Source organism: Nocardia sp. CC213A, assembly GCF_030766805.1.
Classification (GTDB): Bacteria; Actinomycetota; Actinomycetes; order Mycobacteriales; family Mycobacteriaceae; genus Nocardia; species Nocardia otitidiscaviarum.
Genome location: NZ_JASFXA010000030.1, coordinates 1 through 57,671 on the forward strand (window position 1 = coordinate 1; position 57,671 = coordinate 57,671).

At 68.3% G+C, this 57,671-nt stretch carries 42 protein-coding genes and 1 pseudogene (1 of these 43 running past the window's edge); 29 read left to right on the forward strand and 14 right to left on the reverse strand.

Annotated elements, in window-relative coordinates; translation table 11 throughout:
* A partial coding sequence (locus tag QJS31_RS34915) for a hypothetical protein (RefSeq protein ID WP_306358804.1) occupies nucleotides 1–198 on the forward strand: 198 nt, incomplete at its 5' end.
* Here the strand turns inward: QJS31_RS34915 and QJS31_RS34920 are convergent.
* Complete coding sequence (locus QJS31_RS34920) at nucleotides 187–687, reverse strand: MarR family winged helix-turn-helix transcriptional regulator (protein WP_282785779.1); 501 nt, start codon at nucleotides 685–687, stop codon at nucleotides 187–189. The two genes, QJS31_RS34915 and QJS31_RS34920, sit on opposite strands and share 12 nt — an antisense overlap.
* 118 nt (nucleotides 688–805) lie before the next feature.
* Between QJS31_RS34920 and QJS31_RS34925 the strand changes: the two genes are divergently transcribed.
* Complete coding sequence (locus tag QJS31_RS34925) at nucleotides 806–1,747, forward strand: EamA family transporter (RefSeq protein ID WP_306358805.1); 942 nt, start codon at nucleotides 806–808, stop codon at nucleotides 1,745–1,747.
* Nucleotides 1,748–2,012: 265 nt separating this feature from the next.
* Nucleotides 2,013–2,651, forward strand: coding sequence for an NAD(P)-dependent oxidoreductase (locus QJS31_RS34930; RefSeq protein WP_306358806.1), 639 nt, complete (start codon nucleotides 2,013–2,015; stop codon nucleotides 2,649–2,651).
* A 159-nt stretch (nucleotides 2,652–2,810) separates the two neighbouring features.
* Here the strand turns inward: QJS31_RS34930 and QJS31_RS34935 are convergent, their stop codons facing one another.
* Complete coding sequence (locus QJS31_RS34935; RefSeq protein WP_282785782.1) at nucleotides 2,811–3,545, reverse strand: S1 family peptidase; 735 nt, start codon at nucleotides 3,543–3,545, stop codon at nucleotides 2,811–2,813.
* Nucleotides 3,546–3,689: 144 nt separating this feature from the next.
* Between QJS31_RS34935 and QJS31_RS34940 the strand changes: the two genes are divergently transcribed.
* The 21 genes and pseudogenes from QJS31_RS34940 to QJS31_RS35040 all read left to right on the forward strand — a co-directional run bounded on the left by QJS31_RS34940 (nucleotide 3,690) and on the right by QJS31_RS35040 (nucleotide 33,933).
* Nucleotides 3,690–4,451: a MerR family transcriptional regulator gene (locus tag QJS31_RS34940; protein ID WP_306358807.1), complete on the forward strand. Its 762-nt coding sequence runs from the start codon at nucleotides 3,690–3,692 to the stop codon at nucleotides 4,449–4,451.
* 78 nt (nucleotides 4,452–4,529) lie between these two features.
* Nucleotides 4,530–4,997 (forward strand): hypothetical protein, encoded by a 468-nt coding sequence (locus QJS31_RS34945; protein ID WP_306358808.1) that lies wholly within the window; start codon nucleotides 4,530–4,532, stop codon nucleotides 4,995–4,997.
* A 289-nt stretch (nucleotides 4,998–5,286) separates the two neighbouring features.
* Entirely contained in the window at nucleotides 5,287–5,493 is a 207-nt protein-coding gene (locus tag QJS31_RS34950; protein ID WP_282785785.1) for a hypothetical protein, read from the forward strand.
* Between the two features lie 162 nt (nucleotides 5,494–5,655).
* The gene (glf, locus tag QJS31_RS34955) at nucleotides 5,656–6,852 is read left to right on the forward strand and encodes a UDP-galactopyranose mutase (RefSeq protein WP_282783277.1); all 1,197 of its coding nucleotides are present in this window, start codon (nucleotides 5,656–5,658) and stop codon (nucleotides 6,850–6,852) included.
* The gene (locus QJS31_RS34960) at nucleotides 6,849–8,861 is read left to right on the forward strand and encodes a glycosyltransferase (RefSeq protein ID WP_306358809.1); all 2,013 of its coding nucleotides are present in this window, start codon (nucleotides 6,849–6,851) and stop codon (nucleotides 8,859–8,861) included. The genes glf and QJS31_RS34960 overlap by 4 nt, the downstream gene beginning before the upstream one ends.
* Nucleotides 8,862–8,938: 77 nt before the next feature.
* Nucleotides 8,939–9,493, forward strand: coding sequence for a phosphatase PAP2 family protein (locus QJS31_RS34965; RefSeq protein ID WP_063821421.1), 555 nt, complete (start codon nucleotides 8,939–8,941; stop codon nucleotides 9,491–9,493).
* A gap of 26 nt (nucleotides 9,494–9,519) precedes the next feature.
* On the forward strand, nucleotides 9,520–10,467 hold the full coding sequence (locus tag QJS31_RS34970; protein WP_282783280.1) for a decaprenyl-phosphate phosphoribosyltransferase: 948 nt from the start codon (nucleotides 9,520–9,522) through the stop codon (nucleotides 10,465–10,467).
* Nucleotide 10,468: 1 nt separating this feature from the next.
* Entirely contained in the window at nucleotides 10,469–12,469 is a 2,001-nt protein-coding gene (gene zomB, locus QJS31_RS34975; protein WP_372341727.1) for a flagellar motor control protein ZomB, read from the forward strand.
* A gap of 444 nt (nucleotides 12,470–12,913) precedes the next feature.
* Nucleotides 12,914–13,978 carry an alpha/beta hydrolase family protein gene (locus tag QJS31_RS34980; protein WP_282783282.1) on the forward strand — a complete coding sequence of 355 codons (1,065 nt, stop codon included), beginning with the start codon at nucleotides 12,914–12,916 and terminating at the stop codon, nucleotides 13,976–13,978.
* Between the two features lie 255 nt (nucleotides 13,979–14,233).
* Nucleotides 14,234–15,274 carry an alpha/beta hydrolase family protein gene (locus QJS31_RS34985; RefSeq protein ID WP_282783283.1) on the forward strand — a complete coding sequence of 347 codons (1,041 nt, stop codon included), beginning with the start codon at nucleotides 14,234–14,236 and terminating at the stop codon, nucleotides 15,272–15,274.
* Nucleotides 15,275–15,427: 153 nt separating this feature from the next.
* Entirely contained in the window at nucleotides 15,428–16,420 is a 993-nt protein-coding gene (locus QJS31_RS34990) for an alpha/beta hydrolase family protein (RefSeq protein ID WP_306358810.1), read from the forward strand.
* Nucleotides 16,421–16,672: 252 nt separating this feature from the next.
* Complete coding sequence (locus QJS31_RS34995) at nucleotides 16,673–17,707, forward strand: alpha/beta hydrolase family protein (protein ID WP_306358811.1); 1,035 nt, start codon at nucleotides 16,673–16,675, stop codon at nucleotides 17,705–17,707.
* Nucleotides 17,708–17,991: 284 nt separating this feature from the next.
* Nucleotides 17,992–19,794 (forward strand): annotated as a pseudogene (locus tag QJS31_RS35000) (alpha/beta hydrolase-fold protein); the annotation flags it as partial.
* 793 nt (nucleotides 19,795–20,587) lie between these two features.
* Nucleotides 20,588–21,118 (forward strand): DUF732 domain-containing protein, encoded by a 531-nt coding sequence (locus QJS31_RS35005; RefSeq protein ID WP_029930427.1) that lies wholly within the window; start codon nucleotides 20,588–20,590, stop codon nucleotides 21,116–21,118.
* A complete protein-coding gene (locus QJS31_RS35010; protein ID WP_372341732.1) occupies nucleotides 21,109–22,089 on the forward strand; it encodes a cutinase family protein in 981 nt (326 codons plus the stop codon). The genes QJS31_RS35005 and QJS31_RS35010 overlap by 10 nt, the downstream gene beginning before the upstream one ends.
* Nucleotides 22,090–22,263: 174 nt before the next feature.
* A complete protein-coding gene (locus QJS31_RS35015; protein WP_282781989.1) occupies nucleotides 22,264–23,283 on the forward strand; it encodes an LLM class F420-dependent oxidoreductase in 1,020 nt (339 codons plus the stop codon).
* 224 nt (nucleotides 23,284–23,507) lie between these two features.
* Complete coding sequence (gene fadD32 / locus QJS31_RS35020) at nucleotides 23,508–25,430, forward strand: long-chain-fatty-acid--AMP ligase FadD32 (RefSeq protein ID WP_282781987.1); 1,923 nt, start codon at nucleotides 23,508–23,510, stop codon at nucleotides 25,428–25,430.
* 99 nt (nucleotides 25,431–25,529) lie between these two features.
* The gene (gene pks13, locus QJS31_RS35025) at nucleotides 25,530–30,812 is read left to right on the forward strand and encodes a polyketide synthase Pks13 (RefSeq protein WP_306358812.1); all 5,283 of its coding nucleotides are present in this window, start codon (nucleotides 25,530–25,532) and stop codon (nucleotides 30,810–30,812) included.
* 19 nt (nucleotides 30,813–30,831) lie between these two features.
* Nucleotides 30,832–32,376, forward strand: a complete 1,545-nt coding sequence (locus QJS31_RS35030; protein WP_029930422.1) for an acyl-CoA carboxylase subunit beta — start codon at nucleotides 30,832–30,834, stop codon at nucleotides 32,374–32,376.
* Between the two features lie 301 nt (nucleotides 32,377–32,677).
* Complete coding sequence (locus QJS31_RS35035) at nucleotides 32,678–32,878, forward strand: DUF5988 family protein (RefSeq protein ID WP_282781254.1); 201 nt, start codon at nucleotides 32,678–32,680, stop codon at nucleotides 32,876–32,878.
* Between the two features lie 236 nt (nucleotides 32,879–33,114).
* The gene (locus tag QJS31_RS35040; RefSeq protein WP_282781253.1) at nucleotides 33,115–33,933 is read left to right on the forward strand and encodes an alpha/beta hydrolase; all 819 of its coding nucleotides are present in this window, start codon (nucleotides 33,115–33,117) and stop codon (nucleotides 33,931–33,933) included.
* 10 nt (nucleotides 33,934–33,943) lie between these two features.
* Here the strand turns inward: QJS31_RS35040 and QJS31_RS35045 are convergent, their stop codons facing one another.
* From QJS31_RS35045 to QJS31_RS35055, 3 genes are all read right to left on the reverse strand, one after another.
* On the reverse strand, nucleotides 33,944–37,273 hold the full coding sequence (locus QJS31_RS35045; RefSeq protein ID WP_372341728.1) for an arabinosyltransferase domain-containing protein: 3,330 nt from the start codon (nucleotides 37,271–37,273) through the stop codon (nucleotides 33,944–33,946).
* Between the two features lie 330 nt (nucleotides 37,274–37,603).
* Nucleotides 37,604–41,014, reverse strand: coding sequence for an arabinosyltransferase domain-containing protein (locus tag QJS31_RS35050; RefSeq protein WP_372341729.1), 3,411 nt, complete (start codon nucleotides 41,012–41,014; stop codon nucleotides 37,604–37,606).
* 86 nt (nucleotides 41,015–41,100) lie between these two features.
* Nucleotides 41,101–42,936, reverse strand: a complete 1,836-nt coding sequence (locus tag QJS31_RS35055; protein ID WP_372341733.1) for a DUF6541 family protein — start codon at nucleotides 42,934–42,936, stop codon at nucleotides 41,101–41,103.
* 226 nt (nucleotides 42,937–43,162) lie between these two features.
* On the opposite strand from QJS31_RS35055, the gene QJS31_RS35060 reads away from it, so the two are divergent.
* Both QJS31_RS35060 and QJS31_RS35065 read left to right on the forward strand, forming a co-directional pair.
* A complete protein-coding gene (locus QJS31_RS35060) occupies nucleotides 43,163–45,556 on the forward strand; it encodes a hypothetical protein (RefSeq protein ID WP_282781249.1) in 2,394 nt (797 codons plus the stop codon).
* Between the two features lie 83 nt (nucleotides 45,557–45,639).
* The gene (locus tag QJS31_RS35065; RefSeq protein ID WP_282781247.1) at nucleotides 45,640–47,247 is read left to right on the forward strand and encodes an HNH endonuclease signature motif containing protein; all 1,608 of its coding nucleotides are present in this window, start codon (nucleotides 45,640–45,642) and stop codon (nucleotides 47,245–47,247) included.
* Between the two features lie 49 nt (nucleotides 47,248–47,296).
* Here the strand turns inward: QJS31_RS35065 and QJS31_RS35070 are convergent, their stop codons facing one another.
* Together QJS31_RS35070 and QJS31_RS35075 are read right to left on the reverse strand one after the other, a co-directional pair.
* Nucleotides 47,297–47,485 carry a DUF397 domain-containing protein gene (locus QJS31_RS35070; protein WP_282781245.1) on the reverse strand — a complete coding sequence of 63 codons (189 nt, stop codon included), beginning with the start codon at nucleotides 47,483–47,485 and terminating at the stop codon, nucleotides 47,297–47,299.
* Nucleotides 47,482–48,384 carry a DUF5753 domain-containing protein gene (locus tag QJS31_RS35075; protein WP_306358814.1) on the reverse strand — a complete coding sequence of 301 codons (903 nt, stop codon included), beginning with the start codon at nucleotides 48,382–48,384 and terminating at the stop codon, nucleotides 47,482–47,484. The genes QJS31_RS35070 and QJS31_RS35075 overlap by 4 nt, the downstream gene beginning before the upstream one ends.
* Nucleotides 48,385–48,584: 200 nt before the next feature.
* Between QJS31_RS35075 and QJS31_RS35080 the strand changes: the two genes are divergently transcribed.
* Together QJS31_RS35080 and QJS31_RS35085 are read left to right on the forward strand one after the other, a co-directional pair.
* Nucleotides 48,585–48,851, forward strand: coding sequence for a hypothetical protein (locus tag QJS31_RS35080; protein WP_282781241.1), 267 nt, complete (start codon nucleotides 48,585–48,587; stop codon nucleotides 48,849–48,851).
* A 107-nt stretch (nucleotides 48,852–48,958) separates the two neighbouring features.
* Nucleotides 48,959–49,213, forward strand: a complete 255-nt coding sequence (locus QJS31_RS35085) for a hypothetical protein (RefSeq protein WP_306358815.1) — start codon at nucleotides 48,959–48,961, stop codon at nucleotides 49,211–49,213.
* A 332-nt stretch (nucleotides 49,214–49,545) separates the two neighbouring features.
* Here QJS31_RS35085 and QJS31_RS35090 read toward each other — a convergent pair whose 3' ends face one another.
* The 5 genes from QJS31_RS35090 to QJS31_RS35110 form a co-directional block, all read right to left on the reverse strand.
* On the reverse strand, nucleotides 49,546–51,759 hold the full coding sequence (locus QJS31_RS35090; protein WP_372341730.1) for an arabinofuranosyltransferase: 2,214 nt from the start codon (nucleotides 51,757–51,759) through the stop codon (nucleotides 49,546–49,548).
* Nucleotides 51,760–51,959: 200 nt separating this feature from the next.
* Entirely contained in the window at nucleotides 51,960–52,874 is a 915-nt protein-coding gene (locus QJS31_RS35095; RefSeq protein WP_282782348.1) for a hypothetical protein, read from the reverse strand.
* Complete coding sequence (locus tag QJS31_RS35100) at nucleotides 52,871–53,395, reverse strand: type VII secretion system-associated protein (protein ID WP_282782350.1); 525 nt, start codon at nucleotides 53,393–53,395, stop codon at nucleotides 52,871–52,873. The genes QJS31_RS35095 and QJS31_RS35100 overlap by 4 nt, the downstream gene beginning before the upstream one ends.
* Before the next feature lie 167 nt (nucleotides 53,396–53,562).
* A complete protein-coding gene (locus QJS31_RS35105) occupies nucleotides 53,563–54,324 on the reverse strand; it encodes a decaprenylphospho-beta-D-erythro-pentofuranosid-2-ulose 2-reductase (protein ID WP_280357293.1) in 762 nt (253 codons plus the stop codon).
* On the reverse strand, nucleotides 54,321–55,778 hold the full coding sequence (locus tag QJS31_RS35110; RefSeq protein WP_282782354.1) for an FAD-binding oxidoreductase: 1,458 nt from the start codon (nucleotides 55,776–55,778) through the stop codon (nucleotides 54,321–54,323). Before QJS31_RS35110 ends, QJS31_RS35105 begins: the two co-directional genes overlap by 4 nt.
* A 74-nt stretch (nucleotides 55,779–55,852) precedes the next feature.
* Here QJS31_RS35110 and QJS31_RS35115 point away from each other — a divergent pair, with 74 nt between their 5' ends.
* Nucleotides 55,853–56,335: a GtrA family protein gene (locus tag QJS31_RS35115; RefSeq protein WP_282782356.1), complete on the forward strand. Its 483-nt coding sequence runs from the start codon at nucleotides 55,853–55,855 to the stop codon at nucleotides 56,333–56,335.
* A gap of 98 nt (nucleotides 56,336–56,433) precedes the next feature.
* On the opposite strand, the gene QJS31_RS35120 is transcribed toward QJS31_RS35115, so the two are convergent.
* Together QJS31_RS35120 and QJS31_RS35125 are read right to left on the reverse strand one after the other, a co-directional pair.
* A complete protein-coding gene (locus tag QJS31_RS35120; RefSeq protein ID WP_039808501.1) occupies nucleotides 56,434–57,051 on the reverse strand; it encodes a pyridoxamine 5'-phosphate oxidase family protein in 618 nt (205 codons plus the stop codon).
* Nucleotides 57,052–57,409: 358 nt separating this feature from the next.
* Nucleotides 57,410–57,671, reverse strand: partial view of a Crp/Fnr family transcriptional regulator gene (locus QJS31_RS35125; RefSeq protein ID WP_039808503.1) — the 3' end only. 392 nt of this gene lie beyond the right edge of the window; only the last 262 of its 654 coding nucleotides appear in the window; its start codon lies off the right edge, out of view — the gene reads right to left on this strand; it ends in the stop codon at nucleotides 57,410–57,412.

Genomic DNA, 57,671 nt, shown 5'->3' on the forward strand with positions numbered 1-57,671 from the left:
CTCGACGGGACGGCCCTCGCGCCGGGCACCGCCGCGCCGGGTACGGCGGCGGGCGCATCCGTACCCGGTGCGGCGGCATCCGCTCCGGCAGGCGGGGCTCCCGCGAGCGACCCGGCACCGCGTGCCACGGTCGTGGACGTGCCCGGCCCGACGGTGGTCGGCGAATCGATGCCGCTGGGCTACGGCTCAGGTGAGTGAGGTGTCGCCGAGCGATTCGGCGAGGGTGCGCAGCAGCTTCACCAGTTCGTCGCGGTCCTGACCGGACAGGTCGGCGAGCAACCGTTCCTCATTGGCGACGTGCAGCGGTAGTACCTCGTCGACCAGGGCGCGGCCGCGGTCGGTGAGCTGAACCCGGACCGAGCGCCGGTCGACCGGATCGGGCACGCGCACCACCAGCTCCTTGGCGGCGAGTCGGTCGATGCGGTTGGTGATCGCGCCCGAGGTGATCATGGCCGCCCGGTTGAGCGCGCCCGCGGTGAGTCCCTCCGCGCCGCCGGAGCGGTGCAGGGTGGCGAGCACGTCGAACTCCCAGCGCTCGAGCCCGTGACCTTTGAAGAACTCGGTGAGTTCGCGGTCGAACACGCGGGCCAGGCGGGTGATCCGGCCGACCACGGCCATGGGGGAGGCGTCCACGTCGGGGCGCGTCGCCCGCCATGCGGCCAGGATCTGGTCGACTGCGTCGGCCATCGCCACTCCTCTCGAGGGAAATAATCTCAACATTAAGATACTTGACGCTGAAGTACGTAGGTGGTTTTATTTCAACGTTGAGATTATCAGCGTTGAGGTTAGTAATGGGAGTGAAGAGATGACCGCCACCCGCGCCGGAGCCGCCTACACCGGCACCCTCGCCCTGACCGCCCTCGCCCCGCTGGTGTGGGGATCGACCTACATCGTCACCACCGAATTCCTGCCGCCGGACCGCCCACTGTTCACCGCCCTCATGCGCGCCCTGCCCGCCGGACTGCTGCTGCTGGCTGTCACCCGACTCCTGCCGCGCGGCGAATGGGTATGGCGCGCAGGGATTCTGGGCCTGCTGAACATCGGCGCGTTCTTCCCGCTGCTGTTCCTGGCGGCCTACCGGCTGCCCGGCGGCGTGGCGGCCGTACTCGGTTCGGCCCAGCCGCTGTTCGCGCTCGGGCTCGCCGCCCTGCTGCTCGGTGAGAAGCCGACGGCCCGCAAGATCTCCGCCGGGGTGATCGGCCTGGTCGGAGTGGCCCTGGTGGTCCTGAAGGCCACCGCGGTCCTCGACACCGTCGGCGTGCTCGCCGGCCTGCTGGGCGCGGCGTCCATGGGTGCGGGCACCGTGCTCACCAAGCGCTGGGGCCGCCCCGCGGGCGTCGGACCGCTCGCCCTCACCGGCTGGCAGCTCACCGCGGGCGGACTGGCGCTGCTGCCGCTGGCGCTGCTGGTGGAGGGAGCGCCGCCCGCCCTGGACGGGCGTGCCGTCACCGGCTACCTCTACCTGGGCCTGCTCGGCACCGCCGCCGCCTACGCCCTCTGGTTCCGCGGCCTGAGCCGCATGCCCGCCAGCTCGGCCGCCCTGCTCGGGCTGCTCAGCCCGGTCTCGGCCGCCGTCATCGGCTGGATCGCGCTCGGCGAGGCGCTGAGCCCCATTCAGGTGCTCGGCATCGTCATCGCACTCACCGGCACCCTGCTCGGCCAGCTCGGCGCCGCGCCGAAGCCCGCGGTGCGGGCGGAGACACCCGCCGTACCGGCAGTCACGCCGCGCACGCTCAGCCGCACGTAGCGGCCGCCTCCCGGTCCGGCGACCCGGTTCGGCCGACAACGGGAGACCGCCGCATCCGGCGGATCTCACCTGGCGGCCGCTCGCCGGGCTGCCGACGCGGACTACTCGAAATGGCGAACGTGACCGGGCGGCTGCGCATCCCACCGTCCGGCAGCCCGCGTGCTTCCGCCGGTCACTGCCGGAGCCGAAGCCGCCTGTAGCAAGTCCCCCCGAACGCCGGGCGGGAAACCCACAATCCCAACCAATTCCGAAAGGTTCGACAGCTATGCACATCACGGTATTCGGAGCAGCGGGCGGCGTCGGGAGCCGCGTCGTCACCGAGGCACTGGGACGCGGTCACAGCGTGCGCGCGGTGTCGCGCAATCCCGAACGGCTACAGGGACTTCCGGCGGACGTCGAGCGGCGGGCCGGGGACGCCTCCGACCCGGAACAGATCGCGTCCGCCAGCGTCGGCAGCGATATGGTGATCAGCGCGACGCGGCCGGTGCCGGGGCGTGAGCACGAACTCGCCGAGGTCGCGGCGGCCCTGCTGAAGGGCTTGACCGGCACCGGGATTCGGCTGCTGGTGGTGGGCGGCGCGGGCAGCCTCGCCGTCGCGGGCACCGGGAAGACCCTGCGCGAACAGCCGGACTTCCCCGCCGCACTGCAACCGATCGCCACCGCCTGCGATCGGCAGCTGGACGTGTTCCGGGCCGCCGACGGCTCCGTGGACTGGACCTACCTGAGCCCCTCGGCCCTGCTGGAGCCCGGCGCGCGCACCGGCCGGTTCCGCCTGGGCCGCGACGAACTCCTCGTCGACGACGCGGGCGACTCCGGCATCTCCATGGAGGATCTGGCGGTGGCCCTGCTCGACGAGGCCGAGCGCCCGCAGCATTCCCGCACCCGATTCACCGCTGGCTACTGAACGAAAACGTTTGGGGGCGAAGCGAGCTGAGTGCGGACACGAACCGAGCCCGAGACAAGTAGAGCCCTGAACAAGTAGAGCCCTGAAACAAGCTGGAGCCCAGAGACGAGCAGAGCGCCCCTCCGAAGCCGGAGGGGCGCTCGTATCGGCGCGGTGCGGTCAGAACACGCGGAATCCGGCTCCGACGCCGCCGCGGCGATCGACGTCCGCCAGCACCAGGGTGATATTGGTGGACACCTCCGGCCGGTGGATGAAGTCACCCTGGCCCGCGCAGGCGCCCGGATCGATGGACACCGGGCCGATCTGGACTTCGGAGCCGGCCACGATCATGCCGACCAGTCGATCGCCCAGCAGTACCGGACCACCGGAATCGCCCTGGTCGGCGCATACCTGGCTGCGGAAGTAGCCCGGCTTGGTCTCCCACACCACACCGCAGGTGAAGCCGGTGGTGCGCCCGTTCTTGCAGACGTTGTCCCCGATGTTCGGCGGCGCGCCGACACCGTTGATCACCGTCTGCGCCACCTGCCGGGTGGGCGCCACCCGCTCGGGATCGAAGGCGATGACCGCCCAGTCGTTGCCCGCGCTCTTCTCCGCGATCACGCCGATGGTGCCGCTGTCGATGGAGTACTCGGCGGCGATGCGCGCCCCGACCTCGCCGCAGTGCCCGGCGGTCAGGCCGACCAGGCGGTCGTCCCGGTCGAAACCGATGGCGGTGAGCGTACATTCGCCGATCGTGGTGGGGTCGTCGAGCTGTTCGACATAGATCCCGGAGCCACCGCCCAGGACCGCCGCGGGCGCCGCCTCTGCGGCACCGGCGGTGAGCACGGAGCCCCCCAGCGCCATCGCGGCCACGACCGCCCAGCGAAGTATCCGGGCACGGCCGATCGCAATCATGAAGTTTTTCCCTTCCCCCCAAGAACCTGGTGGAGCAGATAGTGCGAAAAGTTCGTGGTCAGGAGCATACTGTAAAGGCTTGACCTTGACGTAGCGTCAACTTGCATCCTGGATTCCGTCGATGCGAAACGAAGGAGAAAGGACGTGACGGCGACAACCGAATGGTCCATCCAGGACCTGGCCAAGGCGGCCGGGACCACCAGCCGGACCCTGCGGCACTACGGCCAACTCGGCCTGCTGCCGCCGAGCCGGGTGGGCGCCAACGGTTACCGCTATTACGACCAGGACTCCCTGGTGCGACTGCAACGCATCCTGCTGCTGCGCGAACTCGGCCTCGGCCTGCCGGTCATCGCCGAAGTTCTCGCGGGAGAACGGGATACGAGCACCGCACTGCGCACGCATCTGGATCTGCTCCGGCAGGAACAGGACCGGATCGCGCGCCAAATCGCCTCGGTGAGAACAACATTGCAGAAAACGGAAGCAGGTGAGCAACTCATGGCAGACGAAGTATTCGACGGCTTCGACCACACGCGGTACAAGGACGAGGTCATCGAGAAGTGGGGCCGGGAGGCCTACGAGAGCGGCGACCGCTGGTGGCGGGGGCTGAGCGAGGCCGACAAGCAGGCCTTCCAGCAGACCCAGCTCGATATCGCCGCCGACTACGGCCGGGCCCACGCGGCCGGGCTGCCGGTCGACAGCGAGGAGGTCCAGGCCATCACCCAGCGGCACTACGAGTGGGTGACCGTGGGCTGGCAGGGCCGCTGCCCCGAGGCCGAGGCGTTCGTCGGTCTCGGCGAAATGTACGTGGCCGACCCGCGTTTCGCCGTGAACTACGACAAGCACGGCGCGGGCACCGCGGCCTACGTGCGCGACGCCATGAAGGCGTACGCCGCCGCCCGGCTGTAACAGCGGAAACGGGATCGCCTCCCGTGCGCGGCCGCAGGTAGAGTGCGCGCCGTGAATCCACGGGAGGGGACCAGGTAGATGCATCCGTCCAGTCCGCGCGCGTACGCGCCGCCGCGAGCGAACCCCTTCACCGGCGTCGCCGGCGGCGTGCTCGCGGCGCTGGGCGGCCTGACACACGGCCTGCTGGCACTCGCCGCCGGATTCGTTCTGCTGGCGGGCTCGGACCTGGTGCCCCCCGATCAGGACCCGGAACTCGCCACCCAGGCTGAGCTGGGCAAGCCCGACGACGCGATGCTGACCGTCGCTCTGCTGATCCTTCCGGTATCGCTCGTGGTGGCAATAGGTTTGATCACCGGAACGGTGCTGCTGTTCAGCCGTCTCGCGGCGGGTCGATACACCATCATCACCATCGCGACCATCGCCCTGCTGCCCTGGCTGGCGGTCATGCTCGCGGGCCAGGCTCTCGGCGCCATCGGCGTCCTGTTCCCCTTGACCACCGTGGTCCTCACCGCCTGGGCCAGCACCGGCCACTGGCTCCGCGAATAGTAATTGCCAAGGAATAGCGGAGATTTCATTTCGCATCCCGCACCGCGGTATTGCCGGCCGGTCGTTCCACCTGGCTGCCGAGGCAAGACCTCGAAGTCTTGGGCAGTTGACCGAAAAGGTGCAATGCGGTGGCTACCATTTCTGTGTGTCGGTCGCATCCACAGGTGGTGTCGATTCTCCGATCTGTGATAGATGTTCTGCCATCGGATTCGATCATGACTCCGATCACCTGGCGGGGGGCGGGAGTTCCCTCCGCGCAGTGGGAGAACGCATTCCAAGGGGAATCTGTATGAAGAAGTTTGCTGCCGCCGGTTTCGCCGCTTTCGCGGCCGCGGGAATCATGATCGCGGGCGCGGGTCTGGCCGCCGCGGACGAGGGTGACGGGGGCACCGGTGGCGGCGCCGGCGGCACCGGTTCCGCGTCGCAGCTCACCGAGGTGATCACCGCGCTGATCACCGGCAGTGCCGGGAGCACCCCGGGTGGCGGCGACGAGTAATTCGGCCGGTCCCGGGCAGGACGACAGGCGGGTGGCGCTCCGTACGGAGCGCCACCCGCCGTCGTCTTTCCGGGCCGTTCACCGGGTCCGTTCGCCATCCCGGGGGACGGAGTGCTCGGCTCCACCCGGCTACCGCGCGCACTTCCGATACGCTGGGCTCCCGTGACCGTCGCATCCCCCTTCGATCTCATCGTCGTCGGCTCCGGCTTCTTCGGGTTGACCATCGCAGAACGCACCGCCAACCTGCTCGGAAAGCGGGTGCTGGTGGTGGAACGCCGCTACCACCTCGGCGGCAACGCGTACTCGGAGGCGGACCCGGAAACCGGCATCGAAATCCACAAGTACGGCGCCCACCTCTTCCACACCTCCAACAAGCGGGTGTGGGATTACGTGAACCAGTTCACCGAGTTCACCGGATACCAGCATCGCGTCTTCGCCATGCACAAGGGCCAGGCGTACCAATTCCCCATGGGCCTCGGACTGCTGTCGCAGTTCTTCGGCCGCTATTTCACCCCGGACGAGGCGCGCAAGCTCATTGCCGAGCAGTCCGCCGAAATCGACACCAAGGACGCGGCCAACCTCGAGGAAAAGGCCATCTCCCTGATCGGCCGCCCGCTCTACGAGGCATTCATCCGCGATTACACCGCCAAGCAGTGGCAGACCGACCCCAAGGAACTGCCCGCGGGCAATATCACCCGCCTGCCGGTGCGCTACACCTTCGACAACCGCTACTTCAACGACACCTACGAGGGCCTCCCCAAGCACGGCTACACGGCGTGGCTGGCCAAGATGGCCGAATCCGATCTCATCGAAGTGCGCGTGGACACCGACTGGTTCGAGGTGCGCGACGAGATCCGCGCCCAGAACCCGGACGCCCCCGTCGTCTACACCGGCCCGCTGGACCGCTACTTCGACTACGCCGAAGGCGAACTCGGCTGGCGCACCATCGATTTCGAGACCGAGCACCTGGACACCGGTGACTTCCAGGGCACCTCGGTGATGAACTACAACGACGCGGACGTGCCCTACACCCGCATCATCGAGCCGCGCCACTTCCACCCCGAGCGCGACTACCCGGCCGACAAGACGGTCATCATGCGCGAATACTCGCGCTTCGCCCAGACCGGCGACGAACCGTACTACCCCATCAACACCCCCGACGACCGGGCCAAGCTGCTGGCCTACCGCGAGCGCGCCAAGGCCGAGACCGCCGCCGCCAAGGTGCTCTTCGGCGGCCGCCTGGGCACCTACCAGTACCTGGACATGCACATGGCCATCGGCAGCGCGCTCAACATGTTCGACAATGTGCTGCGCCCGCACCTGGAGTCCGGCGCGCCGCTGGTGGACACCGCCGAATGACCGCCCACGTGATGTTGGAAGAGATGACCACCGACACCCGCGCGATATCGCTGCTCCAGCGCATCATCCTGCCCCGGCCGGGTGAGCCCCTCGACGTGCGCAAGCTCTACCTCGAGGAGTCCGACACCAACGCCCGGCGCGCGCACGCGCCGACGCGCACCTCGCTGTCCATCGGCGCGGAATCCGAGGTGTCGTTCTGCACCTACTTCAATGCCGTGCCCGCCAGCTACTGGCGGCGCTGGTCGGTGCTGACGTCGATGGTGCTGCGCCTGGACCTCTCCGGCCACGGCCGCGTGGACGTCTACCGCTCCAAGGCGGACGGCTCCCGCATCCACGTGCGCGGCGACGAATTCAGTTCCAGTGGAACCGAATCCACCACCGTGGAGTTCGAGGTGGAGTTGGCCCCGTTCGAGGACGGCGGCTGGATCTGGTTCGACATCACCACCGACACCGCCGTGGACCTGCGCGGCGGCGGCTGGTACGCACCGGTCGAGGCCCCGGGGCAGGGCAGCATCGCCATCGGGATGCCCACCTTCAATCGGCCCGGCGACGCGGTGAAGACCATCGCGGCCCTCGGCTCCGATCCGCTGGTGCTGGAGAAGATCCGGGCCGTCATCATTCCCGACCAGGGCACCCGCAAGGTGGTGGACGAGCCCGGATTCGCCGAGGCCGCAACCGCTCTCGGCGACCGGCTGACCTTCCACGACCAGCCCAACCTGGGCGGCTCCGGCGGCTACAGCCGGGTCATGTACGAGGCGCTGAAGACCACCGACGCCGAGTACATCGTCTACATGGACGACGACATCGAGATCGAGCCGGACTGCATCCTGCGCGCACTGGCCTTCTCGCGCTTCGCCACATCGCCCATCCTCACCGGCGGGCAGATGCTCAACCTGCAGGAGCGCTCGCACCTGCACGTCATGGGCGAGGTGGTGGACCGCTCCATCTTCATGTGGACCGCGGCCCCCAATGTCGAATACGACCACGATTTCGCCAAGCACCCGCTGCGCGACCGCGACAACTCCAAGCTGCTGCACCGCCGTATCGACGTGGACTTCAACGGCTGGTGGACCTGCGTCATCCCGCGCCAGGTGGCCGAGGAGATCGGGCAGCCGCTGCCGCTGTTCCTCAAATGGGACGACGTCGAATACGGCCTGCGGGCCCGCCAGGCCGGATATCCGACCATCACCCTCCCGGGTGCGGCGGTGTGGCATATGGCGTGGAGCGACAAGGACGACGCCATCGACTGGCAGGCGTACTTCCACCTGCGCAACCGCCTCGTGGTGGCCTCGCTGCACCTGCCGAACGACGGCCGTCCCATGGTGGTCAACACCGTCAAGGCCACCCTGAAACACCTGCTGTGCCTGGAATATTCGACGGTCGCCATCCAGAACGAGGCGATCCGCGACTACCTGGCCGGTCCGGAGAAGCTGTTCGATCTGCTGCCGACGGCGCTGGGCAAGGTGCACGCCATGCGCAAGCAGTACTCGGACGCGGTGATCCTGCCGTCCTCCACGGAACTGCCGCTGGCCAGCCACGCCGATGTCGGCGCGGTCGGCGAACCGGCCAACCCGATCGCCAAGGTGGCCCGGCTCGGCAAGGGCGTGCTGCACAACTTCCGCAAGGCCAAGCCGCAGCATCACGAGACCCCGCAGTTGAACGTGCCCACGCTGGACGCCCGCTGGTTCCTGCTCTCGCAGGTCGACGGCGTCACCGTCACCACCGCCGACGGTCGCGGCGTGGTGTACCGCAAGCGTGATCCGCGCCTGGCCCTGGAGCTCCTCAAAGATGCCATGCGGTTGCGCAAGGAGCTGGCCGAGCGCTTCCCCGAGGTGCGCGAGCAGTATCGTCGCGCGCATCCGTGGTTGACCAGCAAGGCCGCATGGGAGAACGTCTTCGGCATCGATACCACGAAGAACGCTGGCACCACGAACAACGCTGGCACCACGAACAACGCTGGCACCGCGAACAACGCAGGGACCACGAAGAACTCAGGAGAGCGCCCGTGACCGCCGCCCCCCAGCCGCCCGGCCCCGACCGTGAGCTGCCCATCTCCGCCGTGGAGTCCGAGCGCGCCGGACTCGCGGTGGCCGAGCCGGACGGCTGCTGCGGCGGTGGCTGCTGCGATCAGCCGCAGCCGCCCGCCGAGGTCGCGATCATCAACGCGGTGCAGAGCCGGATCGGTACCCCGCAGGTGATCAGGGCGGCGCGCGGCATGTCGCATTTCGGCGAGCACGCGCTGGGCTGGATGGCCATCGGTGCGGCCGGTGCGCTGGTCGACCGGAAGCGCCGCCGCCAGTGGGCCGGGGTCGCCGTGGGCGCGTTCGGCTCGCACGCGGCCTCGGTGGTGATCAAGCGGATTGTGCGCCGCCCGCGGCCCAACGATCCGTCGGTGCAGGTCAACGTGTCGACCCCGAGCAAACTGAGCTTCCCGTCCTCGCACGCGACATCCACGACGGCGGCGGCTGTGTTGCTCGGCAGGCTCACCGGGCTACCCTTGCCTGCGGTGCTCGTCCCGCCGATGCTGCTCTCCCGGGTCGTCCTCGGAGTGCACTACCCATCCGACGTGCTCGCCGGTTCCGCGCTGGGCGCCGCATCAGCCGCCGCAGTGCTTGCCGCCGAAAAGAGACTCGCCAAGTGACGACACAGGAAAGAGCCGACGTTGATATGAGCGAAGAGCCGACCAGCACCGACCTGGCCGAGGCGGTCGTCAAGGGTCCGCCGAAGACCTTGGCCGGCGGTCTGATCAAGGCCGCGCGCCCGCGCCAGTGGGTGAAGAACGTGCTGGTCCTGGCCGCGCCGCTGGCCGCGGGCAAGACCGCCGCCGGTGATCTGGTGATCGGCGACTGGACGGTCATCTGGCACGTCGGCGTCGCGTTCGCGGTGTTCTGCCTCGCGGCCTCGGGCATCTACCTGGTCAACGACGCGCTGGACGTGGAGGCCGACCGGGCGCATCCGACCAAGCGCTACCGGCCGATCGCCGCCGGCGTGGTGCCGGTCAATCTGGCCTACGCGCTGTCGGCGGTGCTGCTCGTCGGCTCGATCCTGCTGTCGTTCGTGGCCTCCTGGAATCTGGCCGTGGTGATGGCCGTCTACATCGGCATCCAGCTGGCCTACTGCTTCGGCCTCAAGCATCAGGCCGTGCTCGACATCTGCATCGTCTCCTCCGGCTTCCTGCTGCGCGCGGTGGCCGGCGGCGCGGCGGCGAATATCGCGCTGTCGCAGTGGTTCCTGCTGATCATGGCGTTCGGTTCGCTGTTCATGGCGGCGGGCAAGCGCTACGCCGAACTGAAGATCGCGCTCGACACCGGAGCCAAGATCCGCAAGTCGCTGCAGTACTACACGCCGACCTACCTGCGTTTCGTATGGACCCTCGCCGCCACCGCCGTGGTCGTGTTCTACGGTCTGTGGGCGTTCGAACAGGGTCGTGCCAAGGACACCGAGTGGTTCGCCATCTCGATGATCCCGTTCACCGTCGCGATCATGCGGTACGCGGTAGACGTCGACGGCGGTGAAGCCGGTGAGCCCGAAGAGATCGCCCTGGGGGACAGGGTCCTCCAGTTCCTCGCAATCGCCTGGATCGGAGCGGTAGGTGTCGCTGTCTATCTCACCTGATGTGGTAGCGGGACAAGTGCGGGAAGAAGACGGGGACAACCCGACGCGGGCATTGCCGGTCGGGCGGTCTCGGCATGCCGATCCGTCGGCACGCCGCTTCACGCGACTATCCCGCGCCACATTCGCCGGTGGGATCGTGCTGGCCGCGACGCTGTTCGCGGTCGGCGGCTGGCAGCGGCGCTGGATCGCCGACGACGGCCTCATCGTGTTGCGGACCGTGCGCAACCTGCTCGCGGGCAACGGGCCCGTGTTCAATGCGGGCGAGCGCGTCGAGACCAATACGAGCACGGCCTGGACCTACATCGTCTGGTTCTTCAGCTGGCTCACCCAGATCCGGCTGGAGTACGTGGTGCTCGCGATCGCGCTGACGCTGTCGGTGGGCGCGATCGTGTTCGCCATGCTGGGCGCGGCCCGGCTGTGGGGCGGCGCCGGTTCCGTTCTGCTGCTGCCCGCGGGCGCGTTCGTCTACATCGCGGTGCCCCCGGCCCGCGACTACGCCACCTCCGGTTTGGAGTCCAGCCTGGTCATCTTCTGGCTGGCCTTGCTGTGGTGGTGGATGATCCGCTGGTCGCAGGCCGAGCGGGTGCGGCTGGCCAACTTCTACGGATTGGTGTTCACCGCCGGTCTGGCCCCGCTCATCCGGCCGGAGCTGACGTTGGTCGGCGCGCTGGCGCTGCTCATGATCTTCTGCGCGCCGCTGCCGGAGACCCGGCTGCGGCCCATCGTGTTCCGCGGCCTGATCGTCGCGGTCGCGGGCCTGGTGCCGGTGGGCTATCAGATCTGGCGCATGGGCTACTACGGCCTGCCCTACCCGAACACCGCGGTCGCCAAGGACGCGGGCGGGGCCAAATGGGGTCAGGGCTTCGTGTACCTGTGGAATCTGCTGGGGCCGTACTGGCTGTTGCTGCCGCTGGCGCTGCTGCTGATCCTCGGCGTGGTGGCGTGGCGGACCGTAGCGCCGTCGCGGTTCGCGCCCGTGGTCTCGGAGTCGGGCGCGGACTCGGGCTCGGCGACCGGCGTGCGCGCCCGCCTGCACCGCGTCAGCGTCCGGCTGCGCACCCCCGGCGCGGTGGTGGCGCTGGTGCTGGTGAGCGGAATCCTGCTCGCGCTGTACCAGATCCGGGTCGGCGGTGACTTCATGCACGGCCGGGTGCTGCTGCCCCAGCTGTTCCTGCTGCTGCTGCCGGTCATGGTGATCCCGGTGCGCGCGCCGCGGTGGAATCCGGCGGCGGAGTCGGCGCTGCGGCGGGTCGACTGGGCCTTCGTAACGATCGTGGCCGCCTGGATCGGCACCGTGGGCTGGGCGCTGTTCGCCTGCAACACCACCGCCATCAAGAGCGGTACCGTGATCGACTCGTCGGGCATCGTGGACGAGCGGGTCTACTACGTGCTCAACACCGGCCACGACCACCCGATCCGGGCCGAGGACTACCTCGACTATCCGCGTATGCGGGCGATGGTCAACGACATTGCCAACAGTCCCAACGGCGGCCTGCTGCTGAATTCGCCGTCGTTCATGTTCTGGTACATCGCGCCGCCGCCGCAGCCGATCCCCGAGGGCGGCGCCGGACATACCGTGTTCTTCCTGAATCTCGGCATGACCAGCATGAACGTTCCGCTCGACGTGCGGGTGATCGACCAGATGGGCCTGGCGTACCCGTTGGCCGCGCACACCGATCGGCTGGCCGACGGCCGCATCGGCCACGACAAGAACCTGTACCCGGACTGGGTGATCGTGGACGCCGGCATGGTGGACAAGAAGCCGTGGATGCCCTGGTACCTGGACGAGAAATGGGTGACCCAGGCCCGCACGGCGATGTCCTGCCCGGATACCGTCGCGCTGCTCATCTCGTCCCGGGAACCGCTCACCTTCGAGCGGTTCCGGCACAATCTCAAGCACGCCCTCGACTTCGCGTCCTACCGCATCGAGCGGGTGCCGAAGTACGAGATCCAGCGCTGCGGACTGGTGGATCCGACGCAGGAGCCGCCCGCGCCGCGCTAGCGGCGACGTGCCGCGCCCCCTTCGAGCGACGAAGGGGGCGCGTCGCGTTTCCGGCCGGACGATCGGCGATAGCCGAACTGAATGAGGAGGTTCGGCCTCCGCATCGACCCTCGGAACGACGGGCTCGATAAACGACAATTGTGTGATTCATCGCATCCCCATGGTCAGGGGCATGACCTCGGTAAGGTTCGGTAGACGGTCCACCGCCCGACCGCGTCCGTGTCGCCGCCCGCGACACGCGAACTTTCGGGCAAACCGTGCGTTGTCTCACCTTTATCTCGTTTTGGTAACGCTCCGTGACGCCGGGCGCGATACGCTCATCGAGATGAACGCCCGCCGCGGTCGCATGCCCGCATGCGCCGTGGCCGTTAGCGCAAGATGCCGCCGAGTTCTTTTCGGCAGGGAAAGGGTCCGGCGGCACAGACCGAAAGGCCGGACACACATATGCGAGGCGTGGATAGACGTCGGAGATCCCGCGGCTGGTTCAAGAAGTCGGTAGTGGGCGTGGCTCTGGCGATGTTGCTGCCGTTCGGGGTGTCGGTGGCAGGCGCGGGCACCGCCTCCGCCGCGTTCAACCCGGATGGGTTCGACTTCTGGGTCGACTCCAGCATGGGTCCCATCAAGTCGCGTGTCTTCCGCGCGGCCGACGGCAACACCAACCGTGTCGTGTACGCCCTGGACGGCATGCGCGCCCGCGAGGACCTGAACGGCTGGGAGATCGACACCGAGGTCGCCCGGTCCCTCACCGCCGCCAATATCAACGTGGTCATGCCGGTCGGCGGCCAGTCCAGCTTCTACGCCGACTGGAACGCGCCCAGCACCATCTTCGGCCTGCCCGCCGGTTCCTCCTCGGGGTCCTCGGGTTCGGCGTCGGGCTCCTCCTCGGGGTCGGGCGCGCTGCAGCTCGCCGCGGGCGGTCCGGGCAAGAGCTACACGTACAAGTGGGAAACGTTCATCACCCAGAACCTGCGCAACGCCCTGCGCGACCGCCTGGGCTTCAGTCCGTACCGCAATGGCGTGTTCGGTCTGTCCATGGGCGGTTCCGGCGCGCTGACCCTGGCCGCCTACCACCCGGACCAGTTCAGCTTCGCGGGTTCGTACTCCGGCTACCTGAACATCTCCGCGCCGGGCATGCGGGAGGCCATTCGCATCGCCATGGTCGACGCGGGCGGCTACAACGTGGACGCCATGGCTCCGCCGTGGGGGCCGCAGTGGCTGCGCATGGACCCGTTCGTCTTCGCGCCGCGCCTGGTCGGTAACAACACCCGCCTGTGGATCTCGGCAGCCAGCGGCCTGCCCAACGGCGACCCGGTCGCCTTCTCCACCCTGAACGGCATGGGCCTGGAGGCCCTGGCCCTGGCCAATACCCGCGCCTTCCAGGTGCGCATGGCCACCCTGGGCGCGAACAACGTGCACTACGACTTCCCGGCGTTCGGCATCCACAACTGGCGCAACTGGGAAGACCAGGTCAACCGCATGATCCCGGACCTGTCCGCCAATATCGGCTGAGTTCAGCCAGGTATTTCGAACGGCCCCGCATCGCATTCCGGCGATGACGGGGCCGTTTCGCATTCGGTCTCGTTCCAGACTCGCCGGGGGCGACACGCGGAACAACATCGGTCAGGCGTCCGATACTCGATTCGTATCGAAGATCAAGTGAGCGCGTCACAACGGCTCGAATGATCTGCACTGCTCGAAGAACTGCTCGAAAACGATGCCCGGGGTGGCCACCGCGGGTGACTGCTCGGACGGAGGACGAGGTCGATGCGTAGTACGAGGTTGCGGAAATCGGTATTGGGGATCGCGGCGGCGCTATTGCTGCCGCTGGGGATCTCCGTGCCGCTGGCGCCGCAGGCGGTCGCCGCCTTCGACCCGTCGGGCTTCGACTTCTGGGTGGACTCCCCGGCCATGGGTCCGATCAAATCCCGCATCTTCCGCGCGGCCGACGGCAATACCAACCGCGTCGTCTACGCCCTCGACGGCATGCGCGCCCCGGAAACGCTCAATGGCTGGGAGATCGAGACCAATGTCGCCCAGGTGTTGACCAGCTGGAATATCAATGTGGTGATGCCGGTGGGCGGCCAGTCCAGCTTCTACGCCGACTGGAACGCCCCCAGCAACTTCTTCGGGGTGCCGCCCGGCGCGGCGGGCTCGGTCAGCGGTTCGGGCGCGACCGAGGCGTTCATGGCCGGGCCGGGCAAGAGCTACCGGTACGAGTGGGAGACCTTCCTGACCAACCAGCTGCGCTGGGCGCTGCGCGACCGTCTCGGTTTCAATCCGTACCGCAACGGCGCGTTCGGCCTGTCCATGGGCGGTTCGGCGGCGCTGACGCTGGCCGCCTACCACCCGGACCAGTTCAGCTTCGCGGGCTCGTTCTCCGGCTACCTGAACATCTCCGCGCCCGGTATGCGGGAGGCCATCCGCGCCGCCATGATCGACGCGGGCGGCTACAACGTCGACTCCATGGCCCCGCCGTGGGGTCCGCAGTGGCTGCGCATGGACCCGTTCGTCTTCGCGCCCACCCTGATCGCCAACAACACCCGCTTGTGGATCGCGGCGGGCAGCGGCGTGCCCATGCAGCAGGATCTCCAGCAACCTTTCGGCGTGGCCGCCGATCGCGTGGTGCGCGGCGCGCCGCTGGAGGCGCTCGCGCTGGCGAACACCCGGGCGTTCCAGGTGCGCATGATGTCGCTGGGAGCGCAGAACGTGGTCTATTCATTCCCCAATGTGGGCCTGCACGCCTGGACGAATTGGCAGGACGAGGCGTATCGCATGATTCCGGACCTGTCGGCGAATATCGGCTGAAATCTTTCTCGTTCAGCCCCCTTGCGCACTATCACGATTCGGCAACCGGAGGCGTTTCGGCGGCGGTCGCGGCGGTCGCTGCGCCTTAGCTGAGCGGCAAGACGTGTGCGTTTCGGGTTGCGGTCAACGATGATCGGCGGAGGGCGAAGTGTGATGCGGTTCGGTCTTGGTTCCATACGTGCCAGTTCCATACGTGCCACGGTGGCGGCGGCGGTCGCCGCGCTGGCGGTCCCGCTGGCGGCGGCGGTGGGCGGGGTGGGTGCGCCCGCCTCGGCCGCCTTCAATCCGGCCGGCTTCGATTTCTGGGTCGATTCCAGCATGGGGCCGATCAAGTCGCGCATCTTCCGCGCGGCCGACGGCAATACCCAGCGGGTGGTGTACGCCCTCGACGGCCTGCGGGCCCGTAACGATCTGTCCGGCTGGGAGGTAGACACCGAGGTCTCGCGGGTGCTGACCGCGTGGAACATCAATGTGGTGATGCCGGTGGGCGGTCAGTCCAGCTTCTATTCCGACTGGGTGGCGCCCAGCAACACCAACGGCCAGCAGACCACCTACGCCTGGGAAACCTTCCTGACCCGGGACCTGCGCAATGCCCTCGCCGCCCGGCTGGGCTTCAACCCGCGCGGCAACGGGGTGTTCGGCCTGTCCATGGGCGGCAGCGCGGCGCTGGTGCTGGCGGCTTACCACCCGGATCAGTTCCGTTATGCCGCATCATATTCCGGTTATCTCAATATTTCCGCGCCGGGTATGAAGGAGGGGTTGCGGGCGGCCATGCTGGACGCGGGCGGCTACAACATCGACGCCATGTGGGGTCCGCCGTGGAGTGAATTGTGGCTGCGCAACGATCCGTTCGTTTTCGCGGAACGCCTGCGCGCCAATGGAACCCGCCTGTGGATATCGTGTGGAAACGGACTGCCCGGTGCTCGGGATCAGGTGCGCCAGCCCATCGACGCCTACCACATCGGCAATGCCATGGGCCTGGAGACCGTCGCGCTGGCGAATACCCGGGCCTTCCAGGCGCGACTCGACAGCCTCGGTCCGCACAACGCCCACTTCGACTACACCTCGGACGGCATCCACAACTGGTTCTACTGGCAGGACCAGGTTCTGAAGATGCTGCCGGACCTGAGTGCGAACATCGGTTAGCCGTAACGTTTTTCCGTTTGCCGCGACAGTTGGTGCGAACCACGATAAGGTCACCGCACGATAACGGTCATCGAGTGGGCGGATTTCGGCCACGTGATTGGCTCGGTCTTGCTAAGGCAATCACGGTCGAATATCGTCCAGCGAGCGCAAGTGTGACCACATCGTGGTAGCGCCGTCGTTGGCATGGAGAGTCGGGATCCGTGCGAGCGGCCCGAGCGCACCGGCCACAACAGCAGAAAGAGAGCAGTATTCATGCGTTTCGGCAGGACCGCCGCGCGGGTGGAGTCGGGACGGCGGGGCGCGACCCGCGGTTGGAGCAAGCGGATGCTGGCCGCCGGAGCGGCCGCGCTGGCACTGCCGCTCGCCGCCGGTGTGGCGGCCCCGACGCTCGCCACCGCCGCACCCGTCCACGGACCGGTATTGCGCGCCCCGGCGGGCGGTTTCGAAGAACTGATGGTCCCGTCCAGCATGGGCCCGATCAAGGTCCAGGTGCAGTGGGCCAGCCAGGGCGGCAGCGCCGCGCTGTACCTCCTGGACGGTATGCGCGCCCGCGACGATCGCAATGCCTGGGCCAATGCCGACGAGGGCGGTGCGCCCCAGCTGTTCGCCAATGACAACGTCACCATCGTCATGCCGGTCGGCGGGCAGTCCAGCTTCTACACCGACTGGTACTCGCCGTCGAACACCAACGGCCAGAAGTACACCTACAAGTGGGAGACCTTCCTGACCAAGGAGCTGCCGCAGTTCCTGGAGGGCTACGGCGTCTCCCGCACCAACAACGCCATCGCCGGTCTGTCCATGGGCGGTTCGGCCGCCCTCATGATGGCCGCCTACCATCGCGAGCAGTTCAAGCACGCCTCCTCGTTCTCGGGCTACCTGAACATCTCCGCGCCGGGCATGCGCGAGGCCATCCGCATCGCCATGCTGGACGCGGGCCGCTTCAACGTGGACTCGATGGCCGCGCCGTGGAGCCCGCAGTGGCTGCGCATGGACCCCTTCGTCTTCGCGCCGCAGCTGAAGAACCTGCCCATGTACATCTCGGCCGGTTCCGCGCTGCCGGGTCAGTACGACCGCCCGAATTCGGCCATCGGCGTGTTCAATACCGGTAATGCCGTGGTGCTCGAGGCGCTGTCGCTGGTGAACACCCGTGCGTTCCAGGCTCGCCTGGGTCAGCTGGGCATCGGCGCCCGCTACGACTTCCCGGCGACCGGTACCCACACCTGGCTGTACTGGCGCGATCAGCTGGCGAACGCCCGCCCGGATATCCTGCGCGCGCTCGGAGTCTGATAGTCCGGCGAGTCCGATAGTCCGACACCGGGACGCAGGCGGCGGCCGACCTCGACATCGAGGTCGGCCGCCGCTTTCGTATCTCGCGGATTCGCGGAAGTCTCCCGCGGATCGAGAATGCCCCACGCGGACCGGTAGGTGCGGCGGCGTCGCAATTGCGCCGAGCGCGCGGTTCGGCCTGGACATCTTCCGCCAACCGGGACCGATTACCGCGCGTCTTCCCGGTCTTTCCTCTTTTTGGAGGTACAAACACTCCTGTGACTGGTGTTGTTCGTGAGGCGAGAATGGCGCGGCGCTGGGTCGCCTGTGCCGTCGCTCTGCTGCCGTTGGCGGCGGGGATCGCCGTCGCGGGTCCGGTCGTGGCCGCCCCCGAGGCCGCCGTATCGGCTCCGGCGACCGTGCAGCGGGCGGTGTGGCTGACCGACCGGCGCGTGGCGCTGTGGGTGCATTCACCCGCCATGAACGAGGCGGTGCAGATACAGCTGCTGCTGGCGCGGGACTGGAACACCCGCCCGGACGCCAAGTTCCCGGTGCTGTACATGCTCGACGGGCTGCGCGCCCAGGACGACGAGAACGGCTGGACCAAGGACGCGAGCGCCGACGAGTTCTTCGCCGACAAGAACGTGACCGTGGTACTGCCGGTCGGCGGCCAGTCCAGCTTCTACGCCGACTGGCTGCAACCGAACAACGGCCACAACTACAAGTGGGAAACCTTCCTGACCAAGGAACTCCCGCCGCTGCTGGAGGGTCAGTGGCGCGCCACGAATGTGCGTGGCGTGGAGGGCCTTTCGATGGGCGGAACGGCGGCCATGTTCCTGGCCGCGCGCAATCCCGGCTGGGTGCGCCACGCCGCCTCCTACTCCGGATTCCTGACCCTCACCACGCTCGGCATGCCGCAGGCGGTGAATTTCGCCATGCGCGACGCGGGCGGGTTCGATTCCGAGGCCATGTTCGGGCCGCCCACGAGTCCGCTGTGGGCCGAGCATGATCCGTACCAGCTGGCGGACCAGCTGAAGAACATCAGCCTGTACGTTTCCAGCGGCAGCGGCACCGCGGGCGCGACCGATCCGCTCTCCGATATTCCGGGCATCACCACCAATTACGCCGGGATGGGCCTGGAGGTGCTGTCGCGGCTGACGACCCAGAATTTCGTCGCCAAACTCAACAAGATCAGCATTCCGGTGCAGGTGAATTACCGGGCCTCCGGCACCCACACCTGGCCGTACTGGGATTTCGAGATGCGGCAGTCCTGGCCGCAGGCCGCGGCGGCGCTCGGCGTGGACGCGACACCCGCCAACTGCTCGGTGGGCGGCGCGATCGCCGGGGCGGTGCAGGCCAACAACTGGCTGGGCGGCTGCCTGACCGGCGAATACCAGGTGCCCGGCGGTATCGCCCAGGACTTCACCGGCGGACAGGTGTTCTACTCGCAGGCCACCGGCGCGATCCCGACCGGCGGCATGATCGGCGGCAGCTACCAGGGCGTGGCCGGACCGGGTTCCGGGCTGGGCATGCCGACCGGCGGTGAGGCGGCGCTGCCCGACGGCCGCGGTCGCTTCCAGCCCTTCCAGCACGGCTTCATCTACTGGACCCCGGCGACGGGGGCGCATCCGGTGCGCGGCGCGATCCTCGACGAGTGGGCGCGGCTTGGCTACGAGGGCGGCGCGGCCGGTTATCCGACCGGGGCCGAGCAGGCGACCCCGCACAAGGACGGCGTGGTGCAGGGCTTCGAGCACGGCCCGATGTACTTCAGCCCCGCGACCGGCGCGCATCTGGTGCAGGGGCTGATCCTCGGCAAGTACGCCCAGCTCGGTTTCGAGAACAGCGTCTTCGGCTTCCCGACCGCCGGGGAGGTCGGCCTGAAGGACTTCGGCCGGATGAGCCGGTTCGAAGGCGGCAATATCTACTGGAGCCCGCTGTCGGGCGCGTGGGGCGTGCGCAACGGCGCGGTCATGGACGCCTGGGGCGCACTGGGTTTCGAGAACGGACAACTCGGCTTCCCGACCGGCGACGAAACCCAGATCCCCGGCGGCAGCCAGCAGACCTTCCAATTCGGCACGATCGTCGTCAAGGACGACAAGGCCCAGGTGGTCGCCCTCGACGGCCGCCCCATCGCCCTCCCCGGCCCCCCGCCCGCGCCGAACGACCAGCGACAGCCGGACCCGGCCGCCCCGGCTCCCCCGTCACCCGGCCACGAGAACCCGGCCGCTCCGGCCGCCACGCAGCCCGGCGTGGCGACTGCTCCGGCCGCCGCACCCGCCGCGTCCGAGGTAGCCGCGTCCGAGGTAGCCGCGTCCGAGGTAGCCGCGTCCGAAGTCGCCGGATCCGGTGCGGCGGTGTCCGAAGCCGTTGTGCCGCAGCCTTCGGCGGCCGCGCCCGCCCCCGATACCACCTCGGCCGAGCCCTCGGCTGCCACGCCCGCCCCACCCGAGGTGATCGTGCCGCAGCCGCCTGCCGCGGTGCCGCAGTCACCCCCGCCGGAGGTGCCGTCCGCCGCCCCGCAACCTCTCACCCCGGCTCCGGCCGCCGCACCCCCGAACGCCATGCCCGAGCCGGGACCCGCGCCCGCCGTCGTACTCGACATTCCGCCCGCGACACCGGGCGGTCCGGCCGTGGTGCTCGACATTCCCCCGGCGACCGCGCCGCAGCGCACTCCCTGACTCGCGGTGCGCGCCCGGACAGCCGGTGCGAGGCGTGGTCGACACACTGCCGTGTCATGTCCGCCCGGTCCGTGGAATGACGCAGGTCACCGCGTGTGGTAGCTCTGAGAATCGCATGAGGGTCGTTTTGCTGGGCAACACTTCTCGCTACCTTGCCGCTAGCCTGGTGGCGACCTTGTGCCCCTGGACATCTGTGCCCTGATAGATCCGAGGAAGCGAATTCATGCAACGGACCCGTGGAAAAGTGATCGGCGTGGTGGCGGCGTGCGCCGCCGCCGGATTGCTGGCCGCCTGCGGCGATAACGATTCGACCGCGACCAGCACGCCCACGCTGTCCTCGACCACGCAGGCGAGCTCGTCGGCGGCGCCCTCGACCACCGAGTCGGCCGCCCCCGAATCGCCGCAGTCGACCGAATCGGCCGCGCCTCCGGCGGAGGAGAACACCGAACGTCCGCAGCCGGTGCCGACCGAATTCGTCACGCCGCAGAGCGACGCGCCCGCGCTGAGCGACAAGGACAGGACCTACATCGAGGAACTGAAGAAGCGCGGCGTGACTCCGTCCTCCCCGGATATCGCGCTCAGCGCGGGCAACCTGGTGTGCCAGGGCAAGTCCGAAGGCGCGCCGGAGGACCAGATCATCACCTACGTGACCGCCATCGCGGGCTCCGATCCCACCTTCGACCCGAGCAAGATGCCGGTCGAGGAGGCCGGGAAGATCTACTACGAAGTCGCCTCCGCGAGTTACTGCCGGTGACCCCGCGCCGCCGCTCCGCACGCCGGTCCGCACCGGCGGGATGCCTGCTGTTCCTGGCGGTGGTCGCACTGATCATCGTCGTGGTGATCCTGCTGTGGTACCTGCTGGCGGGGCGGCTGCGCCTGCCCGGCCCGACACCGCCCGGGCCGAAGGAGCCGACCTCCCAGCCCGCGTCCTGCCCGGATGTGCTGATGCTGTCGGTGCCGGGCACCTGGGAGTCGTCGAGCGACGACGACCCCTACAACCCGTCGGCCAATCCGATCTCGCTCATGCTGAACATCTCCAACCCGATCCGGGAGCGGTTCCCGAACGACCGGGTGGAGGTCTACACCGTCCCGTACGTGGCGCAGTTCTCCAATCCCATCGCCATTCCGCCGGACGGTCAGCAGTCCTACAACAAGAGCCGCTCCGAGGGCATCGCCCGCGCCACCGACAAGCTGGCGCAGACCCATCGGGACTGTCCGCTCACCACCTACGTGATCGCGGGCTTCTCGCAGGGTGCCGTGATCGCCGGTGACGTGGCCGCGGATATCGGCGCGGGCAAGGGCCCGGTGCCCGCCGACAAGGTGCTCGGCGTGACCGTGCTCGCCGACGGCCGCCGGGTCGACGGGCCGGGACAGGCCATCGAAATCGGCAATGCCCCGCCCGGGGTGGGCGCGGAGGTCGCGCTCAAGGGCCTGAACGTCCCCGGCATCACCATGACCGGACCGCGGCCCGGCTTCGGCAAGCTGGCCGACCGCACCTACACCATCTGCGCCCCGGGCGACCTCATCTGCGATTCCCCGGATCAGGCGCTGAACCCGGTCAATTTCCTCAGCAGCGTCGGCACCCTGGTGCGCGCGGCCGGGAACCCGGTGCACAGCCTCTACAACGGGTACGTGGTGGACGACAGCGGCACCACCGCCACCCAGTGGACGGTGAACTGGGCGGCCGGGCTCATCGAGGGCGCTCCGCATCCACCGCATTCGTGACCGGAACCACCTGGTCGGGGCGCTGTGGCGAACAACCCTCCGTATTGGGGGCTTGCGCCCGTCGACCGACCCCGTGGTTTGGCGCACAACCTGTAAAGTGCTCCGAGATTGTGACGCCGGTCGATGAGGCCCGGCGGCGCAGAGCAATCGATCTCAGCCAGGAGCATCAGTTCAATGACAGGAGTCGCCGTACCGGCCGGTCGCGAGACCGTGCCGAGTACACCGCCGCGGGCATTCCGCTTCGCGGCGGCCGGCGAGGGTAACCCGTCCGAAGGCGGGGCGCGCAAGTTCATCAAGCTCGCGCAGCGGGCCGAGGATTTCGGATACGACGCGTTCGCCGTACCCGATGCCCTGGGTCCCCAGGTGGGTCCGATCGCTGCCCTCGGTGCCCTGGCGGTGGCCACGGACCGAATCCGGCTCGGAACCTCGATGCTGGCCAACGGTTTTCGGCATCCGGTGGTGCTGGCCAAGGAGGCCGCCACCCTGGATGTGCTGTCCCGGGGCCGGTTGGAGCTGGGTGTGGGCGCGGGCTGGCTGGCCGACGACTTCGACGCGGCGGGCATCGACTTCGACGCACCCGCGGTGCGACTGGAGCGCTTGGACGAGACCCTGACGATCCTGGACGTGCTGCTGCGCGGTCAGGAATGTCACTTCGAGGGCAAGCACTACCGGGTGCGGGGGATCAGGGGTGCGCCGCGACCGCGGCAGGGCCCGCGTCCCCCGCTGGCCACCGGTGGCGGCGGACCGCGCCTGCTGCGCCTGGCGGCCCGGCACGCCGACATCATCTCGGTGGTGCCGCCCACCACACCCGAAGGACGGATGCTGCTGTCCGGTATCACGCTCGACCGAACCGTCGAGCGGGTGCGGATCATCCGGGAGGCGGCCGGGCCGCGCTTCCCGGAGATCGAATTGAACTGGGCGATCACCGCGGTGATCGTCACCGACGATCGGGAGCGCGCCGCCGCCATGGCGCTCGACGCGATCGACAAGGGCCTGCATCCGAACCTGGATGTGGACGTACGGCTGTCGGTGGAGCAGATCCTCGAGTCACCGTATGTGGCGATCGGCACCCACGAGCAGATCGCCGACCACATCCGCCGGGTGCGGCAACTCACATCCATGTCCTACGTGGGCGTATTTCCCACTCAGATGGAGGCATTCGCACCGGTGATCCCCTTGTTGCGACATGAGTGAGCAGGCAGATCGGATCGCTCCGGACACTGGTCCGGCGCCTGCTCTGTAACATGTCCCTGGTTTGAGTACATCTAGCCAATAGGCGGTCACCGCGCAGACCGCAACAGAATTCTGCAGGTTGGCTCTTGCACGTTAGAGCACCGGCGGGCGAAAGAGAGTCGGGGCCTCACAGGTAACAGCGGCCGTATCGCCGCCCCTGCTTCGTGTGCCTCGGAGGAGAAGGAATGGACGAGACTTTCGACGACTACCTGGACGAAACCGGGAAGATCACGATTCCCGAGGGCCGGACCCTGGTCGATTACGTCGAGAAGCACACGATCGGTAACGACGCCAACGATCTGGCGTACCGCTACATCGACTACTCGCGGGAGCGCGACGGCGAGTACCAGGACCTGACCTGGAGCCAGTTCGGCACGCGGCTGCGCGCGGTGGCCGCCCGACTGCAGCAGGTGACCAAGGAGGGCGATCGGGTCGCGATCCTCGCCCCCCAGGGGCTGGATTACGTCATCTCCTTCTTCGCCGCCATCTACGCGGGCTGCATCTCGGTGCCGCTGTTCGATCCGGACGAGCCGGGCCACACCGACCGCCTGCACGCCGTGCTCGGCGACTGCACCCCCTCCGCGATCCTGACGGCCAGCTCCTCCGCCGCCGGTGTTCGCCAGTTCTTCCGCGCCCTGCCCGCCGCCCAGCGTCCGCGCATCATCGCCGTCGACGCCATCCCCGACAGCGTCGGCGAGACCTGGGTGCGTCCGGACATCACCGTGGACGACATCGCGTACCTGCAGTACACCTCGGGTTCCACGCGCGTCCCGGCCGGTGTGGAGATCACCCACCGCGCCGTCGGCACCAACCTGCTGCAGATGGTGCACGCCCTGGATCTGAACTGGAATTCCCGCGGCGTCACCTGGCTGCCGCTGTTCCACGACATGGGTCTGCTGACGGTGATCCTGCCCGCCGTGGGCGGCAAGTACATCACCATCATGTCGCCGTCGGCGTTCGTGCGCCGTCCCTCGCGCTGGATCAACGAGCTCGCGGCCGTCGCCGACGGGGCCGGAACGTTCGCCGCGGCACCGAATTTCGCCTTCGAGCACGCCGCCGCGCGGGGTCGCCCGAAGAACGGCGAGACGCTGGACCTGTCGAATGTCATCGGCCTGATCAACGGTTCCGAGCCGGTGACGGTCTCCTCGATGAAGAAGTTCAACGAGGCGTTCGCCCCGTACGGCCTGCCCAAGACGGCCATCAAGCCCTGCTACGGCATGGCCGAGGCCACCCTGTTCGTGTCGGCCACCCGCCACGAGGACGAGGCCAAGGTCATCTACGTCGACCGTGACGAGCTCAACGCGGGCCGTGTCAAGAAGGTGGAGCAGGGCACGCCCAACTCCATCGCCCAGGTGAGCTGCGGTTACGTCGCGCATTCGCAGTGGGCCACCATCGTCGACGCCGAGACCATCGACGACCCCGAGGGCGCGCTGGAGCTGCCCGAGGGCCGCGTCGGCGAGATCTGGCTGCACGGCAACAACATCGGCATCGGCTACTGGGGTCGCGAGGACGAGACCCAGAACACCTTCCGTAACCGCCTGGTGCGCCGCCTGCCCGAGGGCAGCCACGCCGAGGGCACCCCGGACGACGCGCACTGGATGCGCACCGGCGACTACGGCGTGTACATCGACGGCGAGCTCTACATCACCGGCCGCGTCAAGGACCTGGTGATCGTGGACGGCCGCAACCACTACCCGCAGGACCTGGAGTTCTCCGCGCAGGAGGCGTCCACCGCGCTGCGTCCGGGTTTCGTCGCCGCCTTCGCCGTCCCGGCGAATCAGCTGCCCGCCGAAGTCTTTGCCGCCGACAGCCATTCGGGCCTGTCCTTCGACGCCGACGACGCGTCCGAACAGCTGGTCATCGTGGCCGAGCGCGGTCCGGGCGCGGGCAAGGCCGATCCGCAGCCGATCGCCGACGCGGTGCGCGCGGCGGTCTCGCAGCGGCACGGCGTGACCGCCCGCGACATCCTGCTCGTTCCGGCGGGCTCGATTCCGCGCACCTCCAGCGGCAAGATCGCGCGCCGCGCGTGCAAGGCGGCATATCTGGAGGGCACACTGCGTGGTGGTTACACGCAGCAAGCTTTCCCCGATGCACCAGACGAGGAGTGAGGCGTAAGCCTCATACGCAATGGCGCGGGTCGTGTGGCCCGCGCCATTCACTGCATTCAGTGCCGTGCACCCGACGCAGACAGGTAGCTTGAAGAACTGATGGCTGAGAACGAGGGCAACGTCCCCACCGAGACGATCGAGTCCGCGGCAACCGAGGCGACCGCGACTGTCGAACGGGCCGCAGGCACCGATATGTCGGTGGCTGAGCTGCGAGAATGGTTGCGGCGCTGGGTGGCCGACGCCACCGGTCAGCCCATCGAGAACATCACGGTGGACCGGCCGATGGAGGAGTTCGGCCTCGCCTCCCGCGACGCGCTCGCCCTCGGCGGCGATATCGAGGACCTCACGGGGGTGGTGCTGAACGCGACCATCGTCTACCAGCATCCGACCATCGCCTCACTGGCCGAGCGGATCATCAACGGTGAGCCGGACGCGCCGGAGGACACGCCGGACGATTCCTTCTATACCGCCGGATATCAGCCGGGGGAGGCGCACGACATCGCCATTGTCGGCCTGTCGACCCGACTGCCGGGTGCCGGGGATACACCCGAGTCGACCTGGGAATTCATTCTCAATGGCGGCGACGCCATTCGCGACCTACCCGAGGGCCGCTGGGACGAGTTCAAATCCGACCCGCAGGCCCTGGCCGCCATCGAGAACGGCAATACCAAGGGCGGCTACCTCGATCAGGACGTGGTGAAGGGCTTCGACGCGGAGTTCTTCGCCATGTCGCCCATCGAGGTGGAGCGCGTCGATCCGCAGCAGCGGCTCATGATGGAGCTGACCTGGGAAGCCCTGGAGCACGCGCGGATTCCCGCGAGCGATCTCAAGGGCGGCCCGGTCGGTGTCTTCATCGGCTCGTCGACCAGCGACTTCATGCTGGTCACGGCGCTGGGTCTGGGTAAGGAGCCCGATCCGAACGTGCCCCTGTCGGCCGAGGCGTACGCCCTGCTGGGCGCGTCCACGGGCATCATCGCCAACCGCGTCTCCTACTTCTTCGACTTCCGCGGCCCGTCGGTGACCATCGACACCGCCTGCTCCTCCACGCTGGTGGCGGTGCACGACGCGGTGCGGTCGCTGCGCAACGGCGATTCCGATGTGGCGCTGGCCGGTGGCGTGAACATGATTCTCGCCCCGATGGCCAGCCTCGGTTTCGATATCAACGGCGCGGTCGCCAAGGACGGCCACATCAAGGCGTTCTCTTCTGATGCCGACGGCATGGTCCGCTCCGAGGGCGCGGGCCTGGTGGTGCTCAAGCGCCTGGCCGACGCCGAACGCGACGGCGACAAGATCTACGCGGTCATCAAGGGCTCGGCCGTCAACAATGACGGCCGCTCCAACGGCATCTTCGCGCCGAACCCGGACGCGCAGGCCGACGTGCTGCGCCGCGCCTACCGCGATGCCGGTATCGCGCCCTCCACCGTCGACTACATCGAGGCGCACGGCACCGGCACCCTGATCGGCGATCCCATCGAGGCCGACGCCCTGGGCCGGGTGGTGGGTCGCGGTCGCGAGGCCGACAAGCCCGCCCTGCTCGGTTCGGCCAAGACCAACTTCGGCCACCTGGAATCGGGAGCCGGTGCGGCCAGCCTCGCCAAGATCATTATGGCGTTGCAGCACAATGTCATTCCGCCGAATATCAACTTCGCCGGGCCGAACCCGTACATCCCGTTCGACCAGGCGCACCTGAAGGTCGTCGAGCAGCCGACCGAGTTCCCGCGCTACAGCGGCAAGGCCACCATCGGTGTCTCCGGCTTCGGTTTCGGCGGCACCAACGCCCACGTGGTCATCCAGGAGTACGTGCCCACCCCGGCCGTTCCGGAGAGCGGCGGCACCGCCGATCTCGACAGCTCCGGCCTCGACAGCTCCGGACTCGACAACGAGGCCACCGACGTGCTGGCCGAGGCCGAGAAGCTGGTGGAAGCCGCCGCGCCCGAGCCGGAATGGGCCGAACGTGACGAGCCGCTGCCGGTGATCCTGCCGGTGTCGGCGTACCTGCCCTCGCGCCGTAAGCGCGCCGCCGCCGATCTCGCCGACTGGCTGGAGAGCGACGCGGGCGAGAACACCCCGCTCGAGGATGTGGCCCGGGCACTGGCCAAGCGCAGCCACCAGCGTTCGCGCGGCGTCGTCATCGCTAAGAACCGCGACGAGGCGATCGCGGGCCTGCGCGCCATCGCAGCCGGTAAGCCCGGCCCGGGCGTCTTCACCGCCGATTCCCCGGCGGCCGAGGGCCCGCTGTGGGTGATGGCCGGTTTCGGCGCGCAGCACCGGAAGATGGGAAAGCAGCTCTACCAGGAGAACCGCATCTTCCGCGAGACCGTCGACCAGGTCGACGAACTCGTGGTGGACGAGGCCGGGTATTCGGTCAAGGAGATGATCCTCGACGACGCCCAGGACTGGGATATCGGCACCGGTCAGGTCGGCACCTTCACCATTCAGGTGGGTCTGGCGGCCGTGCTGCGCGCCCACGGCGCGGAACCCGCGGGCGTGGTCGGCCATTCGCAGGGTGAGGTCGCCGGGGCCTATATCTCCGGCGGCATGAACCTGGAGGACGCCGTCCGGGTGATCTGCTCGCGCGGTCGCCTCATGGGCGAGGGCGAGGCCATGATCACCGACGACCAGGTGCGCAATATGGCGCTGGTCGAGCTGAGCGCCACCGATATCGAGGCCATGCTGCCGGAGTATCCGGATGTGGAGGTCGCGGTGTACGCCGCGCCGACCAATACCGTGATCGGCGGCCCGCCGGATCAGGTGCACGCCATCGTCGCCAAGGTGGAGGAGCAGGGCAAGTTCGCCCGCGTGCTCCAGACCCGCGGCGCGGGCCACACCTCCCAGATGGATGTGCTGCTGGGCGAACTCGCCGCCGAGCTGGCCGGTATCGAGCCGACCAAGCTGAAGGTGGACCTGTACTCGACCGCCCACAAGGACACCGTGTACCGCGCGGGCCACGCCCCCGTGCACGATGTGGACTACTGGGTCACCAATATGCGCGGCTCGGTGTACTTCACCAATGCCGTGCGCCAGGCGGTGGACACCGGTATCACCACCTTCCTGGAGCTGGCCCCGAACTCGGTCGCGCTCATGCAGGTGCTGGGCACCACGTACGCGGCGGGCGTGCACAATGCCGCGCTCATCCCGACCCTGAAGCGCAAGGAGGACGAGTCGGCGGCCGTCGTCGCCGCGCTCGCCCAGCTGTACGTCAACGGCCACCGGGTGGACCTGCCGTCGCTGCTGCCCGCGGGCGACTACGCGGATATTCCGCGGACGGCGTTCGTACGCAAGGAGTACTGGCCCAAGGTGGCGCTGGCGTCGGGCTCCGGCAATACCCGGGTGCCGGGCGCGCACGTGTCGCTGCCCGACGGCCGCCACGTGTGGGAGGTGCAGGCCGCTGCCGTCACCGATCTCGGCGCACTGGTGAAAGCCGCTGCCGCGCAGGTGTTCTCGGACGTGCAGGCCGGTGCGTCCTACGCCTACGGCCCCATCCCGGCGGCGGGTACCCTCACCACCACGCTCACCCCCTACCCGGGTGGCGCGGCGGCGCAGGTGCACGCCAAGGTGGGCAACTCGTTCACGCTGCTCTTCGACGGTGTCGTGACCTCGGGTGCCCCGCTGCCGGAACCCGTTGCCGCGCAACCGGTCCAGCAGGCGGCCGAGTCGGCCCCCGCCGAGGTCGCGGTGGTCGCGGCCGCGGGTGAGCGCTGGGATCCCAACGGTTCCCAGACCATCGAGGACCGCCTGGCCATCATCGTCGCCGAATCCATGGGCTACGCCGTGGAGGACCTCCCCATGGAGATCCCCCTCATGGAACTCGGCCTCGACTCCCTGATGGCCATGCGCATCAAGAACCGCGTCGAATACGAATTCGACATCCCGCAACTCCAGGTGCAAGCGGTCCGCGACGCCAACCTCCTCGAGGTCGGCAAGGTGCTGCGCTACGCCATCGAACACCGCGACGAGGTCGCCGCCCTGGCCGCCCGCCAAGCCTCCGGCGAAGGCGAACTCGCGGTCGACGCCGACTTCGTCTCCGCCGCCCGCGCCGCCATGGCCACCGGCGTAGACCCCCTGGCCGCCGCCCTCGGCAACCCCGACGGTGCCGCCGCACCCGACCAGTCTGCCGCGGACACCCCCGCGTCGGGCCAGCCTGCCGCGGATGACGCCGCGGCGGGCCAGCCTGCCCCCGACACCGCTGCGCTTGGGCAGTCTGCGCCAGGGGCGCAGGGTGGGCAAGCGCAGCACACTCCGAGCGAGAGCGATTCCCAACCGGACACCTTCGAGGCCGCCCCTCCGGCAGCGGAAACCGACAAGGACAACGTCCCCCCGCGCGACGCGGCCGAACGCCTCACCTATGCCACCTGGGCCGTGGTGACCGGCAAGTCGGCAGGCGGCATCTTCAATGCCCTGCCGATCCTGGACGACCAGACAATGGAGAAGCTGGCAGCCCGCCTGTCGGAACGCGTCAAGGCCCAGATCGACATCGACGAGCTGCGCGACGCCGAAACCATCGAGAAGATGGCCGATATCGTGCGCGGCTTCCAGGACAAGGCCGACGTGGACGGCTTCGTGCGCACCCTGCGCGCGAAGGAGCCCGGCTCGGATGCGTTGCCGGTCTTCGTCTTCCACCCGTCCGGCGGCAACACCCTGGTCTACGAGCCGCTGCTGAAGCGCCTTCCGGCCAATACGCCCATGTACGGCTTCGAACGGGCCGAGGGTTCGATCGAAGAGCGTGCCCGCCAGTACATTCCGGAGATCCGCAAGATCCAGCCGGATGGCCCGTACGTCTTCTACGGCTGGTCGCTGGGTGCGGTGTTCGCGCTGACGGTCGCCCAGATCATGCGTGCCGAGGGCGCGGATGTGCGCCTGGTGGGTCTGATCGACCTCGCGATTCCGACCGAGCCCGAGGACAATTCGCCCGAGGCCCGGGTGGCGCGGATTCGGCGCTTCCAGGCGTTCGCCCAGAAGACCTACGGCTTCCAGGGCGAACTGGACGACGAGCAGATCGAGGAACTGGCCGCCGCCAGCGACGAGGAGCAGTACCAGATCATCATCGAACTGGTGAAATTCGCGGGCGTCGACATCCCGGGTGGGGTGCTCGAGCATCAGAAGCAGTCGTGGATCGAGAATCGCGAACTCCAGCAGGTCACTCCGTCGCGTTACGAAGGTCACGTGGTTCTTTACCTCGCCGACCGCTACCACGACGGGATCATCGAACTGGAACCGCGATTCGGCGACCGTAAGCCGAATGGCGGCTGGGATGAGCACATCCCGAATCTGGAGATCATCCACATCCCGGGTGACCACCTCCAGATCATCGACGAACCCCGCATCGCCACCATCGGTGCCGACCTGACGAAGAAGCTGACCGAGATCGATTCCGCGAACTAGGTTTCGCGAAAGGAGACCAGTGAGCACTACCGCCGAGAAACTCGCCGACCTGCGACAGAAGCTGGACGTCGCGAGGGAACCGGCGGGTGAAGCGGGAGTCGCGAAGCGGGCGCGCAAGGGTATCCCTTCCGCCCGCGACCGGATCAATATGCTGCTCGATCCGGGCTCCTTCGTGGAAATCGGTGCGCTGGTTCGCAATCCCGGTGACAAGAAGGCGCTGTACGGCGACGGCGTCGTCACCGGGCACGGTCTCGTCGACGGCCGCCCGGTGGCGGTGTTCTCCCACGACCAGACCGTGTACGGCGGTTCGGTCGGTGAGATGTTCGGCCGCAAGGTCGCGGGCATCATGGAGTTCGCCGCCAAGGTGGGTTGTCCGGTGGTGGGCATCAACGATTCCGGCGGCGCACGCGTGCAGGAGGCGGTGACGTCGCTGGCCTGGTACGCCGAGCTGGGCCGCCGTCAGGAGCCGCTGTCGGGTCTGGTGCCGCAGATCTCCATGATTCTGGGCAGCTGTGCCGGCGGCGCGGTGTACGCGCCGATCAATACCGATGTGGTGGTGGCGACCGAGGCCGCCTACATGTTCGTCACCGGCCCCAAGGTGATTCGCGAGGTCACCGGCGAGGATGTGAGTCTCGAGGAGCTCGGCGGCGCGCACAGCCAGGCGCAGTACGGCAATATCCACCATGTCGCCAAGGACGAGGCGGCGGCGTTCCAGTGGGTGCGCGAGTATCTGTCGTATCTGCCGTCGAGCTGCCAGGAGTTGGCGCCGATCGTGAATCCGGGCCTGGAGCCGGAGATCACCGAAACCGATCTGGAACTGAACTCGATCGTGCCCGACGCCGACAATGCCGGGTACGACATGCACGAGATCCTGTTGCGCATCTTCGACGACGGCGATTTCCACGAGTTCGGTGAGTCGGCGGGCAAGAACATGATCTGCGGGTTCGCCCGGGTGGACGGCCGCAGTGTGGGTGTGGTCGCGAATCAGCCGATGGTGTACGCGGGTGCGCTGGACGCCCGCGCGTCCGACAAGGCCGCCCATTTCATCCGGCTCTGCGACGCCTTCGAGATCCCGCTGGTGTTCGTGGTGGACACGCCGGGCTTCCTACCCGGGGTCGAGCAGGAGAAGATCGGCGTCATCAAGCGCGGCGGCCGATTCCTGTTCGCCTTCGTCGAAGCCACCGTCCCCAAGGTGACCGTGGTGATCCGAAAGTCGTACGGCGGCGGCTACGCCGTCATGGGATCAAAGCAGCTCGGCGCGGATGTCAATCTGGCCTGGCCGACCGCCCGCATCGCGGTCATGGGCGCGGAGAGCGCGGTCAGCCTGATCGGCGCGAAGACCATCGACGCGGCCCCCGAGGAGCAGCGCGCCGCCATCCGCCAGCAGATGATCGACTTCTACAACGCCACCGTCGCCACCCCCTGGGTGGCGGCCGAACGCGGCTACATCGACGCCGTCATCGAACCGGCCACCACCCGCCTGGAGATCCGCCGGGCGCTGCATCTGCTCCGCGACAAGACCGTCGCCCGCAACCCCCGCAAACACCACCTGCTGCCGCTGTAGAAGCCAGCCCGTGCCCGGCGTGCGAGGCCGCTTTGCCCGCGTTCGGCGTGCGAGCCGCTTTGCCTGTGTTCGGCGTGCGAGCCGCTTTGCCCGCGTTCGGCACGCGAGCCGCTTTGCCCGCGTTCGGCACGCGAGCCGCTTTGCCCGTGTCCGGCACGCGAGCCACCTTGCCCGCGTCCGGCGCGCCCTCCCACTTTCCCCGCGCCCGCCGCGCGTCAGCGCGGCGGGCGCTACCCCCTCCGACACCCCGGATTACCGGGAATCGGTCAGTCGATAGCCCCGCATATGAGAGCCTTCAGCTATGAGTAGCAAACCGAAGGCCGTACTCGAAGGCGGGCCCGACGGCCTGAAGACGCGGATCGTCCCCATCACCCCGCCGGGCGTGGAACTGCGGGTGGCCTTCGAGGACGGCTACGAGCGGTTCAAGGTGACGCCGCGCTGGGCGGAGACGCCGGAGGGCAGCCTGCCGGTGTACGAGTGGGTCGCCCATATCGCCCGGTGAACTCCAGTGCCGCCGATTCAGGGATTGGGAACGGTCGGCGCGGCGGATCGGCTGCCGCAGCGGCAGCGCGGGCTTGAACATCCGCACATCCACGAACCCGCCGTGCGGCAGCACCACGGGTTCGCCGTCACCGTGAGCCGATCGGAGGAGTGTCACCGACCGGCGTAATCCGGTGTCAGCGGCCGTATCAGGCCGGTGTCAGCTCGGCATCAGGCCGGATGCCGAGAGTGGTTGTCATGACGAAGAACAACACCTCCGCAGCCACCGCGATCACGTCGACCTGGACCGGCATGGTGCCGGTCGAGGACACCGCCCTGGCCGTCACCGATACCGGCGGTTCCGGTATCCCCGTGGTCTATCTCAACGGCCAGTTCGCCACCCAGGGCTACTGGAAGCGGGTCGTCGCCGAACTCGGTGCCGAGTTCCGGCACATCACCTATGACGAGCGGGCGCGCGGCAAGTCGAAGCGTTCGGCCGACTATTCCTTCGAGGCCGCCGTCCGGGACGTGGACGCCGTGCTGGCCGCCCGGGGGGTGGAGCGGGCGCTGGTGGTGGGCTGGTCCTACGGTGCGTTCGTCGGCGCGCACTGGGCCGCCCGCAATCCGGATCGTGCCGTGGGCGCGGTGCTGGTCGACGGCGCGTTCCCGTACGACTGGCTGGACGACGCCATGGAGCAGCGGATCCGCACGCTGTTCAAGCGGTTGAACTGGGTCATGCCGCTGCTGCGCCCGACGGGTCTGACACCGCGCATGTCGGCGGCGCAGCAGGCCGAGAGCAATATCGAACTCGGCAAGCTCTCCCGCGAGCGTGAACTCGGTCCGGTGCTGGACGGCATCACCGTGCCGACCCGCTATGTGGTGGCCTCGGGGACGTCCTTCGGCAGCCGCGGTGACGAGCAGGAACGCATCCGCACCAGCCTCGACGCGGTGTGCGCCCGCAACCCGCGCATCAGCCTCAGTGCGAAGGTGTCGAGCAACCATTCGCACGTGCTGCGCAAGGACTTTCGCGCCGTCGCGGCGGCGGTCCGGGAAACGGTGGCCGCGGGGCAGCGTTGAATCGCCCGACTCAGACCCGCATCTTGCCGGGACTCCACCAGCCGGAACGGGTTTCGGTGCCGGTGGTGATCTCGGCCGGGGTGGCCGGGTAGAACTGGTCGTAGCGTTCCAGCGAACCCCAGTCGCGGGCCCAGTCGTCCTTCAGATAGGTCGGGATGGTGACCGATCCTGCGATCATCTGCGAGAAGCCGAGCGGCCCACCGAATTCCTCGGCCTGCCAGGTATTGGTGGAGCTGATGGCGAGCGGCCGGTCCGGCAGGATGCGGTAGTTCGGGACCTCCGCCACGCCGTAGCGGTGGTCGAACGGCTGCTGGCAGGGGAACTGGAGGCCGACGGCCCAGTCCAGCAGCACCGGCTGGGTGCCGCCGATGTAGTTGTTGAGCGACTGGAGCTTCGGCACGCGCGGCGGGGTGAACGCCAGCCACTGGTCACCGATGAGGATCGGGTCCTTGGCGTGGATGCGCACCACGTCGACGTCGCCGGGCAGTTCGTCCAGCGGCACCCGCACATTCCGCCAGGACGGCGCGGGACCGATGTCGCGCGGGCGGTACGAGCCGAGCTGTTCGACGCCGCCGTCGGGCAGCCGCCGCCCGTAGTCCAGGAACAGGTCCTGGCCGTAGGTCATGCGCCCGGTGTCGTCGAAGGACATGACGCGTCCGGCCACCGACATGACCACCAGCGGCGCGTCCGCGGAGCGGGCGGGCAGTTCGTACCAGCTGGAATACAACTCGGCGGGCTGCTGCACCCCGTCCTGCCAGCTGCCCATCACCGGTGTGGTGGCCGGGTCGAGTCCGAAGGGCAGCGCCGCGATGGAGCCGTTGACGCCCTCCGCGCCCAGTCCGCCGCCGGTTCCGGCGTTCTCGCCCTCGGCGAAGGCGGGGCCGATGGTCTGGGTGGAGGTGTTGCCGGTGCCGGGCTTCACCTCGACGGCGTCGGCGTCGAGCTGTTGGGGAATGCCATTGGGCGAGAACCCGACCGGCTTCTCCCCGGCGAGCGGGTCACCGTTGAGCGGCGGCCGCTCCGGGTCGATGAGGGGTCGCAGGTTGCCGCTGTTCGGATCGGCTTCCACCAGTACGTCATTGGCGAGTCCGCACGAATTGCCGCCCAGCGCGTCGATATTCGACCGGGCCAGCGAGTACGCCGGGTACTGCGAGTACGCGCCCTTCACCAGTGACAGCACCTCGAACAGCACCATGAACGCGGCCACCACGGTGAGCGGGATGGCGGCGAACTTGCGAATCCGCCTGCCGCGCTTGCTTCGTGCGTCGGCGGGCGGTTTGGCGTAGCCCTCGCGCAGCGACTGCCAGGCCACCAGCGCCAACGCCAGTCCGAACAGGATGAGCATGAAGGTGTTGGACTGGTAGCCCTGCAGGGACACCCGCTTGTCGAACCACGGCACCCCGAAGCTGGACACGTACCAGTACCCGTTGATGCCGGAGAAGGCGACGGCGAGGGTGAACAGCAGCCCCGCCAGGAACACCGACCGGTTCTTGCGGGACCGCAGCGCCGTGGCCGACACCGTCACCGCCGTCACCGCCGCCAGCGAGCCCGCGATGCCCGCGTACGCGCCGAAGTGGTGCGTCCACTTGGTCGGGTTGAACATCATGAAGAAGATGGTTCCGAAGACCACGCCCATGAGCCGCCAGGTCGGCGCGCTGGCGATACCCGGGATCTGCCGCCGCCGCAGCAGCACCAGCAGGGTGGTGATCAGACACAGGATCATGATCAGGAACGCGAACCGCCGCGACAGCGAACCGTCCACGGTCTCCACGAACAGGTAGTAGTAGCGCAGGTAGTCCTCGTACCAGGCCAGGTTGGGGCCGGTGGCCTGGCGCACCCGATTGGCTTCCATGATTCCGGCGAAGGTCTGGTCGCCGAAGACCACGACGAGCACCAGGAATCCGGCCGCGGCGATGGGCGCGAGCAGTGCGGTGGTGCCGAGTTCCCGGTGTTTGCGCACCACGATCCGCACCAGCGGCCGGATGGCGACCAGCAGCGCCGCCACGCACATGAGTCCGGTGGGCGCGGCGGCCAATGTGAACGCAGCGATCAGGACCGCGACGGCCGCGGGCAGCAGCCGCGAGGTGGCGATGGCCCGCTCGATGGACACCCAGGTCAGCAGCGCGCCCAGGGCCACGATGGGCTCCGAGCGCAGGCCGTTGTCGTAGGGCAGCCAGAACGCCAGGAACACCAGTCCACCGGTCCACAGCGCCACCTTGGAGTTGCGCACCCCGCGCCCCAGCCGCGGCACCACCTCGCGGCTGATCACCAGCCAGCAGAGGATGCCGCACAGCAGCGCCGGAATCCGCACCCACGCACTGGCGGTGGAGATTTCGGCGAACGCCTGGATGACGTAGTAGTACCAGCCGAACGGCGCTTCGGGCACGCCGTACCAGCGGAAGTAGTTGGCCATGTAGCCCGCGTGCGGCGCGACCCGGGTCATGGTGAGGATGTAGCCGTCGTCGGAGGTGTTCGCGCCGACGAAATGCCACAGTGTGAGGGTGCCGATCACCGCGCCGTCCGCCCAGGTGGGCTCGAGCCAGTGCCGCGGGAAGATGCGCCGGTGCCCGCGCCCGTCGGCGGTGTCGAGGACACCCAGCGCTCCCATGGCGATCAGGGTGAGCAGCACCGCGCCGATGAGCGCGACCAGTTTCACCACGGTCGGCGTGGAGGAGAACCGCGAATCCACGGTCATCGTGAAGGCCAGTCCAGCCGGGACCTCGCCGACCATATCGGTGAACACGCCGACCACCTGCGGCCGCAGATCACCGAGCAGCTGTCCCTCCAGCGGCACCACCACGGTCTCGGTGCCGCCGCCGGGCACCGGCCGCTCGACGGTCCGGGTCAGGCCCTCGAATTTCGCGTGGGTGCGCGTGCGGTCGGAGGTGATGACGATCTGCGAGCAGTCGCTCATCTCGGACCGCTGCGCGGACGCCACCACCGCATTGCGGTCCACCACATCCACGGTCTCGCCCGACACCCGCACGAACAGCGCCTGCAGGTCGGCCTCCCGCCCCTGTGGCGGCGCGGTCGACAGCAGGATCCCACCCCGTGGATCGGCCAGCTGCGTCACCGCCGCGCAGGGGATGCTCACATCCAGGTCGATGGGCACCTGCGACATGAGCGGCGCTTGGATATTGCCCAGCGTCCCGTTCTGCGGCCAGTCGATCACCGCCGTCGTCTGCTTGACGGGCAGGAACGGCGTGGCCAGCGCGAGCAGCGCGCCGAGCACGCCCGCGACTATCGCGATGAGCTTCGCGGTGCGGAAGTCACGCGGCGTCGCGGCGGGCGTCTCGGGCGGTGTCGGCTTGGTCAGAACAGCGGCGGTGGCGTCGGGCACGGAGAGAGATGGTATCTGGGAACACCGTGAGTGACCGCGTTCACTGGGCCGTTGCGGGACGTATACCGGGGCAAGTTGATTCCAGCCGGAAATACTCGCGGAGTCGCCCGGCGAACCTCCAGGTCAACGCGGCCTCGGAGCGAGGCTCGGCGTCTGGTCAGGAGTCAGTCGACGGAGTTCAGCGCGGGTCGTCGGTGCCGGACGCGCGCCGCTCGCCGAATCGGCCGGTGTCGCCGTGGCGAGCTTGATCCGCGCACGACCCATCAGCGCGGACCTGATCGACCAGCCCACCGGGTGCCCACCGACAACGCCGATCGATTCGGCCTCGACTCACCGCGCCCGGATCGGGGCGTCGTCCGCCAGCCCGGAACGCGTCTGCACCGTGACGTCCAGTTCCGCCGGTTCGGCGTCGCTCACGTACGGCGTGAACTTCTCCAGCGAACCCCAGTCCCGTCCCCAGTCGTCGTCGAGATAGGTGGGCACGGTCTGGGCTTTCAGGAGCAGCTCGGTCCAGCCCAGGGGGCCGCCGCCGATATCGTCCTGCCACGCGTTGGAGGCGTCGGAGCCGACCCGGTCGGGCATGATGCGCCACCGCGGGACCTCGGCGACGCCGTCGTGGTGGTCGAAGGGGCGCTGGCACGGGAAGGCGAGGCCGACATGCCAGTCCTCCAGCACCGGGGCGGTGCGGCCGACGACCGCGTCGAGGGTGGCCAGCTTGGGCAGGCGCGGCGGGGTGACCGCCAGCCACTGCTTCTGGGTGATGTCGGCGTCGTGGGCGACCAGGCGAACGGCGTTGGCCGAGGCCGGAATATCGCGCAGCGGCACCCGCAGGTTGCGCCAGGAGGGTGCGGGGCCGATGTCGATGGGTCGGATGCGCCCGACATCGGTCACGGTGCCGTCGTCGGCACGGGTGCCGTATTCCACCCACAGGTCCTGGCCGTAGGTTTCGACGCCGTCGGCGTCGATGTAGCGGATGCGACCGGCGGCGGTGACCACGAGCACCCGGTAGGCCGGGTCGTCGCGCATGCTGTCGGTCAGATCCAGCCGGTACCAGTGCGTGGTGAGGTCGGCGATCCGCTGCTCGTCCTGGGTGTAGCTGCCCAGGACCGGGGTGCGTGACGGGTCGAGCCCGAAGGGCAGCGCCACATTCGAGCCGTTGATCCCGGCCTGCTGGCGGCTGCCGCCGCCGGTGCCCGCGCCGGTGGTGTTGCTGGTCTTGTTGTCCTCGGTGCCGACGGAATTGGCGCTGCCGGTGACCGTCTCCTCCTCGTCGGCGGTGAGGTCGGCAGCCACCCCGTCGGGGGCGAAACCGGTGTTCTCGGCGTTCAATCCGTCGGCGGGCGACCCGTCGAAGGGATGCAGCAGCGAATCGGCGGTATCGGTCTCCACCAGCACCTCATTGGCCAGCGCGCACGAATCCCCGCCCAGCGCACGCAGATTCGACTCGGCGATGGAGTAGGCCGGGTACTGGGTGACGGCGGCCTTGGCCAGCGACGCCACCTCGAACACCACCAGCGCGGCCGCCGCGATGGTCAGCGGCATGGTGGCGAACTTGTCGAAACGCCGCACCCCGCGTGGGGTTTTCGCGTACGGCTGCCGGTAGTGCTGGATCAGCGCGACGAGTAGGAACACCACCGCGAGCCCGAGGAACAGCGTCGAGAAACCCTTGCCGGCGATGGACGGCGCCTTGTCCCACCACGGGACACCGTAGCTGGACACGTACCACCAGCCGTTGGACCCGGTGAAGGTGATGGCGAGCAGGAAGAACACCGCCGCCGTGAACAGCGAGCGATTGCGCGGCGAGCGAATCCCGTTGACGCCCACCGCGACCGCGGTGAGCGCGGCCAGCGAGCCCGCCAGCCCCGCGTACACGCCGAAGTGGTGGGTCCACTTGGTGGGGGTGAACATCATGAGGAACAGCGACATGAACACGATGCCGAGAATCCGCGCCGACGGTCCGCGCGAGGTGCCCGGAATCCGCCCGTTCTTGCGCAGCATCACCAGCACGCACACACCGAGGCAGAGCAGCATGATCAGCACCCCGAAGCGCCGGGACAGCGAGCCGTCGGGGGAGAGCATGAGCAGCGAATCCCACCGTGTGCGCTCGTCGAACCAGGCCACGTTCGGCCCGACCAGCGTGCGCACCCGCGTCGCCTCCATGACGGTGGCCAGCGTCTGGTCGGCGAAAACGACCACCAGCACCAGGGTTCCGGCCGCGACCCCCGGAGCCAGCAGCGCGGCATACCGCAGTACCGCCGCGCCCCAGCCGGACTTGCCCTCCGCCGTGGAACGGGCGGGTGCGTCGCCGCCGCGTGTCGCTTTCGCGGCCTGCGGCTCGTCGGCCGCGCCGGAGTCCGGAGATTCGGCGGCTTCTCGCTCCACCTCCGAGCGTGGCACGACGGTCTGATGCACCATCGGGTAGTCCGCCCGCGCCCGCTTGATGATGTGCTGGAGCACCGGTCGCGAACCCGCGATGAGCGCGGCCAGGCAGATCAGCCCGGTCGGCCCCGCGGCCAGCGAGAACGCGGCGATGAGCACGGCGACGGCGGCGGGCAGCAGCCGTCCGGTGGCGATGGCGCGTTCCATGGAGCACCAGGTGAGCAGTGCGCCCGCCGCGATGAGCGGTTCGGGCCGCAGCCCGTTGTCGTAGGGCAGCCAGGCGGCCAGGAACACCAGTCCGGCCGTCCACAGCGCCACCCGGTCGCGGCGCACGCGAGCGCCCAGGCGCGGCAGCACTTCTCGGCTGATCACCAGCCAGCACACGATGCCCGCGAGCAGCGACGGCAGCCGCATCCACGGGCTGGCATCGCTGATGCGCGTCATCCAGGCCAGCAGTTCGTACGGCCATCCGAACGGTGCCTCGGCCACCCCGAACCACCGGTAGTAGTTGGCCATGTACCCCGACTCGCGCGAGGCGCGAGCCATATTCAGGATGTAGCCGTCATCGGAGGTATTGGCCCCGATGACGTGCCACAGCACCAGCGTGCCCAGCACGGTCACGTCGGCGAGCGAGACCTTCCACCAGTGCGCGGGCAGGAAGCGCCGGTGCCGCCGTCCGTCGGTGGTGTCCATCAGATGCAGGGCGATGAGCGCGATGATGGTGAACACCACCGCGCCGATCATGGCCAGCCGCTTGAGCAGGCTGGGGCTGGAGGTGAAGCGCGCGTCGATCTCGACCGCGGCCGTGGCCGCGCCCAGCCGGTCCCGTGGCACATCGGTGAAGATGCCCACCACCTGCGGTCGCGCGTCGCCGCCGACCTGCCCGGCGAACGGCGTGCCGTCCTGCCGTGTCGCACCGGTGATCTCGGTGCGCGTCTCGGCGGCGGACGAGGTCACCGTCAGCGCCCCGCAGTCGGCGAGTTCGGCCAGCGGGGCGGACAGCAGCGGAATATTGCGCACCAGCACCTGTACGGTGCGGCCGGTCTCGGGTTCGTCCTCCACCCGGACCACCAGGCCCTTGTCCACCGCCTGCCCGGATGCCGCCGGGACGGTCGAGAACAGTGTGCCGGCCTGCACTCCGTCGCGCACCACCTCGCACGGCAGTGCGACCCTGAGCTCCAGCGGCGTGTACGACACCAGCGGCGCCTCCAGATTCGCGGTCTCGCCCTGCGGCCAGTGCAGCGTCGGCCGGTCCTGCTCGATCGGCAGGACGGGCATCAGCACTGCCAGCACGACGGCCAGCAGACCGGAGATCAGGGCGATCAGGCGGAGTCGGGGTAACGCTCGGGTGTCTGCGCGCACGGACGTCGATGCTATCGACCCTTGCTCGTCCGATACCGCAACAGCACCACCCCGGAGCGAAATGCCGTGGTCTCGGTGGCTCAGGCTCAGACGAGTCCGCGCACGTCCCATATCCAGACGCCGTTGACGCGCTGCCCGTGGAATCCGAGCAACTGGTCCACGGTGAGGCGCAGGACCTCGCCGTTTTCGGTGGGCGGCAGCACCAGCACATCGGCCTGCCAGTACCGCAGATCCGCCAGCGCCTGGGCGCGCAGCGCGTCGTCGACGACCGGAACCCGGTTGCCTTTCTGTGCTTTCATGAGCAGGGCGGCGGTGGGCCGGTCGTCGGGGCCGTAGCGGCCCTTCTTGTCGACACCGGTGGGCCCCACGAAATAGCCGCCCGCCAGCGGGAAGCTGAAGTCGGCGGCGGTCTGCCAGCGCAGGGCGCGGGCGTCCGGCGGGGTCGGCGGCGGCACGATCACCACGGAACCGTCGGTGACATACCGGTTCACAGTGCCGTCGGCGAAGAAGGCCGGGGTAGGGGTGCGCTGCACCACCGGAAGAATGGTGGGGGTGAGCGGCACCAGCGCCAGGGCCAGCGCGGCGAACCAGGCCAGCGGCCGCCAGTCGGTCGCCGACGCACGCCAGTACTGCACCGCCCGCTGCGTCGCGAGCGCCAGAATGGCGGCGATGGCCGGTACGGCGGCGAAGGTGAAGCGCGATTCCAGCACCGAATTCACCAGCGGCAGCTGCTCGAACCAGTGCCAGGGCAGTGCGATTCCGGTGTCCTCGCGGCCGATCATCAGGGTCGACCCCAGCGACAGCAGGGTGAACGCCACGATCACCACGCTCGCCGCGCGCACCACCCGGTTGCGCCACAGCAGGATCGCGCTGACGGTGACGAGCAGCAGCAGCGGCCAGCCGAAGTAGGAGTTCTCCTCGGTGGGGTTGATGGCCACGTTCGTGCCCGGGGAGAGCATGCCGCCCAGTGATTCGGAGGGGAACTGGAACAGCGCCTCGAGATCGTTGCCCATCGGGCCGTGGTCGATGGACCGGTACGACTGCGGCCCGAAGAACTGCCACCACAGCGGAATCTCGGTGAGCGCCACCGTGATCAGCGCGGCCAGGGCGACCGTGGGCGTGATGCCGCGCAGCACGCGCCAGCCCGCTCGCGGCCGGTGCAGGTAGTACACGAGCGCGAAGACGCCGAAGGCCATGGCGTAGATGAGCAGCGGTTCCTCGCCCAGCGCGATCTGCATCGCCACCAGCAGGCCGAGGATCACGGCGTCGCGGCCGCGCCGCCCGAACGGTCGCGCTGTCGCGGTGTCCCGGTCTTCGCCGGCGGTTTCCGCGCGCTTGGCCAAGCGGAGGAATTGCGCGGTGATGACCGGCAGCAGCAGGAGCACCACGAAGTTCGGGTGTGCGTTGCCGTGCGAGATCATGCCGGGCGCGAAGCCGCAGAACAGGCCGCCGATCGCCGCCGCGGGCCGGGAGTCGACGAGGTGGCGCGAGAACAGCCAGTACCAGGCGAGGGCCGTTCCGGCCAGCCCGAGGGTGAGTACGAGCACGAAGGTGACGGTCGGCCCGAACAGCAGGGTGATGGGGGTGAACGGCACGCCGACGCCGAACATGGCGGTATTCGCCATCATGTTGACGCCGTCGGGATAGTTCTGCAGCACGGTGCCGAGCGGATTCTCCAGGTTCGCGACCTTGTGCGCGGTGACGGCGAAGAACCATTCCCACATCGTTTGGTCCTGACCGCTCTTGATCAGGTACCCGTTATCGGGATGCCGCCACTGTCCGGAGAGCACCAGCACGGCCAGCGCGAGATAGCCGCCCGCGATCAGGAGGTCGGCGCGGGCGAGCCGGAGGCGGTGCGCGATGCGTCGGGGCCGGGACAGGGGAGGGGCGGTCTCCGGGACGGTCCGCTCCAGCACAGCCACGGCCGACCCGGCTTCGTCCGGCCGGTCGGTTTCCCGCCCCGAATTCACAAGCTGACTCCTCTTACTGGCACATCAGCTCGCCACGCTACCGGCTGCGGCTGAGATTCCGCTGGCAAGTCCAGGAGTTATCCACAGAGAACATCACCAATCCACAGATTTCAGGCGGTTTATCCCCAGATGGGTCCAGTGCGCGGTCGCCGTGGCCGCAAGCGCCTACCGTTTCGGTATGCGATTGCATTTCGACCTCGAGGAGGACGAGGAGTTCACCGTCGCCGCCGAGCTCCTGGTGCGGCGCTGTGCGGAGTGGGCGCGGCAGCGGGGGACGCCGATCGTGGAGCCGATCGCGGGCGTCGCGCTGGAGGCCCGCCACCTGAGCAGCGACGGCCGGCTCGCGCACTGGACGCCGGATGCGGTCTGCGATGTGCTGCTGGACTGGATCCCCGATGCCGCGTCCGAGATCGGCCGGGCCGCCGACGCCCCGGATACGCTCCGAACCCTGCTCGGTTACCTGGCCGACAACGGGTTGCTGGACCCCCGAGGCAGCGGGCTCGACGAGCTCCTGGCGGCGATCACCGAGACAGAGCCCGAATTCCGCGCGGAACTACGCACCTCCCTCGCCCTGGAAAGGGCCCAGTCTCTGGACGCGGACGGCGCTCCGGGCGTGAGCGGGTGGGGCCGGATGGACGGTGCTCTGGAGGCGGGCCGGGCAGACCGGGCGGGTGGCGCTGTCAGGGCGAGCCGGGCGGACGACGCTCCAGGTGCGAGCCGGGCAGACGACGCTCTCGAGGTGAGCCGGGCAGACCAAGCGGATGAAGCTCCGTGGGCGAGCCGCACGGATGGAGCTCCGAGGGCAGGTCGCGCCGAAGACGCTCCGGGTGCGAACCGGGCGGGCGACGTTCCGGGTGTGAAGGGGGCGGATCGGGCGGGCGGTGTTCCGGGTGCGAACCGCGTGGACGGTGCGTTCGGATCGTCCGGCGCGTTCGGGACCGGCGGTGTACCAGGGGCGAACGGTGCATCCGATCCACACAGTGCATTCGGCGCACACAGCCCGTCCGGTCCGCACGGTGCCGACGCGGAGATCCCCGAGGCGCTGATGCGGGTGCTGACCGGCGATCTGGATGTGGCCGACCTCGACTCGGCCGATCTGGATCCGGCCGAGGTGGACGAACTGGTGGCGCTCCTGGAATCCGGGCTGATCAGCCACGTCCCCGACCTGCTCGGCGGCGACGAAGCCCCCGTGCGGACCTTCGCCCAACCGCCGGTCGTCCTGCCGGATCATGTGGATCTGGTCGCGGCCGCCGAGTCGGCACCGGTGGTGCGCCAGCTGCGGCTGCTGGTGGACTGGGCCGGTACCGGCCGCCCGCTCACGGCGCAGCGCCGCCTGCGGATTGCCGACGCCCGCGAACTGGTCGCCCTGCTCGACACCGGCGACGATGTGACGGGCGTCCGCGACGCGACGCGGCTCCCGGGGCTGTCCAGGCTGGTCGCGTGGGCGAAACACCTGCGTCTGGTACGTGTCGTACAGGGCGAACTGCGCCAGGTGGCCAAGGCGCGTCCGTTGCTGCGTGATCCCCTGTCGCTGTGGCGGCGCGCCTTCGACGCGGTTCTCGCATCGCCGGAGATCGTCTACGGCACAACGCGATTCGATGAGCTGGCCCTGCTGTCGGATGTGCACGAGCTGGTGCTGCCGGACATGCTCAACACCCTGTACGGCATGCCGCACCCGATGCCGCTGCGGCGGCTCGAGGAGCCGGTGTGGGCGCAGTGGTCGGAGAACTACGCGGACTTCCCGCTCTCGGGCTCACCGCTGGACGAGCGGGCGCGTATCCGCGCGGACCTGCTGACCGCATTCCAGGTGCTGGACCGCCTCGGTGCCGTCGAGTTGACGCGTGGCGTCGCGGACCCGATGTACCTGTCGGATCTCAGCGACCCCGAGTTCGATCCGGTGCCCTGGCTCGATGCCAAGGCGCGCAAGGCATTACGCACCGATCTACGCAAACCGGGCACCCTCTTGGCGCTGACCGACCTGGGCACCGCCGCCATGCGGGACCGGCTGCTCGCCGAGGGGCGTGAGGCCGGAGTCGTCGGCGAACTGCGCGCCGCCGAAGCCGCCGGACTGCTCGGCGTCATCGCCGACCACTACACCGCCGAGACCGCCCATCTGGAGATCCACGGCTGGCTCGACGCCCACCACGGCGACCGTGAGCCGCTGCTCCAGGCGATCCGGGACTGCCCTTTCCGCGGCCGCGCGGCCGCCATGCTGCGTATCCTGACCCTGGCACTCCCCGACGGCCCGCGCCTACTGCGCGCCCTGCGCGGCGACCCGGTGCTGACCCCGCTGGTGGTGGCCCAGCTCGTCTCCGACGGCGAACTGAGCACGGCCGACATCACCGATGACGAGGGCCTGCTCGCCATGGCGGAAAGCATGCTGCAATTGCTCGAACTCGGCGGCCCCGCAGCGGTATTGGAGCAACTGGCCGATACGCCGCCGACCGAACGCGGCGAGCTGGCGCGCACACTCGCCGAATCCGGACATCCGGCCCGAACGGCCCTCGCCGAACTGCTGTCCGTCATACGGACGCCGACAGTGCACGGCAGGCGGTACCGGGGCGGCAGTTGAACCGGGCCAATCGGATGAGAATTGATCGCAGGTCAAATAGATTTCCTGTTCTCTCGCAATGCGATTCGCGATAGAATCGAGATATGAACGGGGGAGGGGGAATTCAGGAGCGCGGCATCGCCCGCGAAATGCTCGCAGCGGCGACCAGCGCACTGACCTGCGATCTCACCCGCATGAATGATGACGATTTCGTCGAATGGATGCGCGAGGTCGAAACCGCGCGGCGGCTGCTGGATGCGTTGTCGCACAAGCTGGTAATCGAAACCTCCGACCGTTCACTGGGCGAACGGTCCGGTGTAGCGGGCACCAGACAATTTCTGGTCGAGACCCTGCGAATCTCCCGGGCCGACGCCAATTCCCGCTATCGCATGGCCGAGAAACTGGGCCGATTCCATCTGCTGGCCGGACTCGACGGCGCGGTCGAATTGCCGAATACCGCACGCGCCCAGTCCGATGGTGCGATCTCCGCCGACCACGCCCGCCAGATCATGAAGGTGATGCAGCGGATTCCGCACGCGGTGCCCCGCACCGACCGCGAAGCGGCCGAACTCGTGCTGGCCGACACCGCTCGCAAGGTCACCCCCGACGATCTCCCTCGCGTGGGCGACGAGATCCTCGGCTATCTCGACCCCGATGGCGCGCTGCCCGACGACCGCGACCGCTCCCGGCAGCGTCAGCTGGTTCCGGGCTGCCAGCGCCCCGACGGCATGTCGCCGCTCAACGGCCTGGTCGATCCGACCTTGCGGGCCTTCCTGGACATGGTCTTCGCGAAATGGGGACGGCCGGGCACGAACAACCCCGACGACCCCGACAGCCCCCGCACCGCCGCCGGTGCCGTCGACCCCGCCCTGATCGAGGCCGCTGCCCGGCGCGACCGGCGTTCGGCCGGGCAGCGCAACCACGACGCCCTCACCGCATTCCTAGCGGCCAGCGGCGGCCCGCAGCGCCTGGGCACCCATCGCGGCCTGCCGGTATCGGTCATCCTGACCATGAACCTCGGCGATGTCGAACGCGCTCTCGGCATCGACTCGATCGTCGAGCCCGGCGACGCGGTCGCACGCACGGCATCCGGCACCCGCATGTCGATCACCGAGGCCCTGCGCATGGCGCAGCGTTCGATACCGACCCTGGTGGTGTTCGACCACACCGGCATGCCCCTGCACCTCGGCGGCAGCCGCCGACTCGGCTCCCCGTGGCAGCGCCTCGCCCTCATCGCGGCCGAACGCGGTTGCACCCGACCCGGCTGCGACGCCCCGGCCGTCTACTGCGCCGTCCACCACAAACGCGAACACGTCGCCGACGGCCCCACCGACATCGAAAACCTCACCCTCGCCTGCGACCCCTGCCACGCTCGCATCACCAACACCCCCCAAGGCTGGAGCACCCCCGCCCCGCCCCTCGGGTCCGGCGCCGTCGGCCCCGCCACCTGGATCGCCCCCCACCACGTCGACCCCACCCGCACCCCGCGTGTCAACCCCCGCCACCACGGCGACAAACTACTCACCCACGCCCGCCGCCAGATTCTGGCCGATTACGCGCACGCCGCCGAACAACACCGGCACTGGCTGGCCGCTCCCGACACCGCTCCGAACCTGCCGCAGGTCTCCGTGGACGCCGATGGGCAGCCCCCGGACGGACAGCGCCGAGACAGCCACCGCATCTGCACCCGAAGACCTCGCCGTGGCAGTTGAACGCCACGGACAATGCATCATCCCCGCAGGCCGCGCCCGACGGGTGTGATCAGCCCTGCCAAATGCCGCTGGCGAGGAAGCTGTCCCACTGCTCCGGGGTGAACCACAGCTCCGGCCCACCGGGATTCTTGGAATCACGCACGCCGACAGCACTTTCCGCGTGAAACAGCTCGACGCACTGCTTCCCGGCATCGGATCGGCTCGACTTGTACCACGTCCCTGATACCGACTCTTTCACGGCGCATACTCCTTAATCGATTGGGATACTAGGGTTCTGGTGTCTTCTTCTGTCAACGCTACTGCCCGCAGTGCCGTGATCGCGCGCTCATACACGTCGACCTCGCTCGCCTGTTCGTGGAATACACTGCCGATCAAGCCTTCTGCGTACACCACCGGTGGTAACACCATCCCGCTCTGCCCTTTGGGCAACCGGAGCAGCGTGAAGATCTGGATTGTGTGCCCGCGGTGCGGGCCTGCCGAGAACGGTATGGCGCGGATGCTGATGTTCTCCCGTTCGCCCACCTCGGCCAGCCAGCGGAGTTGTGCGGCCATGACGGACAGTTCGCAGGGACGATTTCGCATGACGGCTTCGGACAGAAAGCACTCGAGCCGAAACGTTGGGTCATCCAACCGGAGTTGGCGCTGCCGCAGTAGCGCCAACCGCCGTTCGGTGTCGACGGCAGGAAGGTCGGGTTCATCCGTTCGGATGATCGCGCGCCGGTAGTCGGGAATCTGGAGCAGGCCGGGAACAATGGAGGGCTGATAGGCGACGATCTCCTCAGCGACACCCTCGAGACGCAGGAACTTCTCGAAGTTCGGTGCGACCTGGTCGCTGTACGCCTTCCAGAAGCCCTTCGAGTTCCCCTGTGCCTTAGCGGCTTTGTCCTGCTTACGAATCTCCTGCCACAACCGCAGCGCTTCGGTGCGATCTGTCTCTGTGGCGCAGTAGAAGTCGAGCAAGCTTCTGATCTGTGGCGTCGTCAGCTTGGTGGGCGAGCCGTCCTCCATGCGCATGAGGACGAACCGTGTCACCTCGAGATGATTCGCCGCCGCCAGTAGCGCGCTACGCGGAGCCTTCTTCCGGATTGCTTCCATGAAGTTGCCGAAATCCATGCGAGAAACGGTCAATCCGGCCATTTCGTTAGCCTCGCTATTCGGGGACTGTGGTTGCCACACACGTGCGTGGCGCACATCCATCGTATTTCGTGCTCGGTTCTCCATGCACGTATCACGAGAATTGATTCGGGTGTCTACTGGTCCTACACCCGGCGACGACAGCGCGCATCCGCCGCTCGGTGCTTCGAATCGAACCGGTACGCACGCGAGGAGATCGGCGAATGTATTGGGAAGTCTGGATTCTGGGATTGGCGGCGCTGGGTGCCCTCGTCTTCGTGTGGGCGATGCGCGGTATCGGCGAGGACTGGCGGGAGGACCGCGAGCTTCCCCCTTTCGTCCTGCCGTACGTCGAAGGCACCGGGAGCGTGGAAGTTCCGCGTCCGCACCGTCGCGGTGGCGTGCATCGCTCCGGGCGTGGCAGACATCGGTGCGGCAGCGGATTCGATGGTCGCCTGCTGGCGGCGGGTTCACCGAGCGGCGGCAAGTGATGCTCGAATCGCCGCCGACAGCGGGTGCCGACCGTGCGCCATGCCCCGCGTGGGGCTCCTACCAGCTGGCCCGTCATAGTCTCGAAGCTCACGTCGGATGTCGCGGCGTGGACTGCCCGCACAAGGCCCCGGCCATCGCGGCCTTGATCGAGGCGGTCGATGCGGAGTTGGTGCAGGTACGCATGCTGATCGAGGATGCGACATCCACCGAGCCCACGGGCGATCCCCTTGCCCGCCATGCCGATGAGTTCGCCGCTCGCCTGGCGGCCGTGAGCCGGGCCGCTGACGCAACCCGAAGCGGCGGCCGAGCCTGGACCGCCGACGCGACCCGGACCGACGGAGCGACCCGATCGGGGACGTGACGCGGGCAGGGGAGGCGTGCCAGGCGGGCGACGTGCCACGGGCGGGCGACGTGACGCGGGCGGGGGAGGCGAGCCGGGCAAGGCGACGCGACCCGGCGGGCGAGCTGGCCCGGCCGGGCGACACTGTCCCGATCTGTCGCGTAGCCCAGCTCGGCTGTGCGAATCGGCCACCTCCGGCATGACCGGCCGACCGCACGGCAGGTCCCGGTCGGACGCGACGAGTGGTCGGCTGGATGCGCGCATGTGACGGCGTCGCTGGTGGCCGATGTGACCCGTCCGTTGGTGCGGGACCACTGGGTCTGCCGTGACCAGCCGGACGCGCGCGGGGTGGATCAGCGCTCCACGACCACCAGCGTGAACGGTCCGATATCGGTCACGGTGAAGCGGGGATCGTCGAACAGCGCAGCCGGGAAGGTCACCTGGTAGCGCTTCACGTTCGGCTGGTTCGGGTAGACGTCTTCGGCCAGGCGCAGGGTGTAGTCGTCGCCGGACTGGCGGAAGAGGAAGGCGTCGGGGGCGCGCCAGGGGGTGGTGCGCAGGGCCTCGAGCAACTCCTCGGGGGTTTCCAGGGTGGACCAGCGTTTGATTTCGTCGGCGCGGGCCGGGAAGTCGGCGAGGGGGTTGGCGTAGTGCGAGGTCAGGGCCTGGAAACCGAAGTAGGGGTAGACGGACAGGAAGCTCAGGTCGGCGGTCAGTACCACCGTTTCGTCGCGGGGGCGGCCGGTCTGCTCGCGCAGGGCGGTGTCGATCTCGTCGTAGTACGAGACCGCCGACGGCGGCCGCTTGTCCGCGCGCACACCATCGCCGTCGGTGTCGGTGTAGGCCGTGGTGATCTCCGGCGCGAGGATCTCCGGGATCTCCTGACCGAAGCCGATCGCGCCCAGTACGGCCACCGCCGCGACCACGGCCCGGAACCGTTCCGGCTCGTTCAACACCTGGTAGATCGCCCGTGCGCCCTCTACGAAACCGAACGCGCCCGCCGCCGCCAGCAGCACCATCAGCACCGGCTCCAACCGGAAGGACAGCAGCGTCGTTCCGGCCGCGGTCAGCAGCATGGACAGCAGGCACCACAGGTAGACGGCGACCACACCGACCGCCAGCGCCTGCGCCCGCCGTGAACTGCCCACCCGCAGCACCAGCCAGATCACGCCGATCAGACACAGCCCGCCCAGCAGCGAGAATTCGAACATGGGCAGCGGCAGCCGCGCCCCGCCCTCGGGCAGATAGTGGAAGGCGGTACCCGAACTGGGGAAACCTTCGCGCAGCACCCGCAGCAGGAACGGCAGCCACACCACCAGCGCCAACAACCCCGCGACCACCCCGATCGCGATCAGCCGCACCAGAATCGGCCACAGCAGCCGCCAGACCCCGGGCATCTCCTGCTTGGTGCGCCGATGCACCCGCAGCGCGGCATGCCGCTGCCACAGCGCGATCCCGGCGGCGACCACCGCCATCAAGCACACCGCGAACACCGCCACCGCGAAATACAACGTGTAGAACGTAGCCGCCAGCCCGAGGAAGAAGCCGGTGCCGAGCACGGCCCCCCAACCCCCCGCGGTCGAGACAGACCCCACAGCCCGGAAACTCCCAGCCCCGGCCCCTGCGGCTTCAGAGCTCGTCGCGCCGGAGTCAACGGCGTCCGAACCCGCACCGCCGGACCCTGCGGCTCCGGAACTCGTTGCGGGGGATTCAGCGGCCCCGGAGCCAGCAGCGCCGGAGCCCGCGGCCCCGGAGCCAGCAGCCTCGCCGCCAGCTGTCCGTGCGCTCTCGGTCCCGAATTCAGCTCGATACTCCACAGCCCCGTACTCGGCGGGCCGGTGCAGCGCACCCCAGGCCAGCACCAACACCGGCGGCAGCAGCACGACCAGCACCGCGCTGTACGCCTCCGGTGCGGCATACGCCACCGTCACGGCCGTGGTGGCGGCGGCGACGGCGATCGCCCAGTCCGCGCGAATCAGCTTGGACCACAGTACGAGTGCCAGGGCCGCTGCTACGGCCAACGCCGTGATGGCCCACGGCTTGAACGCCTCCCACCCGTCGAGGCCGAACAGATTCGCGAATCGCCCTCCGGCCCAGAACCATCCGGCCGGATAGAACGGCGGCAGATCCACATAGTTCATGTCCCGCAGTGCCGCGCTGTCGGTCAGCCGCGTCAGATACTGCGTCCGGAACTCCTGGTCCACCGACAGTCCGAACAGATACAGCTTGGTCGCCCCGAGCGGCATCCCCAGCGTCACCGTCACGAACGTCGAAACACCAACCCACGACAGCACTTTCGCCACCCACGGCCACTTCCGCGCCCGCACCAGCCAGATCGCCGCCGCCAGCACGGCGACGGCGACCACTTGCCCGACGGTGGTCAGTGCTCGCGTCACATTGGAGGAGTTGAACGCGGGCCACTCCACACTCGCGAACGCCACCAGCCCGACCCCGGCCACCACCGCGGCGACCACGGCCGCGAGCACCGCCTCACCGAGCGCGCCCCCGGCCTGCCGCGCCAGCAGCCCCCCGCGCCCCCCGGTTCGTCCCGTAGTCGTGTCGTGCACTCTGCCTCCGGATACTCGGTCCGTGCTTGTGGTCACCGCGCGACAGCCTAACCGCCCGCCGCGCCCGCCCCGCGCTACCGCAGCGGGTCGCTGCCGTACGCGCGCAGGAGTGTGCGGCAGCCCGCGCCCTAGCGGAGACCTCGACACTCGGGATACGCTGGTACTCGAACTTCCGTGCGGCGGGCCGGTTCGCGTCGGTGTCAGTCTGAGGCGTCCGGTTGCTGGCCGGATGCCTTGTACCTGACCCAGGGCGACTTCGTGGGGTTGCCTGATTCGTCGAGTTCGACCTCGGAACCGTGTCCGACAATGCGGGCACCATACTGTTTGATTCGGCCAGGCCCCGGCTCTTCACTTTGCTCGGTGAGGGAGAGATGGATCCTCTCGGTGGCATACACGTCCAAACCTATTCCAGCCGAGTGCAGGGCTTTGGCTGCCCCCGGTGCGGCTGAGCCCCCAGCCGGTGAACAGGAGAACTGGACCAGGTCGGCCGTGGGCGCGCCACGGACCGCCTGCTTGAAATGCCTGTCAGCGGCAAGGATCAGCCCGTAGGTTGGTCCGTCGACCAGGGTCGGCACCAACCTGCTCCATTTTGTGAACAGGACACTCTTCTTTACCTGAATGCTGTAATGGTCAGCATCGGCGTGTGCCCGCGCGTATACGGTGTTCTGGCCCCAAGGGGCCGGAGCCGACCTTACAAACGCCCACTCCGGTTCGTGAGGTTCTCGGCCGCTTCTGTACTCGTAGTATTCGTTTCGCGTGGTCTCGAGTCCATCGCGAGTGAAAGTCAGCGGCTTCTTCGCGTCAGTGAGCTGTGACGGAAAGTATGTTCCTATTACTGATCCTTCGGCGTCCAGGATCGGCAAGCTGTGAACTTGGTCGGGTGTGAAAGTGTGTCGAAGCCCGCTATTGAGGCTCAGGCCGCGTAGGCTTGGTGTGTCCGGGTCGACGCCACTCACTATCCGGGCACCTGTTCCGTCGGCTACGACGAGATTGTCGGCGATTTTTCGCAGGTCGTCGGCGTACCTGTCCACATGGGACTGCAGTGTGGCGCTCGCATCGGTGACTGCTGCACGGACTCGCGCGGCCAATTGTGCCAGCTGAGCAGCGATCTTCATTCGGACGATAGCAAAATGCGAGTCACTATTCGGAACTGGGCGGGACTACCGGGATTGATCAGGATATCGACGCCAGCGGGCACGATGTCTGGCAGCACGGTGCCCTGTACCGGCCACCATCGGTCCGCCTCGACCCGCTGCTTGTGTATCGCGGCGGTGGCGATTGCAACGCACGGCCCTCCGTCTGGAGCCTGACCCACCAGGGGGTCATTCCTGTCGTCGCACCCGATCTCCACCACCGCGCCCCGTAGTGCCGCAATGATCTCGTCGCCGCCGACGTTGTCCCCGTTGCTGATCCGACGCAGCACGGCATCGAGGGGGTCGGTCGGCAATGTTTCGTCGGTAGGGACGTAGTTCGGATTGGGTTCGAATGGACCGGGAGTACCGTCCTCACCGATCAACCAGCCACCGAGGATCACCTCAGGCGGTGGCATCACCTCCGGCGCGGCTTCCCGCCAGCTGGGATTGGTCAACACCACCCAGTCGCCCCGGCGAACAGCAGACGAATTCAGTTCCTCCATGTGCCCCCTCCCGGCAAACAAGCCCGGTACCGACCATGGCACCTCGATCTTCGGCGCGCAACGGTTTTTGCACCAGTCGCTGGGGGTCGGCCCCGGCACGAAGCCACTTGCGAGACAGCGCGAATGTCGTTCGCACCGTGGATCGCGGGCCGACCTCCGAACGACTCCTACACCGGCAGCTTGCGGAACACCGCGCGCGGGATGTGCCGCAGGATCATCATCACGTAGCGGAAAGTGCCCGGGGCCCAGACGATTTCCTTGCCCTTGGCGGAACCGTTGACCGCGAGCGCGGCCACCTGCTCCTTGTCCACCGTGAGCGGCGCTTCCTTGACGTGCGCCGACATCCGGGTCCGCACCTGGCCCGGGCGGATGACGGTGACGCGCGGCCCGTGCGGGCGCAGTGCCTCGCCGAGGCCCAGGTAGAAGCCGTCGAGTCCGGCCTTGGTGGAGCCGTAGACGAAGTTGGAGCGGCGCACCCGCTCACCGGCCACCGACGACATGGCGATGATGCGGCCGTAGCCCTGCGCCTTCATCTTCTCGCCGACCAGCACGCCGACCGAGACGGCGGCGGTGTAGTTGAGTTCGGCGGCGATGACGGCCTTGCGCTGGTCCTGCCACAGCTCCTCGGCATCGCCGAGCATGCCGAAGGCCACGATGGCGACATCCACGTCGCCGTGCGCCCACGCCTGCTCGATCACCTTGGGGTGACCATCCATATCGAGTGCGTCGAAGTCGACGAGTTCGACGTCGGACGCGCCCGCGTCCTTCATCTGCGCCACCGCCTGCTCGCGCAGCGGATCATTGGGCAGCGCCGCGAGGACGATGCGCGCGGGCGCGGACTTCAGGTACTCCGAGCAGATCGCCAGACCGATCTCGGAGGTGCCGCCCAGCAGCAGAATGGTCTGCGGATTCCCGACCGCATTGATCACTGAAGCTCCAGCCTTCTCGCCATATCGGACATGAAAACGCCTGTGGGATCGACGGTTCGGCGGACCTTGATCCACTCGTCGATCCGGGGGTACATCTTGTGGAAGGTCTCCGCGGTGGTGCGGGAGTCCTTGCCGGTGTAGAGCCGTCCGCCGAATTCCAGCACCCGCCGGTCGAGGTCGTTGACGAACTCGTTGAGCCCCGCCTTGATCGGGAAGTCCACGCAGATGTTCCAGCCCGGCATGGGGAAGCTCAGCGGGGCCTGGTTACCCGGACCGAACAGTTTGAAAACGTTCAGGAACGAGTAGAACCCGGACTGCTGGATGTCGACGATGATGCGCTTGAACTCGTCCACCGACTCCGGCGGCACCACGAACTGGTACTGCAGGAAACCGTTCGAGCCGTAGCCGCGGTTCCACTCACCCAGCATGTCCAGCGGGTGGTAGAACTGCGTCAGATTCTGCACCTTGCCCCGGTAGGTACCCGATTTGCGGTACCAGAGCTCGCCGATCGGCGTGAAGGTGTACTTGTTGGCCAGGCCGTTCGGGAACACGTCCGGCAGCGTGAAGAAGGTCTTGCCGTTGAACTTCAGCGGGTCCTTCCGCAGCTTCTTCGGCAGCTGATCCAGCTTGGCCAGATTGCCGCGCGAGATCGCGGCGCGGCCGAGCTTCGGCATCGGGCTGATGGCGTCGAACCAGGCCGAGCTGTACTCGTAGCGGTCCTCGGACCCGTCGCTGTGGAAGGCGATGGTGTCGTCCAGCGTCGGCGTGACATCACCGTCGGCAATGAAATAAGCCGTCTCGGTGGGCGTCATCTCGATGGTGGCCCGCAGGATGATGCCGGTCAGACCGCACCCGCCGACCGTGGCCCAGAACAGTTTCGCGTTCTTCTTGGGCGTGATGTGGTGCACGGTGCCGTCGGCGGTGAGCAGCTCCATGGACCGCACGTGGTTGCCGAAGCTGCCCGCGCTGTGATGGTTCTTGCCGTGGATATCCGAGCCGATGGCCCCGCCGACGGTGACCTGCCGGGTGCCCGGCAGCACCGGCACCCACAGGCCGAACGGTAGCGCGGCCTTCATGAGCTGATCCAGGTTCACGCCGCCGTCGACATCGACCAGGCGGGTGGCGGCGTCGATCTTGTGGATCTTGTTCAGCGCGGTCATGTCGACCACGAGTCCGCCCGCGTTCTGCGCGTTGTCGCCGTACGAACGTCCGAGCCCGCGCGCGATGACGCCGCGGCGTAGATGTGCGGGCTTGGCCTCGTTGTCCTCCGCGACCATGGCGACCGCCTTGGCGATCACCTCGGGATCGGACGTGGCGAGGACTTCGGATGTTGTCGGTGCGGTGCGACCCCATCCGGTGAGCTTCCGGGTCTGCGTCGGCAGTGCGTACGCTCCCTCGGAGGCCGAGCTCGTCTCGGCGGCACCGGCGGTGGTGGTCTGAGCTTTCGTGGACATCGGGATAGAGGCTACAGGCATAACCGCCCATCGGCTGGTGCCGTTACCTGTGCGCGGCATTACCCTTCTGCTCTGTGACCGCGGAACCCCACCTGCCCCTGCCGCCCGAGCTGCCCCTGGTCGACGAGCCGGGCGGCACCGATGTCGATCTGAAGACCCAGATCGTCCGCTTCACGCTGACCGGCGGCTTCTCCGCGGTGGTGGACTTCGGGCTGTACGTGCTGCTCATGAGCGCGGTCGGGGTGCCGCGCGATATCGCCAAGGCGGTCAGTTTCATCGCGGGCACCACCACCGCCTACCTGATCAATCGCCGCTGGACCTTCCAGGCGCCGCCGAGCCGCAAACGCTTCATCGCGGTGGTGGCGCTGTACGCGGTGACCTTCGCGGCGCAGGTCGGCATCAATGCGCTGCTGAACATCGTGCTGCCGGAGATGAAGGTCGATGTGGCCGGTCACACATTCACCGGTGCCGTGCTGGTGGCGTTCGTGATCGCGCAGGGCACGGCCACGGTGATCAACTTCATCGTGCAGCGTGCGGTGATCTTCAAGATCCACTGAGCCGAGATCCACTGAGCTGAGATCCACTGGGTCGAGATCCACTGAGCCGAGCACCGGGAGGTGAGGTCCGGGGCCGCGCCCGGACCCGCGCTCCGGCATCAGTACTCGACGAGCGCGCGCGCCTCCTCTTTGGTCCGGAAGTAGTCGCCGCCCTTGGCACGGACGTTGTCGGTGCCCCACTGGCGGGGTTCGCGGGAGGCGGGCACGAGATGCGGGATGTGCTTGCGGCAGTGGATGTACGCCTCCTCGACGTCCACCACCACCCAGCGTTCGATGACACGCCCGCGCTCGCCCTCGGGCAGTCCGTCGATGTAGCGCCGCATGAGCGCGTCGTCGACGATGCGGGCGGAGCCGTTGATGTGCAGGCCGATGAGGTCGTGCACGAAGTCGATGAGCAGGATGCCCACGTGCGGGTTCTCGAGGATGTTGCCGAGGCTGGCCATCACCCCGTTGCCGCGGAATTCGGGGTAGGCGACGGTGTGCTCGTCGATAACGTGGAGGAAGCCGGGCTTGCCCGCTCGGAAGCTGGTGTCGCATTCGCCGTGCTTGTCGGCGGTGGCGATGAAGGCCATATCCATCCGGCGGATGAAATCGATCATGTGAGTATTGAGCCGGTCCCGCACTTGATCTTCGTAGAAACGCTCGGCGCGATCCTGTGTCCCGTAGCGTTCCTGTAGTTCGCGTTCGCCATCGCTGCCGCTTCTGATGCCGGGCATTGTGCGCCCCCTCTGGTAGCTGGAGTCCGGATGGGAGAGGCTCGGCCGCGAACTTCGGCCATCCGAAATGCTATACGGTTTAACTATTTTGGTGTGGCGAATGGCTGAAACGACGCATTTTCCCTGGTAGGGCTCGCTCGACTGCCGCCGGTCAGACCTTCCCGTGCGAGGGTCCCCCGGGATACGGGTTCTCACAAGGGTTCGGAACCGCTTAGCTGTGGGTGTGCTGATCACTCGGCTGGACGTACGTCTGCGAGTTCGGCTGTGCGCGCGAGTATTTCGCAATCCTGAATTGTCCATTTTGCATAGTTTTGTCCGGGTTGGCCGAGCGTTAGCCCCCTGGAAAAGGACCGATAGGTCAGTTTGCTTTGCGTTCCAACGCCATTCGATCCAGCACCGTCACCGACCCCCGGCTCAACCGCACCACCCCCGCGTCCTCGAGTTCGCGGAGCACCTTGTTGGCGGTTGCCCGCGTCGTGCCCGCCATGGACGCCAGATCCTCCTGGGTGAGCCGGATCTGCGGCGCCCGGCCCGGATCGCCGTACACCCGCGCCAGATGCGACAGCCGCCGCAGCACCCGCGTCTCCACCGGCAGGTACAGCGCCTCCAGCACCGCCGCG

Coding starts and splice junctions, on each gene's coding strand:
- QJS31_RS34920 (WP_282785779.1), bottom strand. CDS start 687: ATGGCCGACGCAGTCGACCAGATCCTGGCCGCATGGCGGGCGACGCGC.
- QJS31_RS34925 (WP_306358805.1), top strand. CDS start 806: ATGACCGCCACCCGCGCCGGAGCCGCCTACACCGGCACCCTCGCCCTG.
- QJS31_RS34930 (WP_306358806.1), top strand. CDS start 2,013: ATGCACATCACGGTATTCGGAGCAGCGGGCGGCGTCGGGAGCCGCGTC.
- QJS31_RS34935 (WP_282785782.1), bottom strand. CDS start 3,545: ATGATTGCGATCGGCCGTGCCCGGATACTTCGCTGGGCGGTCGTGGCC.
- QJS31_RS34945 (WP_306358808.1), top strand. CDS start 4,530: ATGCATCCGTCCAGTCCGCGCGCGTACGCGCCGCCGCGAGCGAACCCC.
- QJS31_RS34950 (WP_282785785.1), top strand. CDS start 5,287: ATGAAGAAGTTTGCTGCCGCCGGTTTCGCCGCTTTCGCGGCCGCGGGA.
- QJS31_RS34960 (WP_306358809.1), top strand. CDS start 6,849: ATGACCGCCCACGTGATGTTGGAAGAGATGACCACCGACACCCGCGCG.
- QJS31_RS34970 (WP_282783280.1), top strand. CDS start 9,520: ATGAGCGAAGAGCCGACCAGCACCGACCTGGCCGAGGCGGTCGTCAAG.
- QJS31_RS34980 (WP_282783282.1), top strand. CDS start 12,914: ATGCGAGGCGTGGATAGACGTCGGAGATCCCGCGGCTGGTTCAAGAAG.
- QJS31_RS34985 (WP_282783283.1), top strand. CDS start 14,234: ATGCGTAGTACGAGGTTGCGGAAATCGGTATTGGGGATCGCGGCGGCG.
- QJS31_RS34990 (WP_306358810.1), top strand. CDS start 15,428: ATGCGGTTCGGTCTTGGTTCCATACGTGCCAGTTCCATACGTGCCACG.
- QJS31_RS34995 (WP_306358811.1), top strand. CDS start 16,673: ATGCGTTTCGGCAGGACCGCCGCGCGGGTGGAGTCGGGACGGCGGGGC.
- QJS31_RS35005 (WP_029930427.1), top strand. CDS start 20,588: ATGCAACGGACCCGTGGAAAAGTGATCGGCGTGGTGGCGGCGTGCGCC.
- QJS31_RS35015 (WP_282781989.1), top strand. CDS start 22,264: ATGACAGGAGTCGCCGTACCGGCCGGTCGCGAGACCGTGCCGAGTACA.
- fadD32 (WP_282781987.1), top strand. CDS start 23,508: ATGGACGAGACTTTCGACGACTACCTGGACGAAACCGGGAAGATCACG.
- pks13 (WP_306358812.1), top strand. CDS start 25,530: ATGGCTGAGAACGAGGGCAACGTCCCCACCGAGACGATCGAGTCCGCG.
- QJS31_RS35035 (WP_282781254.1), top strand. CDS start 32,678: ATGAGTAGCAAACCGAAGGCCGTACTCGAAGGCGGGCCCGACGGCCTG.
- QJS31_RS35040 (WP_282781253.1), top strand. CDS start 33,115: ATGACGAAGAACAACACCTCCGCAGCCACCGCGATCACGTCGACCTGG.
- QJS31_RS35060 (WP_282781249.1), top strand. CDS start 43,163: ATGCGATTGCATTTCGACCTCGAGGAGGACGAGGAGTTCACCGTCGCC.
- QJS31_RS35065 (WP_282781247.1), top strand. CDS start 45,640: ATGAACGGGGGAGGGGGAATTCAGGAGCGCGGCATCGCCCGCGAAATG.
- QJS31_RS35075 (WP_306358814.1), bottom strand. CDS start 48,384: ATGGCCGGATTGACCGTTTCTCGCATGGATTTCGGCAACTTCATGGAA.
- QJS31_RS35080 (WP_282781241.1), top strand. CDS start 48,585: ATGTATTGGGAAGTCTGGATTCTGGGATTGGCGGCGCTGGGTGCCCTC.
- QJS31_RS35095 (WP_282782348.1), bottom strand. CDS start 52,874: ATGAAGATCGCTGCTCAGCTGGCACAATTGGCCGCGCGAGTCCGTGCA.
- QJS31_RS35100 (WP_282782350.1), bottom strand. CDS start 53,395: ATGGAGGAACTGAATTCGTCTGCTGTTCGCCGGGGCGACTGGGTGGTG.
- QJS31_RS35110 (WP_282782354.1), bottom strand. CDS start 55,778: ATGTCCACGAAAGCTCAGACCACCACCGCCGGTGCCGCCGAGACGAGC.
- QJS31_RS35120 (WP_039808501.1), bottom strand. CDS start 57,051: ATGCCCGGCATCAGAAGCGGCAGCGATGGCGAACGCGAACTACAGGAA.